Raw genomic sequence first — 56,493 nt, forward strand, 5'->3', positions numbered from 1 at the left:
GGCCACCCCGAGCACGGCTTCTACAACGGCGCGGACGCGCGCCGGTTCGTGCCCGGCGACGAGCTGCTGAGCATCCACCACCTCGCGGATCTCCCCATCGCCGGGCGCGCGGTCCTGCTCGACGTCGATCGCCACCTCCGGGCCCGGGGCAGACCGATCGACGCCCGTTCCAGCCGCGCGATCACCGCCCGGGAACTCGAGGACACCCGCGCGGCGCAGGGCACCCAGGTGCGCCCCGGAGACATCGTGCTCATCCGGTTCGGCTGGCTGCGCTGGTACCTCCACGAGGCGGACCCGCACGTTCGTGAGAGCCTGCGAACCGTGCAGCGCCATCCCGGGCTCGCGCAGTCACACGACGTCCTGGCGTGGCTGTGGGATCACCGCGTGAGTCTTGTCGCCGGAGACAACTTCGCGCTCGAGTGCTGGCCCGCCGCACCAAGCAGCCCGTTCTTCACCCGTGCCGAGCGGGACGAGGGAGCACGCGACCCGCACTCCGGCATCATGCACCGCGCGCTCATCGGCCTGCTCGGCATGCCCCTCGGCGAGCTCTGGCACCTCGACCCCCTTGCCGACGCGTGCGCCGCCGACGAGCGCTGGTCGTTCCTGCTCACCGTCTCCCCGCTGAGCATCGTCGGCGGCGTCGGCTCCCCCGCGAACGCGATGGCCCTCCGCTGAGCGGGAGCGCGGCGCTGGTCAGCTGTCCACGGTGATGACCCGCAACGTGGCCGCCAGCCTCTCGTGCATCTTCTTCAGCGGCCACCTCCGGATGCCGTGCAACCGCTCGACGATCTCCGGCGAGGCCAGCGCCCACACCATGTCGACGGCCTGGTCGACACTCCAGCCCTCCGCCAGCCTTCCCTCGTCCGCCAGCCACCGGACCAGCCGGCGCACGTTCGCCCGCTGGTTGCTGATCGCGAACTTCCGGTGCCGCGCGGCGTCGGGGTCGGCTCCCTCGATCCGCGCCACCTCCCGGTCGACGCGGAGCACCTTCGGCGTGTAGTACGCGATGTGCCGAGCCCACTGGTCCAGGGCGGCGAGCGAGTCCGGGGCGGCCCAGACCCTCGCCAGCGACTCCGCGAGCCCCTCCTGCTCACCGACGTAGTCGTACAACGCCATGACGAGCTCCGTGCGGGTGTCGAAGTGCAGGTACACCGCCCGCCGGGTCACCGCGGCTCGATCCCCGACCGCCGCCATCGTCAGCGCGTCGAACCCCTTCTCCTCGAGCAGCTCTCGTGCCGCCTTCAGCAGTGCTGCCCTGGTGCGCCTGCTGCGCATGTTCGACGGTTCGGCAATCGACTTGACCATGATCGTTCCCTTGAGTGGATATTCACTTCGTGTGTACTATCTTAACTGCACGCGATATGAAGTTATTGTCCGGCGGCATTCGCGTGTCGCGGGCAGTGACCGGCTCTGCGGGCAGAGCCTACAAACCGGTGTACGCAACCCCAGGAGGGAGTCCCACGGATGACCCAGGCAGCCAATGTCGCGGTGATCTACTACAGCGCGACGGGCAACCTGCACCGCATGGCCGAGGCCGTCGCCGAAGGCGCGGAGAAGGCCGGAGCGGAGGTACGGGTACGCAAGGTGGCCGAGCTGGCGCCCCCCGAGGCCATCGCCAGCAACCCGGACTGGCAGGCCCACGTGGACAGCACCAAGGACGTCCAGATCGCCGAGCACGACGACCTGCTCTGGGCGGACGCCGTCATCTTCGGCACGCCGACCCGCTACGGCACGCCGTCGGCCCAGCTCAAGCAGTTCATCGACACCACAGGACCGCTGTGGAAGGAAGGCAAGCTGGCCAACAAGGTCTACAGCGTGTTCGTCTCCACCGGAACCCCGCACGGCGGCGTGGAGAGCACCGTGCTGTCCCTGTCGAACGTCTTCTACCACTGGGGCGGCATCATCGTCCCGCCGGGCTACACCGACCCGGTGCAGTTCGAGGCAGGCAACCCGTACGCGGCCTCGTACGTCGCGGGTGCGGGGCCGATCGGCGACACCCAGCTGAACGCGTCGCGCTACCAGGGCCGCCGCGCCACCGAGATCGCCACCGCGCTCCGGGCGGCAGGCTGAGCGCGCCGAAGGCGGCACGAGCCGGACGATGCTCGGCACCGGTGGACGGTGCCGAGCATCTTCTCGTCGGTCCGGGACCGGCGGCCACCTCGGTCAGCGGCGCGGCAACCGGTAGATCAGGACGTGGCTCACCAGCGCCGCCCCGGTGCAGCACAGCGTCGCCAGCTGGATGGCGGTCGTGTACTCCTCCACCAGACCGGCACCCGACCGCGCGGAGACCAAGCCGAACAGCACCGTGCCCACCAGCGCGACGCCGAGCGCGTGCCCGACCCGCTGCGCGGTGCCGACGATCCCGCCCGCCGAGCCGGCCTCCTCGCTCCGGACGTCGGTCAGGATGATGTTGATGATCGGCGCGCCGAGCAGCATGGCACCCACGCCGGTGACGAAGGTCGACGGTGACAGCCACAATCCGTCCACCGAACCGCCCACCAGCTGGATGGTCAGCGCGGTGGCCGCGGTCCCGGCGGCCATCAGCCCGCTGCCCCAGTGCAGTGCGGCCCGGCCCAGCCGCCGGACCGCGACGTTCGACAGCGTCGAGCCGACGAACGTGCCGACCGCGAAGGGCGCCAGCGCCAGCCCGGTCGCCAGCGCCGACTGTCCGAGCCCCAGCTGCAGGTAGGCGGACAGCGCGAACTGCATGCCGGCGAACGCGACGAACTGGAACACCGCGACCCCCACGCCCGCCGCGAACGACCGGTTGCCGAACAACCGGATGTCGACCACCGGACCGGTTCCCTCCCGGAGCCGGTACCGCTGCCACCACACGAACCCCAGCCCGAGCACCACCGACAACAGCAGCAGCAGGTACAGCTCACCCGGCCAGCCCGTCTCGTAGCCCTGGATGAGCGGGTAGAGCAGCAGCACGAGCGTGGCCGACAGCAGGCCGACACCCACGAGGTCGAGGGAACCGGCCCGGCCGCGGTGCTCGGGCAGCCAGCGCATCCCGCACGCGAGCGTCACGATCCCGATCGGGATGTTCAGCAGGAAGATCGGCCGCCAGCCGAGGCCGTACAGGTCGGTGGAGATGATCAGTCCACCGAGGACTGGACCGACCGAAGCCGCGATGCCCGCGACCGCCCCGTACCAGACGAACGCCCTCCCCCGCTCGTTCTCGGGGAAGACCAGCCGGATCATCGCCAGCACGGCGGGGTTCATCACGCCCGCCGCGACTCCCTGCACGGCACGGTAGAACACGATCTCGGCACCGGTCGTGGCGATCGCGCAGAGCGCCGACGCCACGGTGAACGCGGCCAGCCCGGTGAGGAAAAGACGTTTGTACCCGAACCGGTCGCCCAGACGGCCGGCGGTGATCAGCACGACGCCGAACGCGAGCGCGTATCCGCTCATCATCCACTGCGCGGCGCTGAACGTCGTGGCCAGGTCACGCTGGATCGGCGGGATCGCGGCGTTCATGATGGTGCCGTCCAGCAGGATCAGGAAGAACCCACTGAGCACGACCGCCAGGACCAGCCACTGTCTCGCGGTGACCCGCTCACTCGTCCCCGCCGCGGGGAGCGGCGGATCCCCGGCCTGCCTCCGCACCCGTCAACCCTTTCCCCGGTACCGGCTCATCTTCATAAAGTACACTACCTGTGTAGTATCGACCAGTACGAGTCAGGTCGGGCCGGATCCCGCGGACCGGCGCGGTGCCCGGTGCGCCCGACGTTCGGTGGCCGGAGTGCGGAGGTCGGCCCGATCAGTCGGCGGCGCTCGCCGGCTCGGCGTAGGGTGAGCGGGCTCCGATGCTCGGCCCGGCGTTGCGCAGCGAGGCCACCACGGCCTCGGATCCGCGCTGCCGCATGGCCTGCTCGTAGTCCGCGATCGCGGCGGGCAGGGCCATCTCGCCACGCGCCACCGCGCCCAGGGCCGCGCTCAGGTCCGCCGCGTCGCGCAACGCCGTGTTGGCCCCACGCCCGCCGATGGGCGCCATCGCGTGCGCCGCGTCGCCGAGCAGGGTGACCCGCGAGGGTTTCCAGGCGTCCAGTGGGAGGACCGCGCGGATCGACAGCGGGAAGATCGAGGACGTCTCGGCGGGCCGGACGAGGTCGAGCAACCCGGGGTGCCACCCGCCGAGCATGTCGAGCGCGAGCCCGCGCAGCTCGGCACCGCCGAGTTCGCGGAGCCGTGCGTCACCCACCGGGAAGTCCTCCACCCGTGCCAGCTGCAGCCACATCAGGTAGTCACCGACGCGGACCAGCTCGGCGTCCGGCGCGAGTTCGGCCGCCGCCCGATCCTGCGGTCGCCGCGAGCGGTACACGGCCATCGCCAACGTGCGGAAACCCGGCCCGTGCACCCCGGTGAAGCTGTTGTCCAGCTGCGGCGGCAACCCGGCTCCGAGGTCCGCCAGGGGTGTCTTCCCGGTGATGGCCCGGACGCCGGTGTCGTGCACCACCGCGTGCGGCAGCAGTGCCCGGCGCACGGCCGACTGGACGCCGTCCGCGGCGACCAGCACGTCGCCGCGCAGGGAACGTCCGTCGGAGAGCCGCGCCACGACACCGTCGCCGCCCGTCTCGACCTCGTCCACCGCGCGACCGAACAGCACCGCCCCACCCAGCCGGGTCAGCAGGATCTGGCGCAGGGTCATCCGGTCCACCGCGGTGGGGGCGACCTCCGGTGCGAAACCGGCCACCCGCGCGTCACCGGCCCCGGTCTGCGTGAAGTGGTGGTCGAAGAACATCGCCTGCTGCGCTTCCGGGGTCCGGGTGGAGGTGGCGACGTAGAGCTCGTAGAGGTCCTCGGGCAGGCACTCGGCCAGCGCCGCGTGCCCCACCGCGTCGATGTGGATGCGATAGCCCTGCGGCCGGGAGTCCGGCGCGGGGTCCCGTTCGAGCACCGTGACCTCGATGCCCGCCCGGCGCAGGCCGTGCGCCAGGGCGAGCCCGCCCAGGCCGCCACCGGCGATCAGTACACGCAACGACATGCTGGCTCCGCACCCCTCGACTCGTGACCGTTCTCCGTGGCTCCGGCGACCTCGCTCACGCACGAGCACCACCCCCGCCGGTCACCGCGTCCAGCAGGTCGTCGCAGTCGCGGGGCAGCCGGTCCCCCCGCCAGGCGACGTGCTGGTCGGGCCGGACCAGCACCAGGTCCCGCTCCCAGCACCGCCGGACGTGGTCGTCGTCGATCGCCAGGTGCTTGACCGGGATGCGCCGCCGCTCGGCGCGCTTCACCAGTTCCGCACCGGTTCCGTCGGCGGAGAAGTCCACCAGGGTCAGCCCGGAGTCGAACAGGTCGAACAGCGCCGTCCCGTCCGCCAGCTGGACCGAGGGCGCCCGGCCGCCCGGCCATGTCGACGCCGTGATCGCGTTCCACCGCCACGGCGGAGGCGTGTCCTCGTCGTCCCGCCGGATCAGCGGCGAGGAGTAGCGGTATCCGAAGTGGATACCCAGATTGTCCATCTGGTACGTCTCGTGTTCCAGGAAGCCGGCGATGTGCTCGCGGCTCGCACCGTCGGCGACCAGGCGGGGAAAGCGCAGCCACACCTCGAGCAGGTTGGCGCACATCTCGCGGTTGAACAGGGCCACCGGGCGCCGCTCCCGCTCGTAGGAGGCGGGCAGCCCGGGGCCGCCCCAGCCGTGGACCAGTGCGGCGAGCTTCCAGCCGAGGTCGACGGCATCGCCGATCCCGGTGTTCGCGCCGTGGCCACCGGTGGGATAGAACTGGTGCGCGGCGTCGCCGGCCAGGAAGACCCGGCCGCTGCGGTAGGACTCGGACACCGCCAGCCGCCCCTCCCACTCGACCACGTCGAGCACCTCGTCGACCCGGAAGTCCGCGCCGAGGCACTGGCGCATGTGGTCGACGGGATCGAGCGCCCGCACCCGGTCGTCGGCGAGGTGCACGGTGCCGGTCCAGGTCGCGTCCTCGTCCCGGGACACCAGCGTCAGCCCGCCCGCGGCGATCGTCAGGAATGCCCTGCCGTGGCGCCGCAGCACCGGGTCGGTGCTGCGGAAGTACACGTCGCGGTGCAGCGTGGTCGGTCCGTACTGCGCGACGGAGACGCCGAGGCGCTGCCGCACGGTGCTGTTCGCGCCGTCACACCCGGCGAGGTAGCCGGCGCGCACCGACCGGTGCCCGGCGCCGCCGGTGGCCCGCAGCTCGACGGTGACGTCGTCGTCCCCTTCGCGAAGGTCGACAAGCTCCCACCCTTCGCGGAAGTCCACCAGGTCGACCGAGCGCATCCGCTGGCGCAGGATGTCCTCGAGCAGGGAGCCCTGGACGCGCTGGTGCGCCTCCACCGGCACCGACCCGTCGTTGACGGACTCGATCCGGCGGGTCAGCTCGGCCGCCGACGGATAGTTCCACACCGCGATCGGCGGCTCCTGGAAGTCCCGGCTCCAGACGAAGTTGAACGGGTGCCTCGGGTCGACGCCGCGCTCGCGGATCACCGTGGCCAGTCCGAGCCGCCGCAGGAACTCCATGCTGCGCCCGTTCAGGTAGTCCATCTTCGGGTGGCGGGACGGCCCGGTGGTCTTGTCCACCACCACGCTGCGCACACCGTGCCTGGCCAGTTCCAGTGCCAGCACCGCGCCCACGGGCCCGGCACCGGCGACGACGACCGGAACCCGCTCGGATGTGCCGTGGCGCCGGCTTTCTCCCTCGTCCATGATCCCTCCAGGCGAACGGGTGATGCGGCGGATGATCCCGTCTCGCGCCGAGCATGCCGTTGCCCGGCCACCGAGCGCGTCCCGTTTTCACGTGATTCCGGGGCTTCGCCAGGCCCCGGCGAAGCTCACGTGAACACGGGATGCCGGGTGGCATGGCCTGCCCCCAGTCTGGACCTCGGTACTCGCGGCATCCGGGTGGACGAAGGAAGTCTGGCATGGCACCGATAGTCCGTAAGTACGGTGGCAGCTCGCTCGCCACCGTCGGCCACGTCCGCCGGGTCGCCGACGCGGTGGCCCTGGCACACCGGCAGCGCGGGCCACTGGTCGTCGTGGTGTCCGCGATGGGCGACACCACCGACGAGCTGCTCTCGCTCGTCGACGAGGCAGGCGGCAGCCGCACCGAACGGGAGACCGACCAGCTGCTGGCCACCGGCGAGACGGTGTCCGCGGCCGTGCTGAGCACGGTGCTCGGTTCGCTCGGTGTGCCCGCCGTGTCCCTCACCGGCGCCCAGGCGGGGATCCGGGCCCGGGGCAAGCACGGCGAGGGGCTGATCGAGGCCGTCGACACCCGACGAGTCCTCGCCACCCTCCACAGTGGCCGGACCGCGGTGGTCACCGGCTTCCAGGGGGTGGATCGCGACGGCGACACGGTCACACTCGGGCGCGGGGGATCCGACACCACGGCCGTGGCGCTCGCCGCCACCCTCGGCGCCGACCGGTGCGAGATCCACACCGACGTCGATGGCGTGCTCACCGCCGATCCCCGGCTGGTCGGCGACGCCAGGGTACTGCCCGTCGTCGACTCCGGGGTGCTGACCGAGATGGCGTTCAGCGGCGCCAAGGTGCTGCACTCCCGCGCGGTCGAGCTGGCGGCGCTGCACGGCGTCGAGGTGCACGTGCGGTCGACCGTGCCACGGGGACACGGCACGGTGGTCCCGCCGGGAGCCGCCACGACCCCGAGCGTCGACGGCCTCGTGGCGATCGCCCATGACCGCAACGTCGCCCACGTCCTGCTCGACTTCGAGCGGGACAGCCCGGGCGGGGTGCCGGACGTGTTCGCGGTGCTGGCCGAGAACGCGATCCCGGTCGACATGGTGGCGCGATCGATGCCGGAGGAACCCGCGGTGAAGGTGGGGTTCACCATCCGGTTCACCGACGTGGACGAGGTCGACGGCGTGTTGCGGAGCCGTTTCGCGAAGCTGGGCGCGCGGGTCCGCATCGACACCCGGGTAGGCAGGGTGTCGCTGATCGGCGACCGGCCCGCGGGCAGCGCACGGCACGCCGCGCGCCTGCTGCCCATCCTGTCCGCGGCGGACGTCCCGGTGAGCTGGCTCGCGGTCTCCCCGCTGAACACCGCCGTGCTCCTGCCCGCCGACCGGCTCGGCGACATCGTGCGGCTGCTGCACGACCAGTTCCGCCTCGGGCGCCAGCCCGAGGCGCCCCCGGCCCCGCGGTCGCTGAGCCACGCCTGAACCGGACCGCATCCCCCACGCACGAAAGGACGGCCTCCGGATGAACAACACCTTCGCCAAGCAGCTACGGCTGCGCCGGCTGTACCGGCACGGCGGCGGCAGGCTGCTGGTCGTACCGCTGGACCACTCGGTCAGCAACGGCCCGATCACGGGCCGCCGCAGCCTGAACGAGCTGGTCGGCAGCATCGCGACCAACGAGGTGGATGCGGTGGTGCTGCACAAGGGCAGCCTCCGCTACGTCGATCACCAGTGGTTCTCGCACACCTCGCTGATCGTCCACCTCAGCGCCAGCACCAGGCACGCGCCGGATCCCGACGCCAAGTACCTCGTGTCCTCGGTCGAGGAGGCGCTCCGGCTGGGCGCGGACGCGGTGAGCGTGCACGTGAACCTCGGCTCGCTGGACGAGCGGCGGCAGATCGCCGACATGGCGGCGGTCGCCGACGCCTGCGACCGCTGGAACATGCCGCTGCTGGCGATGATCTACCCGCGCGGACCGAAGATCAGCGACCCGGGCAGCCCCGACCTGGTCTCGCACGCCACGTCACTCGCGGTGGATCTCGGCGCCGATCTCGTCAAGGCCCCGTATCCCGGGTCGGTCGAGGCGCTGACCGCGATCACCTCGTCCTGCCCGCTGCCGATGCTGGCCACCGGCGGTCCTCGCCTCCCGACGACGGAGGCCCTGCTGGACTACGTCGACGACGTGCTCCACGGCGGTGGCGCCGGGGTGGCCATGGGCCGCAACGTGTTCCAGGCCGAGCACCCGGGCACGACGGCCCGGCTCATCGCACAGAGAATCCACAGTGGACCCGTCCCGTTCCTCGACGCGTCGTCGCGGGCGTCCGCCGCGCAACCCGCCTGACCCACGCCACATCCGATCCGACCGGAAGAAGGAACACCATGAACAAACTCGCCTGGCTGGACATCCGTGGCCTCGGCCCGATCAAGGACGCCATCGTGGAGGAGGCGGTGCACCAGCGGATCGACGCGATCGTCACCGACGACCTGGCCGACCTCGACGCGCTGCCGCCCACCGTCAAGCGGGTGTTCTTCCCGAGGGGTCAGTCACTGCCCGCCGACTTCGGTCCGGCCGACCTGGTCATCGTGGACCCGACGGAGCACCCCACCCCGGCCGAGCTGGCCACTCGCCACACCGGCACCGAGTTCGGCCGGTTCGTCGAGGTGGTCGACGCGCCGACGCTCGAGGACGCCTGCACGGCCGCGCGCGGCGAGCGGTGGACGCTGCTCAAGTTCCGCGACCCCACCAAGATCCCGCTCGAGATCGTCCTCGCCGCCGCGCACGCCGCCGAGGGCAGCCTCATCACCGAGGTCGCCGACGTCGAGGAGGCCGGGATCGTGTTCGGCGTGCTCGAGCACGGCTCCGACGGCGTCATGCTGGCCCCCGGCAGCGTGGGCGCGCCGACCGCGCTCAAGCAGGCCGCCGAGACCACCTCACCGGACCTCGACCTCGTGCACCTGGAGGTCACCGCGGTGACCCATGTCGGCATGGGCGAGCGGGCGTGCGTCGACACGTGCACGCACTTCCGTGAGGACGAGGGCATGCTCGTCGGCTCCTACTCCAAGGGGATGGTCCTGTGCGTCAGCGAGACGCACCCACTGCCCTACATGCCGACCCGGCCGTTCCGGGTCAACGCCGGGGCGATCCACTCCTACACGCTCTCCGAGAACGGCCGCACCAACTACCTGAGCGAGCTTCGTTCGGGCAGCCGCGTCCAGGCCGTCGACGTCAAGGGCCAGACCAGGATGGTCGCCGTCGGCCGCGTCAAGATCGAGACCCGCCCGCTGCTGTCCGTCGACGCGGTCGCGCCCACCGGCGAGACGGTGAACCTGATCCTGCAGGACGACTGGCACGTCAGGGTGCTCGGCCCCGGTGGCGCGGTGCTCAACTCCACCGAGCTCAAACCGGGGGACGTCGTACTCGGCTACCTGCCGGACAAGGAACGGCACGTCGGCTACCCGATCCACGAGTACTGCCTTGAGCAGTGACCGGGAGGAACGGATGTCTCCCGGTCGGATCATCGACTTCCACGCCCGGCTGGCGCCGCGGCCGCAGGCGCTGGACACGATGCTGGCCGCGATGGACACCGCGGGCATCGAACGGGCCGCGGTCTGTTCCGGTGGTGTGGTCGACCTCGACACACTCGCGACACACATCCTGACCGGCGGGTTCGTGGAGTCCGATGCGGACAACGACGCCCTGCTGCGGGACTGCTCCCGCAGCGGCGGCCGGCTCATCCCCTTCTACTTCGGCAACCCGCATCGCGGTGCCGACGACTACCGTTCCAGGGCGGCCGACTTCCGCGGCCTGGAGCTGTCGCCGTCGATCCACGGTGTCGCGCTCACCGACGAGCGCAACATCGCCCTCGTCGAGGTCGCGGAGCAGGCGGGACACCCGGTGTACGTGGTGTGCATCGGGCGCTCCGGCTGCGACACGGCCGAGCTGGTGGCCCTCGCGCGCCGGTTTCCCCGCGTGCGGTTCGTGCTCGGCCACTGCGGGTTCATCGGCATCGACTTCCACGCGCTCAACCTGATCCGCGACGTCGAGCACATCTCGGCGGAGCTCTCCGGCTGCTACTGGGGCGTCGCCAGGGCGGCCGTGCGGCGCCTCGGCGCCGACCGGGTGCTGTTCGGCAGCGAGTACCCGTTGCAGCACCTGGAGGTCGAGCTGACCAAGCTGCGGGCGCTGGAGCTGGACGACGACCAGTTCCAGCGCATCACCCGGACCAACGCGGAACGGCTATTCAGCGAGGTGAGATCGTGACCGCCACCGTACTGCCACAGATCGGCGACTGGCACGACTTCGACGAACTGGCGGAGTTGCAGCGCAAGGAGCTTCCCCGGGTGCTCGAACGGGCTTCGGCGTCCCGGTTCTACCGGGACCGGCTCGCCGGCACCCCGGCGTCCGACTTCGGCTCCGTGCGGCCGACCACCAAGCAGGACCTGCGGGACAGCTATCCGTTCGGCCTGCTCGCGGTGCCCAGGAGCGCACTCGCGACCTATCACGAGTCCAGCGGCACGGCCGGTCGGCCCACGCCCTCGTACTACACCGAGGCGGACTGGCTCGATCTCGCCGAGCGGTACGCCCGCAAGTGGATCGGCATCTCGGCCGAGGACACCTTCCTGGTCCGCACCCCCTACGCCCTGATGGTGACCGGGCACCTCGCGCAGGCCGGAGCGCGCCTGCACGGGGCGACGGTCGTCCCGGGCGACAACCGGTCGCTGGCCACGCCGTGCGCTCGCATCGTGCGGCTGCTTCACGACCTGGAGGTGACGCTGAGCTGGTCGATGGCGGCGGAGACGCTGCTGTGGGCGGCGAGCGCCCGCGAACTCGGCTACCGCCCCGGACGTGACTTCCCCGCGCTGCGGGCGCTGTTCGTCGGCGGCGACCCGGTCAGCCCGGCACGCCGCGCCCGGATCAGCCGGCTCTGGGGAGTGCCGGTCATCGAGGAGTACGGCTCGACCGAGGTCGGGAGCATGGCCGGTGAATGCCCCGAGGGCACACTGCACCTGTGGGCCGACCGGTTCCTGTTCGAGGTGTACGACCCCGGCACCGGCCGGATGGACCGGGAGGGCGTCGGCCAGCTCGTCGTGACCCCGTTGTTCCGGCAGGCGATGCCGCTCGTGCGGTACAACCAGGAAGACAACGTCGAGGTGTCCTATCGGGACTGTCGCTGCGGCTGGCGGCTGCCGACGGTGCGCATCCTCGGTCGCACGGCTTTCGGTTACCCCGTCGGGAACACCCGGATCACCCAGGACCGGCTCGAGCAGCTGGTGTTCGCTCTCCCGGAGGACCGCGACGTGTTGTTCTGGCGGGCCAAGGCGCATCCCGACCGGCTCACGGTCGAGATCGAGGTGCCGTCCGAGCACCGCGACGTCACCTGCGCCGACCTCGTCCGCCTCATCGACGCGGAGCTGGGGGTGCCCTGCGACGTGCGGGGGCTGCCGCCCGGCACGCTCGTGCCGCGCGACGTCCTCGTCGGCAACCAGGACGTGGTCAAACCGCGAAGCCTCTTCGGTCCGGACGAGGACTGGAGCAAGGCGATCGTCTACCACTGAGCCCCGCGCCGCCGTCCAGCACCACCGAACGCCACCGAACACCACCGAACGCAGTGAGGCTTGCCGTGCACCAGAAACTCGACGTCGCCGTCCTCGGCGGCGGGATAGCCGGGCTCACCGTGGCAGCGGCACTGTCCCGTGCCGGTGTCCGCTGTGAGGTCTTCGAACAGACCCGGCAGCTCAGCGAGGTCGGGGCGGGCGTCCAGATAGCGCCGAACGCCTCTCGGCTGCTGCACCGGCTCGGCCTGCGGCGCAGGCTCGGGCTCACCGCGCTCACCGTCGAGGCCATCGAGCTGCGCACCGGGCACGACGACCGGCTGGTCCGGCGGACTGTCCTCGGCCAGCGTTGCGAGCAGCTGTTCGACGCGCCGTACTACACGGTGCACCGCGCCGACCTGCACCAGGGCCTGCTGGACCTGCTACCCCCTGGCAACGTGCACCTGAACAGCAGGTGCGTCGGCGTGGCGGACGGGGCCGGTCACGCCACGGCCTGGTTCGAGGACGGCTCCTCCGTCGACGCCCCGGTGATCGTCGGTGCCGACGGTATCCACTCCGTGGTGCGGGAGAGCCTGGTCGCCGACGAGCCGAGGTTCTCCGGTCAGACGATCTACCGCGGCGTCGTCCCCGCCGACCGGCTGGACTTCCCCCCGGCCGAGCCGAAGGTCCGGCTCTGGCTCGGGCCCGACCGGCACTGCGTGTGCTACCCGGTGTCCGGCGGCAGGCAGTACAGCTTCGGCGCCACGATCCCGGCGGCCACGTGGCACGCCGAGTCGTGGTCGGCGACCGGTTCGGTGTCCGACGTGGTCGCGGCCTACCGCGACTGGCATCCGGCCGTTCGGCGCCTCGTCGGGGCCGCCGACTCGGTGGGGGTGTGGGCCCTGCACGACCGCGACACGGTCGGCCACTGGTCCGGTGACCACATCACGCTGGTCGGCGACGCGGCCCACCCGATGTTGCCGTTCATGGCCCAGGGGGCCAACCAGGCGATCGAGGACGCCTTCACGCTGGTGGCCTGCCTTCGCCGGCACGGGCCGGGCAACGTGCGGGCCGCGTTGCGGCACTACGAGAGCCTGCGTCAGCCCCGCACCGACGCGATCCAGCGGATGTCCCGGGGCAACACGAAGAAGCTGCACCTGGACGACGGCGCCACGGCCGGCGGGTCCGCCCGCCCCGCGAACGAGGACGTGCTGGAGAAGGCCTGGCTCTACGACTACGACGCCGAAGCGGTGGTGGCCGCCTGACGTGCCGGGCAGACCGAGCCGGAAAGACCGTGGAGGAGATGACCTTGTCTACCCAAGCAGGACAGTCCCCGATCGACGCGACGAAGGGAACCCCGCCGAGGCAGGTGCCGTTCGCCGAGATCGCCCCGCTGATGCGGCTCGCCGACATGCTCGCGCCGGTCGCGATCAGGGTGGCCGCCACACTCGGCCTCGCCGACCACATCGTGGCCGGCCGCACCGGCGTCGCCGAGCTCGCCGAGGTGACCGGTACGCATGCCCCGTCGCTGCGCCGGCTACTGCGGTTCCTGCACGCACGCGGGGTCTTCGCCGAGACCGCGGACGGCGAGTACCAGCTCACCGACCTCGCCCGGCCGCTGCGCTCCGGGCATCCCGCCGGGCTGCGGGAACGTTTCGACCTGGAGGGCCCGGTGGGCCGCGGTGACCTGTCCTTCATCCACCTGCTGGACAGCATCCGCACCGGGAAACCGTCGTACGCGACGATGTACGGGCGCGGGTTCTGGGAGGACCTCGACGGCAGTCCGGAACGGGCGGCCGCGTTCGCGCGGATGCAGGCCGCGAACGTGAGCCAGGCCGGGATCGAGGACGCCTACGACTGGAGCGGTGTGCGCACCGTTGTCGACGTCGGCGGCGGCAACGGCGCGCTGCTGGCCAGGATCCTGCTTGCCAACGAGCACGTCCACGGCACGGTCGTCGACCTGCCGAGCACCGTGCGCGGCGCGGAGGAGAACCTGGTGGCGCTCGGGCTGGCGGAACGCTGCCCGGTGGTCGCGGGCAGCTTCTTCGACCCCCTCCCCGCTGGTGCCGACGTCTACCTGCTGTCGAAGATCCTCCACGACTGGGACGACGACGCGGCGGTCCGCATTCTCCGCCGGTGCGCCGAAGCCACCGGCCCGCGCGGCAAGGTGCTCATCGCGGAGATCGTGCCCTCCGGCACCGAGGCGGATCCCTCGTTCACCTACCTCGACCTGCACATGCTGGTCTACTTCGGTGGGAAGGAAAGGACGCTCCCGGAGTTCGAGGAACTGGCAGGGCGAGCCGGACTGAGCGTCCAGCGCGTGCTGCCCGCCCACTGGGGCAACGCGGTCCTGGAGTGCGTACCGCGTTGAACCGTTGACCCCCCGGCACCGCTGGTGAGTGCGTTTCCGTTGCGCCGGCGACGCTTCCTGCCCGCCGGCTCCTACTCACCAGCGGTGCCCGCGAGATCCTCGAGCCCCCAGCTCACCACCTTCTCCGGCGTGATCCGGATGATCGCGTCCCGCGCGGAGCCGTCCGGCCAGGCGGCGCTGAGCAACGCCTCGGCCGTGCCGCGAACCTGCACGCACCTGGGCTTCCACGGGGGCAGCACGTCGTCCACGACGAACCCGACCTTCGGGTTGGCCTGGACGTTGCGGAACTTGCGGGTGTTGGCGAAATCCCGGCCGCCGATGTCGATCGTGTCCGTCGTCGGGTTGTAGTTCCACCCCGTGGGCACGACGTGCGGGCGCCCCTGCGCGTCGATCGTCGCCAGCCGGCCGAGGCTCACCCCTTCGTTCAGGTAACGAAGCTCCAGTTCCGAGAAGATGCTCATCTGGCGTCCCTCCGTGTTCGATCAACCGGCGCCAGCCTCGCACATCCGCGCGGACCCGGAAACACCCGCCGGATCACGTGATCACGGGATGTCGGCCATGGCGCGCAGCGAGCACGGTATTGGCTGAGGGCATCGCATATCCCTACTGGCGGGGTGGAGCTGGAACGTGGAAACGACGTTGGCGATCGGGGTCCTGACCGCGCTGGTCGTCATTCTGGTGGCGACCGCCCTGTTCGGGCGCCTGGCGCTGATGATCGGGCAGCCCCGCGTCTTCGGTGAGATGGCCGCCGGTGTCGTGCTGGGCCCCTCGGTGGCCGGGGCCCTGCTGCCCGCCACGCAGCAGCTGTTCCCGGACGACGTGCGGTCCGTGCTCTACGTGCTGAGCGTGATCGGCCTGACGTTCTTCATGTTCCTGGTCGGCTGCGGGATCAACCACGACCACGTCGACCGCGGGACCGTCCGCGGCTCCATCGCGATCGCCTCGGGCGGGTTGCTGCTGCCCATGGCACTGGGCGCGCTGACCGCCGTCGTGTTCTTCGACGAGCTCGCGGTTCCCGGGTCGGACACGGTCGCGTTCACGATGTTCCTGGGTGGCGCCCTTTCGGTGACGGCGTTTCCGATGCTGGCGAGGATCCTGCGGGAGCGCGGGATCCAGGACACCCGGATCGGCACGCTGATCACGATGGCGGCAGCCATCGACGACGCCGTGGCGTGGACCCTGCTCGCGCTGGTCATCGCGCTCGGGGCGGCGGGCGCCACGAGCTCCGCGGTGGTGGCCGTGGCCGGGCTGGCCGGCCTCACCCTGGTCATGCTCACCGCGGTCCGGAGGGCGCTCGGCGTCCTGGCCCGCAACACGGAGCGCCGCGGGCACCTCGAGCCGGGCGGAATGGTCGTGATCCTGCTGGTGGTGCTCGCCAGCGGGTCCGTCAGCGAGCTCGTCGGCGTGCACGCCATCTTCGGCGGCTTCCTCGCCGGGCTCGCGATCCCGAGGTCGACCGTGCTGCGGGCCCAGATCCAGAGCCGGCTGGGTGACATGAGCTCGCTGTTGCTGCTCCCGGTCTTCTTCGCCTTCTCCGGGCTGAACACCCAGCTCGGTACGCTGATCGACGTCAGCCTGCTGCTGCCGACCGCGGTCATCCTCGCCGTCGCGTTCGCCGGGAAGTACCTCGGCTGCGGGCTGGCGGTCCGCGGGCTGGGCATGTCGTGGCGGCACGCGTCGGCCGTCGGCGGGCTGATGAACGCCCGCGGACTCATCATCCTGATCTTCATCAACGTGGGACTCGCGCACGGACTGGTCACCCCGCAGCTGTTCTCGATCCTGGTCGTGGTCGCCGTGGTGACCACCGCCGCCGCGATGCCGATCTACCGCGTGTCCTTCCCCACCTGGCTGGAGAACGTCGAGCTGACCGCCTCGGGGCCCGGAGGGGCCCCCGACCCGGCTACCACACCAACAAGGAGGGCGTGATGACGCAGCGAAACGAATCCCACGAAGCCCCGGACGCGACCTACGACGCCATCGTCATCGGGGCCGGACCGGCGGGCGCGACCGCGGCGATGGTGCTGGCCGATGCGGGCCGTTCGGTGCTGCTACTGGAACGGCGCGGCCTGCCGCGGTTCCACATCGGAGAGTCGCAGCTGACCTACACCGCCGAGATCCTCCGCCAGCTCGGGCTCTACGAGGACGCCCTCCGGCAGGGCTACCCGATCAAGACCGGCGCGGAGTTCATCTTCCCGAACGGTGACTACCGGCGGACCGACTTCGCCGACCAGGGACCGCTCCGGCAGCCGACGACCTTCCAGGTGGAGCGGGCGCACTTCGACGAGTTCCTCGCGCGGCACGCGGCCCGCCGCGGTGCCGAGCTGGTGGAGAACGCGATGGTGCACGAGCTGCTGTTCGACGACGACGGCAGGCTCACCGGGGTGCGGTACGAACACCAGAAGCGGTCCCACGTCGCGCGGGCGCCGTGGGTGATCGATGCCGGCGGCCGGGCCAGCAAGATCGCCCACCACTTCGACACCCGGCGGGAGATCAGCTGGCTGCGCAACATCGCGGTGTTCCGCCACTACACCGGTCTCGACGAGAGCAACAACCCCGGTCACGAGGGCGACATCCAGATCGCCGGGCACCGGGACGGCTGGTTGTGGGCCATCCCCATCTGGCCGGACACGATCAGCATCGGCGCGGTCATGCCCAAGTCCGTGCTCACCGGCGCACCGAGCCGCGACGCGGTGCTGGACGAGCACCTGAGCCGCGCTCCCCGGATCCTCCAGCGGCTCCGCGGTACCACGCCCGCCTCCGAGACCAGGGTGGAGAGCGACTACTGCTACTACTCCGACATGGTGACCGGGGCCGGCTGGCTGATGGCCGGGGACGCGGGCACGTTCATCGACCCCATCTTCTCCGGCGGCACCTTCCTCGCCATCACCACCGGCCGGGAAGCGGCGCGGACGGTGGACCGCATGCTGGCGGAGCCCGAGCGGGCCGGGGAACTGCAACAACGGTACGCCGGCCTGTACAAGACCGGATACGACTCCTACACCCGGCTGATCTCGGCCTACTACGAGTCCGAGTACCGGCTGGGGGCCTACCTCATCGAGCGTGGGTTCTCGGTGGACCGGGACCGTTGGTTCGCGCGCGTCCTCAGCGGGGACTTCTGGAGTGACCTCAACCCGCTCAACACGTGGTTGCGCGGACAGCGCCGCTGGGACACCTTCGCCGAGTTCGAGCCGCTGCACACCTGCCCGATCTATCCGGAGCTGGACGCCGCGGAGCGGGCCGGTTCTCCCGTCCACGACCCGGCGACGGTGTGAGCACCACGCGGAGCGTGCGCGGGTGGATCTCCCGCCGCTTCCGGAGGGCCACCACCGAGTCACCACACCAAGGAGTACAGATGACCGCCACCCCGCCTGCGGCCACCAGGCCATCCGCCCACCGCAGACCAGGGCCGAGCCAGACACCCCGGGTCGGGCGCCGGTCCGCGAGCCCGGCGGGACGGGCGCGCGAGCAGCTGGCCCCGCGCCTGGCCGGGACGCTCTACACCGCGGGAAACGACGGCTACGACGAGCGCCGCTCGGGCTACAACCTGCTGGTGGAGCACCGTCCCGCGGCGCTCGTCGAAGCCGCCGGACCATCCGATGTGGTCGCCACGGTCGAGTTCGCCGCCGAGCAGGGTCTCGCGGTGGGCGTGCTCAACACCGGGCACGGTGCCTCGGTCGCGGCCGACGACACCACCGTACTGGTGAACACCCGGCGGATGCGCAGCCTCTACGTCGACCCGCACACCCGTACCGCGCGGATCGAGGCCGGGGTGCGCTGGGACCGGGTGATCCGCGAATGCGCCCTGTTCGGGCTGGCACCGCCGAGCGGATCGTCGTCCGCGGTGGGCGCGGTCGGCTACACGCTCGGCGGCGGGCTGGCCCTGCTGGGCAGGACGTTCGGCTACGCCGCCGACCACGTTCGCAGCATCGACGTGGTGACCGCGCACGGCAGCCTCCGCCGTGCCGACCCGGGGCAGTATCCGGACCTGTTCTGGGGGCTGCGTGGCGGCAAGGGCAACTTCGGCGTGGTCACGTCCATGGAACTGGACCTGCTGCCGGCCTCGCGGATCTACGGGGGCGCACTGTCCTTCCGGGCCACCGACGCGCCGAAGGTGCTCGACGCCTACCGGCAGTGGGCGTACCAGGTACCGGAGGAGATGTCCTCCTCGGTGGCGTTGATCCGGTTCCCGTGGGACGGCGCGATGCCGCCGGAGCTCCGCGGCCGGTTCGTCGTGCAGGTGCGCATCGCGTACCACGGTGAGACGGTGGACGGGGAACGGATCGTCCGGCCACTGCGGACCGTCGCGATTCCGATCCAGGATTCGCTGCGTGACATGCCGTTCACCGAATCCGGAAGCATCCACAACGACCCGACCCAGCCTGCCGCGTTGCACGAGCGGGCCGCGTTCCTGCGCCGCTGGGACGAGGACGCCCTCGACGAGCTGCTGGACCTGACGGGCCCGGACAGTGCCTGCCCACTGCGGCTGGTGGAGCTCCGTCACCTCGGTGGCGCGCTGAGCCGCGAGCCCGCGGTGCCCAACGCGGTGAGCGGCCGCGACGCCGCGTTCCAGCTCTACACCGCGACCACGGCCGACGACGGTTACGACGGTGTGCTGCTGGACCGCATGGCGCCCTGGAGCACCGGCACCGCCAACCTCAACTTCCTCGGTGTCGCGGACGCCGATCCGGCGCGGGTGCGAGCCGCCTTCGGCGAGGAGACCTACCGGAGACTGGCGATGCTCAAACGGTCCTACGACCCCGCCAACATGTTCCGGGTCAACCACAACATCCCGCCGGGCGTTCCGGCGCGGTGACCGACCACGCGCGGGGGTGGCGCTGGTGAGTGTTTCCGTGGTGGGCACCACGGTTCTCGCTCACCGGCGCCACCCCCGCGGAGACAGCCGTCAGTCCAGGTACAGCGTGTAGTAGTGAGTGTCCGGGCTGGCCGGGTCGATGTGCATCTCCCCGCTGATGCCCCGGTACTCCCCGGTTCCGCCGGTGATGGCCGCGTAGAAGGGCGGCGGCGGGAAGACCTCCTCGACGAAGGTCTGGAAGGCGATCGTGCCCTCCGGCAGCATCATGCTCACGTTGCACAGAATGTAGTACCTGCCGTCGTCCTCGATCCGCACCACGGTGCAGGCACCGCCGTCGAAGCCGACCTCCTCCCCGTCCCGGAAGAGCGCGTGGGTGAACAGGCTCCGGTCCCCGATGTTGGTCTCGGAGCTGCCGTTCTTGAACACCTCCCTGTTGATCGGCTTGGCCACGAATTTCATCACCTTGTCCTCAGCCATCTCGTCCTCTCCTCGCTCCGGCTCCTGTGGATAGTGCTCACCCGAGATCGATTCTGCCGAGCCGGAATCCCGGGCACATCACGCATTCACGCGTCGTTCGCGGCCTCCTCGCCGCCCTATCGTGGTCAATGCCCTTCCGAGGCCCCGTACAGAAAGGCACGCCATGGACGCTCAGTCCTACATCGACAAACTGGCCGCAGGTCGCGGTTTCGTACTGGACTTCCACAAGGTCATGGCCAGGCACGACTTCGATGTGCTCGTGGCCACCGACAACCTCACCCGCACCGCGGTGCTCGACGAGCGCTCGCTCGACCTCCGCACGAAGGAGCTGCTGTTCATCGTGCTCCTGGTGGCCCTCGACGGCGACGAGAGCGACCTCGAGCAGCATCTCCGCGCCGGGCTGTCCATCGGCCTCACCCCTCAGGAGATGCTGGAGGCATTGGAGATCCTCCTCCCGCTCGGCGGAGTCGTCCTGTTCAAGAAGGGCTTCGAGGTGTGGCGCCGGGTCACCGGCGCGGCGGGGATCGAGCCCACCTCCCAGGTCAGCGGCAACGGCCGCGCCGACTGACCTCGCGCGGGAGCGCCGGCATCGAGCCCCTCGATGCCGGCGCCGCGTTCTCCGCTAGCCCGGCGCCGGTCCGTCCCCGAGCGCGCTGACCACCTCGTCGGTGGTCGGCGTCGCCGCGCAGCGCGTGCCCGCGTAGCTCACCGCGAGCTGGTGGTAGTCGGCGCTGAAATCGGCGACGGCGTCCAGCACGAGGAACGTCTCGATGTCCCGAGTGAACGCGTCGCAGGCGGTCATCAGGCAGCCCACGTGCGCGTAGACCCCGCACACGATCAGCTGATCGCGGCCGAGGTACTCGAGCCTCGTGTCGAGGTCCGAGCGCGCGAAGGCGCTGTAGCGCCATTTCGTGAGCACCACGTCGCCGGGCTCCGGGCTGAGCTCGTCGACGATGCTTCTGGCGTGCTCGTCGTCGCCCATCCCGTCACCCCACACGTCCCGCAGCAGCCCTCGCTGCTCGCGAGTCATGTTGCCCGGCTGGGCCGTGTAGAGGACCGGAACTCCGCGCACACGCGCCACTTCCGCGATCCGCGCCGTGTTCTTCACCAGTTCCGTCCGCGGCGACCGTCCCCTGGGGAAGAACTCGAGGAAGTAGTTCTGCATGTCGTGGATCAGCAGGGCCGCCCGGGCGGGGTCCGGGCGCCAGCGCAGGCTCCCGTCCCACCGCCGGGCCGGATCGGGCATCGGGTACGGCGTGATCGTCGGAATGCTCATACCGCCCCCAGCGCCGCGCCGCCGTCCACGCACAGCGACTCCAGCGTGATGTGGCCTGCCTCGTCGGAGAGCAGGAACACCACGGCGTTCGCGATGTCGCGCGGTGTGGCCACCTTGCGCAACGGGATGCCCGCCCGGTAACCGTCCGGCGAGCCGTCGATCGTGGCCGCCCGGTCGCTGTCCGAGGACCACAGAGACCGCAGCATCGGCGTGTCGGTGGATCCCGGGGCGATCACGTTGCAGCGGATGCCGAACCCGGCCAGCTCCAGCCCCAGGCTCCTGGTGAACTGCGTCGCCGCCGCCTTCGACGCGGCGTACCCCGTCATGCCGATCCGGGGCACGCTCGCCGCGTTCGACGTCACGGTGACGATGGTCCCGCCACGCCGGGGAATCATGCGGCGGGCCACGGCCCGGGAGACGTGAAAGACGCCGAAGGCGTTGACCGACAGCATCACGTCCCAGTCCGCGTCGGACAGGTCGACGACGTGCCCGGTGCGCAGCACGCCCGCCGCGTTCACCAGGTGGCCGATCGGGCCGAGATCCCGCTCCACCTGGTCCACGAGCTCGTCCACGGCGGCGCTGTCGGTGACGTCGGCGACGTACCGGCGGACTTTGCCCGCACCGACCGGCCCGGCGCTCTTCGGCCCGGCGCTCACGTCGACCGCCGCGACGTCCCCGCCGCGTTCGGCGATCGCGCGCACCACGGCGGTCCCGATGCCGCCGGAGGCGCCCGTCACCAGCGCGACTGTTCCCTCGATTCCGGAGTTCATGGTCGGCTCCCGATGTCGGTTGTCGGCTGTCGCTCCGGTCAGGCCCGGAGCCACTCGGACACGAGCTCGCTGGCCTGCTCGGGCCCGAGCCTGGGGTCGCACAGCGTCGTGTAGTTCCGCTCGAGTGCCTCCTCGTCGGGCACCGGCCCGCCGACGCACTCCGTCACCGGGGTGGTCGCGACCTCGCAGTGGATTCCGGCGGCGTGCTGCCCGTGCCCGCGCAGCACCCGTTTGGCCGCGCAGGCTTCCTCGAGAATGTCGGCGAGGTAGCGGGTCTTGCGTCCACTGGACGACCGGACGGTGTTGCCGTGCATGGGATCGGTGAGCCAGATCACCGGATGCCCCGCCCTCGCGACCGCCTCCACGATCGGCGGGAGGGCCCGCTCCACCTCGTCCTTGCCCATCCGCGCGATGAGGGTCAGCCTGCCCGGCTCCCGGCCGGGGTCGAGCAGCTCACACAGCTCGGCCACCTCGTCGGGTGTGCTCTTCGGCCCGATCTTGCAGCCGACGGGGTTGCGCACGGAGGCGAGCAGGCGCACGTGCGCCCCCTGCGGCTGCCGGGTACGTTCGCCGATCCACGGCAGGTGCGTGGACGAGAGGTAGGTCGTGCCGGTCTCCCGGTCCCGGTCGACCAGCGCGCCCTCGTAGTCCAGCACCAGGGCCTCGTGGCTCGCCCACGGGCCGTCGACGACGCCTTCGGAGCCGGAGGCGTACCGGTCGCGGATGCGCGTCCGGTGGAGCTGGTCCAGCACCCCCTTGCTCGCGTCGTACGCCCAGAGCATCCGGCACGGGTCGTGCTGGCGTGCCTCCAGCGTCGGCTCCTCCGAGTTGACCAGGTGGCCGCGGAACACCGGCAGATCCCGGCCACCGATCCGTTCGGTCTCCCTCGACCGGGGCTTCGCGAACTGGCCGCCCATCCGGCCCACCCGGAGCACCCTCGTGCCCGCCGACGCCATCTGGTCACCGAGCGCGCGCACGATCTCGATCCTGCGCGCGGTCTGCCGGCTGTCACACTCCCAGATGCTCTCCGCGCAGTCCCCCGCCTGCAGCAGGTGGGCGTCGCCCGCGGCGACCTCCGCCAGCGCGGTCCGCAACGCGGCCACTTCGGGCCAGGAGACCAGCGGGGGTCTGCCGGAGATCTTCCGCCGGACCTCCTCGTACTCCGGGTGCGTGTGCCAGTTCGGTTGCTGTGCCGCGGGGTACTGCCAGAACGCCGGCCCGGCGTACCGAGGATCGTTGCTGCTTACTGCGTCAGGAACTGCCAGTCCGGCTCTCATCAGGGTGATTCCTCTGCGGTTGGGAGTGGGCGGGCGTGACCGCCCTGGTGTGCGAGACCAGTTCGGCCAGGATCGCTGGCCCATCGATGCTGAGCAGTGACTCCGGGTGGAACTGCACCGAGGCGAGACGGGGCCCGCGCAGCCCGTACACCTCGCCGGTGTGCGGATCCCTGCTCACCGCGACCGGATCGGAGCCGTCCGGCGGCCGCAGCTCGTCGGTCGCGGCCACGGCGGTGAACGTGTTGTAGAACCCGACCGTCCGGCGGGTGCCGAAGAGGTCGATCTCGCGCTGGACCCCCTGGTTCGGCACATCCCTGCGCACGACCCGCAGCCCGAGCAGCGTGCAGAGGACCTGGTGTCCGAGGCAGATCGCGATCAGCGGGCTCCGGTTCGCCAGCAGGCGGCTCACCACCGCGCGCAGGTTGCCGATCCTCGGATCTCGCGGGTCACGGGGATCGCCGGGTCCCGGGCCGACCACCACCAGCGACTCCGGGGCGGTCGCGGCCGCGTCCAGCTGCCGCTGGTGGGACCGCACCGTGATGTCGAGCCCGAGCGAGCGCAGCTGGTGCGCGAGCATCTCGGTGAACGCGTCCTCCGCGTCCACGACCACGACCCGCATGCCGAGCAGGTCCGGTTCCGGCCGGTACCGGTTCCGGGGCCGCTCGAACCAGTACCGTGCCAGCGCGTCGTTTCTCCTCCGCAGGGTGGACCGCACCCGCAGGTCGTCGCGCAGCGCGGGCCGCGCGCCGGGCGCGCGAAGCGGACGCTCCCGTCCCGTTTCCCTGCCCAGCGCGCGCAGCAGGCCGGTCGCCTTCGCCCAGGTCTCCGCGACCTCCGAGTCGGCGTCGGAGTGGCGCACGAGAGTCGCCCCGACACCGAGGCGCAGTTTCCCGGTGTTCGCCAGCTCCGCGGTGCGGATGAGGATCGCCGAGTCCAGCAGCTGGCGCCCCGCGCCGTCCGTCCCGATCAATGCCGCGACCCCGCTGTAGTACCCGCGACCGGTCGCCTCGTGCCGGGCCACCACCCGGAAGGCGTTCTCCAGCGGGCTGCCGACCACCGTCGGCGCGAACATCGTGTCGCGCAGCACCCGCGCGACATCGAGCGAGCTGTCGCCCTCGATCAGGTACTCGGTGTGCGCCAGGTTGGCCATCTCCTTCAGGTAGGGGCCGAGCACTCGCGGGCCCGGCGCGCACACCCTGGACATCATCTTCAGTTCCTCGTCCACGACCATCCGAAGCTCGTCGGACTCCTTGGTGTCGGCGAGGAATGCCATCAGGTCGTCCATGGTCGGCCCCTCGGGTCCGTACCGGTAGGTGCCGCTGATCGGGTTCATCGTGGCGGTCCCGAACTGGAGGGTGACGTGCCGCTCGGGGCTCGCTCCGAGGAACGTGCGCTCGCGGGTCCGCACGAGGAACGTCCAGTACGCCCCGGTCTCCCCGGACAGCAGGCGGCGATACAGCGTCAGCGCCTGCTCGAGCCCGAAGTCCTCGACCGTGGCCACGAACCCGCGCTGGATGACGAAGTTGGAGCCCGCTCCCCTGCCGATCTCCTCGGTCAGCACCTGCTCCACGATCTTCGAGTACTCGTCGTCCGTCACGTCGAACCCGGTGTCACGCAACCGGATCTCGGTGTCGGGAAGCTTCCGCACGAGCTCGTCGCGCGGGACGGCGTCCTGCTCCTCGACGCGCAGCGCCACGATCGGCGAACGATCGTCCCTGCATTCGAACCCCCGCTCCCGCACCTGCCGGTACGGGATCATGGCCAGCACGTCGTGGCGCACGCCGCCATCGGTGCCTGCACCCGCGCCGGGACGCGCGTCGAGCAGGTCCCGGATCGCGCCCACCGGCTCCGAGCTCCCGGCCATAACCTCCACAGTGGACTCACCGTGTGCCTCCGGCCGGTACAGCACAGCGAACTCGGGAGCGTCACCACACAGGATCCGGTCCAGTAGGTCATCGTTCGTGGTCCGCGCACCGTCTCGTGACCCCGCCACTCTCACTCCTCCGGCAGCCGAACCGACTCGCCCGTCGTGCTCGCGGCTCGCCGGGTCACCCGGCCGTTACCGTGTCGCTGAGCGGGCTTCCGTCCCGTGCTCGACGGTTTTCCTTCCGCCGAGCCGCTACGCCTCATCGTGCCGGGGCGGTGGAACGCCGGGTATCACGTCTTCTCGTGATACTGCTGCCCTTCGGGCATGGAGAGGAACTTTCTGGTCAGCTCCACCCGGCTGGTCACGCCGAGCTTGGTGAAGCTGTGCCGGAGGTGGCTGTCCACTGTGTGCGGGGACAGGTAGAGCCTTGCCGCGACCTCCCGGTTGGTCAGTCCCCGGGCCACCAGCCGCACCACACGCAGCTCCGAGCTCGTCAGGCAGCCGAGCCCCGTCGAGGCGTACCCGCCCGTACCGGACGACCGGCTGTCGGCCTCGCGCAGCGCGCGCCGGGTACGTGCCGCGTCTCGCGTGGCACCGCACGAGGCGTACAGCCTGCCCGCGTCGTGCAGCAACGCCTTCGCCCGCCCCCGGCTGCCGTGTGCGCGCTCGGCCAGCGCCACCTCCTCCATCAGGATCGCCTGGCTCAGCCTCCGCGGCGTGCGCTGGAACGCCTCCAGCGCTTCCTGGAGCAGCGCCCGGTCGTCGTGGAGCACTCCCGCGGCGTAGGCGGCCGCCCCGCACACGGAGTCCACGGCGGGGTTGCGCTCCGCCAGCTTCCGGCACGCGGCGAGGACCTTCCTGGCGAGCTCGGGCCGCCCCGTTTCGCACGCGATACGCACGAGCGTCGCCCCGGCCAGTGGCTCGGTGATGAGGATCGCGACCCGGTCCGGCAGTCCACGGTAGATCCCGTGCAGGCGGTTCAGTGCTTCGGTCCGCTCCCCCCGCGCCAGGTGCAGGACCGCCCATTCCCAGCTCAGGCCCTCCGGGCCGACGATCACCCCCTCGGCCATCAGCTGGCTGGCCCGGTGCAGGTGCCGGGACGCGTCGTCCAACTGGCCGCGATGCACGGAAATCCGGCCCAGCAAGGCGAGACAGGGGACGGTGAGCGCCATCGCACTGAGCCGTTCCGCGACCGCGACACCCGCCGTGGCCTCGGCCGCCGCGTCCTCCAGACGCCCGGCGGCCATCCTCAGCTCGGCCCGGTAGTAGTGCCACAGCGGCTGGGACCACGCGGTGCCGAGCTGGGCGGCCTCCTTCTGCCCCACCTCGCACACCGCGTCCGCCTCGGCGAACCGGTCGACGGCCCGGAGCGCCGAGGCCAGCCACAACCGCGGATGCCGCTGCGCGGGCTCCCCACCGATCCGGTCGCTGAGCTTCACCGCCTCCCGCGCGCGGTCGACCGCGGAGCCGAGTTCTCCCCGGGACTGCTCGACCGCGCTGCGCACCACGGTGCCGAACACCCAGGAGGCGTGGTCGCCCGCGCTCTCGGCCAACCGCACCGCCTCGGCCGCGGCGTTCTCGGCCTGCTCGGTCTCGGTGGAGTACAGCAACCCGTGCGCCTGCACCGACAGCAGCCGCGCCCGGGTCGACTCCCGCAACCCCGGAAGGCTCAGCGCGCGCCGGGTGTACTCGACCGCGGTGGAGTTGCGTCCCTCGTGCTTGCGCGCTTCGGCCAGGCCCAGCAGCAGGCCCGCCTCGTCCTCGGGGTCCATCCCCTTGCGGAGCGCGTCCTCGCCCAGCCGGCGCGCCCAGGACAGCCTGCCGGCCGAGGCCAGCAGCCGGACCACCTCGGCGGCCATCCCCTCGTCGCTCAGCGCGTGCGGCTCCACCTGCTCGACCACCCGGACCAGCAGGTCCGCGGCCGCGTCGAGGGAATGCGAAGCCGCCTCCCGGATGGCGCGGCGGATCGGCCCGTGCGCGGCGTCCCCCGCGGGGCCGCCGCTGCGCAGCAGGTGCTCGGCGGCTTCCACGATCGGCCGCCCCGAACGGCGCAGCACGGCCGCCGCCCCCTGGTGCAACGCCGACCGCACCGGCGCCGAAAGGCGGGCGTAGACGGCTTCGCGGAGCAGATCGTGCCGGAAGTCCAGGCTGGTGCCGAGGTCGACGAGCACGCCGGCGTGCACGGCCTCGTTCACCGCGGGCACCAGCTCCGGCCCCGTGCCGCCGACCAGCTCGGCCGCCTCGCTCAGGGTGAAGGGCCTGCCGAGCACGGACACGGCGTCGAGGACCTGTCGCGCGCGCGTGGACAGCTCGTCCAGCCACTCGTGGACGACGGCCACGAAGTCGTCGGGAAGCTTCTCGTCGCGCATGGTGGCGACACCGTTGTCGACGCCGATGTAACCACCACGGAGCAGCGACGCCAGCAGTTGCTCCACCAGCTGCGGGTGCCCGGCGCAGCCGGCCAGCCTGCCCAGCACGGAGGCGTCGGGCGTGGCGCGGAGCCGGGTGACACAGATCCGCCGCACCGCGTCGTCGCGGAGCGGGGCGAGGCGCACCCGCCGCAGGTGTTCCCCGGCGAGCCAGTCGAGTGCCCGCTGCGCGGGGGTGTGCCGCTGCGTGACGCGCCTGCTCAGCAACCACGAGACCGGCGACCGCGCCAACGCGGGCACGAGCACCCGCAGTGCCAGCGCGGTCATCTCGTCGGCCCAGTGGGCGTCGTCGAGGACGACGACCACCGGTCGTTGTCCGGCCGCCAGCCTGATCCTTCGCTCGATCTCGTCGATCAGCGTGTACCTGTCCGCCTGATCCGGCGGGACCAGCAACGGGTTGCCGGGGACCATCGCGGGATTGCTCCGGAGCACTCCCCTCAACGTGGTCCACGGAATGACCCGGTCGACCTCGCTGGCGCGCCCGTGCAGCACCGCGAACCCCAGTTCGTCGGCGTACTCGCACATCGCCCGCAGCACCGAGCTCTTGCCCATGCCGCCCGGCGCCTCCAGCAGGACCCCGGCCGGCTTGCCCTCCCCCGTGGCTTCGAGGTCGTTCCGCAGGCCGGAAATGATCTCCTCCCGGCCGTCGAGGTTGCTGACGTGTCTCGGAAACTCCACGACTGAGTTCTGGCGTTCCATTTACTCACCTTGGCGTCTCGTCTAGTCACCCAAGAACCGAGGGGGCGCCTTGGGTGCCAATTTCACCGCGCCTGCGACACGCCAAAAAGAAGATTCGCGACAGCTGCGCTCTATGTCAATAATCGACCCAGTACTGTGATACACATCACATCACAGTGAGTGAGCGTGAACACGAATAGTCAACTCAATTTCGGACGCGAAGATCGCCGGGCGCGACATCACGAGAACACGTGATGCGCTCCATGTTACCCGCTCCCTATTGTCGGCGATCGTACCACTGAGCGAACAAATCGATTCAATTCGGCAAAGGTTTGAGGACGTGCTGGAACGTACACCGCTTTCCGTCACCGCCGATCCCGACCAGGCACGCGTCTTCGTGCGCCCCTCACCCCTCGGGACCACGTTGACCTCCGACATCGTACGGCTGCTCGACGAGCACGGCACGACGGTCGACCTGGTCGCCAGGCTCGGACCGCGCGCGGAGGAGAGCCGGATCGGGTACACGATCCCGCGCCGGGACCTGGACCTGATCCGCGCCGCACTCAATGAACTCGTCGGGAAATCGGGCGAAACCCTGGAGATCGACGAAACCGTCGGTAAAGTAACTGTTCACGGAATTGGCATGCTCAACCGTCCGCAATACACGGCCAGGCTTCTCGAGGCTCTTCGAAAATCAGGAACAGAAACCAGCTGGCTCTCGATGTCGCAGCAGCGGACTTCCGCGATCATTCCGCGCGAGAAGTTCACGGAAGCCGTCGCGGAAGTGTGCAGGGAATTCGGTCTGGAGCCTGTTCCCGGCGCCGGTGAGAATCTTCAGGTCTCCGCGGACCCGGCATGACCGGCCGCGCGTCGCCGACCCGCTCGCCGCCGCAACCATCCGCCACCCAGGGCCACGAGCGAAACGACGTGCGCCGCCTCCTGGAGTACCGTGAGCGCCACCGAACGGTCTCTCCGATAGGACCCGAGCAGCGCACGGGCCACGCAACCCGCACGCCGCGCGCGCCCTCGCCCGCACCGTGACAGTCGCCGGCCCGGCGGGGAGCTGCCACCACCGCAGCCGTGATCGCGGCCGCGGTCGCCAGATGCTGCACCACGTTCTCGTCGACCCGACCGACGGGCCGCCGTAGTGGCCCCCCACCGCGACCGTGGCGAGACGATCCGGTGTCAACGACCCGCTCGTCGCGCATCTGTTCCATGGCTCTCCTCTGCCACGTTACTTTACATCATGTGTACTTCGAGTACTATACGTGCCGTGCAGTATCGAGCCACGAAGAGCCGCACTGCAAAGGGAAGGAGGAGAGGTGTCCATCGATGCTGAACCGGCCAGGACTTCTCGGCCTCCTGGCCCGGCCCGGCCGGTGTGAGAGCCGCGGGACCGGATACCGGGCGACGGGAGTTCGGACTCGCCATCTCAAGGAGGACCATGACACGAGTTCTCCTCGTGGACGCGGACAGGGCCCGCAAAGTGGTGGTCCGTCGAGCGCTGGAGCGGTGCGGACACTCGGTATGCGGTGCGCCGACGGGATTCGACGCCCTCGTCGCGCACCCGGCGGCCGACGTGGTGGTGCTGAGCCTGGAACTGCCCGATCTCGACGGTATCGAGGTCTGCCGCCGGATCCGTGACCACAGTAGCGTTCCCCTCATCGGACTGCTCCGGGACTCGACAGAGCTCGATCGGGTACTGGCCCTCCGAGGTGGTCTGGACATGATCCTCGAGTGTCCGTTCGGCATCGCGGAACTTCTCGCCAGGGTCACTGCCGTCACCAGGCGCCTGGGCGCACGACCACGCACGAGACGGAATCTGTCGTTCGGTAGCCTCGAGATCGACGAACAAGCTCGTGAGGTCAGGGTGGGCGACCGGTTCGTCCGGCTGACGCACAAGGAGTTCGATCTGCTGCACCTGCTGGCATCCAACCCCGGCAGAACGGTGGACCGCAGGAAGATCCTCGCCGAGGTCTGGAAGGACCACACGGCGTGGATGACGGGAAGCCGGACCATCGACACCCATGTGCACAGCATCCGGCGCAAACTCGGTAGCTGCTCGGCCATCCGCACGCACCGCGGCGTTGGTTTCCGGTTCACCTTGTCCTGAGCATCCGGCCGCGCATCCGTTTCCAGCCGGAACCGGCCTCGCCGGACCACGGGCAGTACGCCGTGAGCCGGAGCGCGCTCCGCCCGCAGGCGGTCGGTTCGCTCCGGCTAACCGGGCGGATCCGGCTCGCCCATGCGCAGGCCCTGGCCTTTGATCGTGACGCACACCCACCGCCCGAGCTTGCGGCGGAGGCTGCTGACGTGAGTGTCCAGACTGCGCCCCGCGAAGCCGGACGACTCGCCCCAGACCGTCGCCAGAATCTCCGCTCGCGGCACCACCGATCCGGACCGCCCCGCCAGCACGCGCAGCAGGTCGAACTCCTTGGCGGTCAGGTGGACATCCCGTTCCGCCAGCCAAACCTGACGCGTGGCCACGTCGATCCGGAGGGGTCCGTGCTCCAGGATCTCCGGTGTGTGCGCTCGCGGCCGGGCCCACCGCAGGACCGCGTCGATCCTGGCCATGATCTCGACCGGACCACACCACCAGTACAGGTGTTCGTCACAACCCGCCTCGAACGCGCGAAGCCGCTCCCGCTCGGTGTTCTCCCCGGACACCGCGATCAGCGCCGCGTCGACGTGCGAGCGGATCAGCCGGCAGAGATCCGGCCCTTCGGCGGTGCCGTCCATCCGCACCAGGACGAGATCGACGTGCGGCCGGTGGTCCCGGATCTCCCGCCATCCCGTGGCCTGACATACACCGTGGCCGTGCCTGCTCAGCAGGCGTTCCAACCACGACCCGCGGTGCCGCCCGAAGCCGACCAGCAACGTCTGGGCGAACGGTGCGGGGTGCGCAGCTCGGTCGGTGGGGCGGTCCAGGTCCATGTCCGTCTCCCGTCGCCGCGTCGATCATGCTCGTCTGGCCGGGGCGAACCGGCAGTCCCATTCTGCGGGCCGGACAGGCTGTCCACCGTGGGACTGGACGGACGTCCCCGGATTCCGTGCCCGCGCGCGGACCTCGCGACTCCCTCGGGGGGCCACTTCACTCCGGCTCGCCGATCGTTTGTCGTTCCCCTGACAAAAGCTTGTACTCCCCGTGACACGACCTGTCACCAGAATTGAGCACTATGGACGCGCGGGCACACCGTCAGACGCACGTTGCCGGAACAGCGCCGACCGACATGCCGGATCAGGCGGTAACCGTGGGGCCGTCATCGCGTCACCGTGCCCGATAGCCGCAGATCGCGTCGCCGTGCCGCACACGGTCACACAGGAGTGAGCCGGCGTACCGGGGACTCCCGAGGCGCCGAACGGAGAGGATGGGAACCACCGTGGACAACGTCGAGCGAATGACGGGGCCGGACGACCCGTGGCTGACGATCGGGAACCGGGAGTTCCGGTCCCGGGTCCTCGTCGGCATCGAGCAGTACGAGTCCGTGCCCTTGGTCCGGGACGTGCTGGCCGCCGCCGGAGCCGATGTCTTCATCACCACCGTCGACCCCGACAATCGCCGGTCGAGCCTGCTGCTGATGGACCTGGAGAACGAGCTGCCGCTGGATCGGTTCATCTGGATCGGCACGACGTCCTTCGCCCGTTCCCGGGAGAGCGCGATCCGGAGCGCGCACATCCTCCGGGACTCGTTGGGAATTGACATCCTGAAGCTCGACGTCCGCGGCGAGGACAACATGCCCGACAACGACCTGACCGTCGAGGCCGCGCGCGAGTTGCGGGCCGAGGGGATGGAGCTGATCCCGTTCATCCTGCCCGATCTGGATACGGCGCGGGAGCTGGAGACCGCCGGGTGCGCCGCGTTGCGCGTGATGGCGTCGCCGGTCGCCTCCGGTCGGGGGATCCTCCACCCGGAAGCGATCCGGGCGGTGATCGAGCAGACCCGGATCCCCGTGGTCGTGGAGGGCGGGCTCGGGACCGCGGGCCACGTGGCGCAGGCGATGGAGCTCGGTGCGTCGGCCACGCTGGTCAACACCGCGCTGGTGCGCGCGCAGGCACCGCTGAAGATGGCCGACGCGATGCGACAGGCCGCGATCGCCGGCCGGCTGGCTTTCGAGTCGGGGCAGCGGGGGGAGACCGTCGCCGCCGTATAGCGAAGCTGTGGGGGCCAACAGGACGACCGGGGAACGATGATGGCGTCTGAGGTGCGGGGGATGCGGCGGGGTCCGGACGAGTTCCGGTCCCGGTGGCGGCTCCGGGTGCCCTCGCTGGTGGCGGTGACGACGGCGGTCGGCAGCCTGGGCCTGGCGGCAGGCGGAACGGCCGGGCCCCTGCTGGCCGTGAGCATGGTGGGGTCCAGCGGAGTGGCGGGTGTGCCGGTGGCGCTGAACCTGGCGGGCTCGGCGGTGGGGGCGCTGCTGGTGTCTCACCAGGCGGCGCGCGGCCGTCGCGGGCAGGGCCTGGCGCTGGGGTTCGCGATCGGCGCGGTGGGCGCCGTGGTTGTCGTCGCGGCCGCGGCGGCCGACAGCCTCGTCCTGGTTCTCGCGGGCAGTGCGCTGCTGGGAACCGCCAACTCCGCCCTCTTCCTGTCGCGTTACGCGGCGGCCGCGGTGGTGTCGGAAGACCGCCGCGGCCGCGCGCTCGGCCAGGTGTTGTTCGCGACCACCGTCGGGGCGGTGCTCAGCCCGGTGCTGCTGGGACCGAGCGGTGAGGTCGCCGACCGGATCGGCCTGGTCCGGCCGTCCGGCGCGTACCTGGTCGCCGTGCTCGCCTTCGGTGGCGCGGCACTGTCGTTCCGCTTGATGGCCGGCAGGTTCTCGCCGGGAGGTGGCGAGCCCGCCGCGGCGCACGGCCTGGCCAGGGCCGTCCGGAACCCGAGGACGCTGCCCGCGGTCCTCACGCTGGCCGTCACGAACTTCGCCATGGTCGCGGTGATGACCGTGGCCCCGGTGCGGCTCGACATGCACGGAAACGGCCTGGACGTGGTCGGCGCGGTGGTGGCGCTCCATGTCGTCTGCATGTTCGGGCCGTCCCTGGTCACCGGCTACCTCGCCGACCGGCACCATCCGGCGGCCCTCGTCGCCGCGGGCGCTGTGCTGCTGCTCGGCGGCGGCGTGGTGGGCGCCGTCGGCAGCGACCACCACGTTCCCCTGATGGCCGTCCACCTTTCGTTGATCGGGCTGGGCTGGAACTGCGGTGTGGTCGGGGGCAGCGCGCTGCTGGGTGCCACCGCGCCCGGGCACCTGCGCACGCATCTGGAGGGAATCGGCGAGGCGGCGATGGGTGTGGCCGCGATCGCCGCCGCACCACTGGCCGGGCTGGCCTCGGTGCTCACCGGCTATGCCGGCCTGTCGATCTGGTTCAGTATCTGCGCGGCCGCGGGCCTGGTGTACTGCTGCTGGCGCGTCCGAGTTGGGAGTCACCGAACATGAGGATTCTGACCTGTAGCAACAGTTGCCCGCGCTGGGACAGCGACGGTATCGCGCCACGGTCGCCCGGTGGTCTGGTACCGATGCTGGTGTCGCTGCTGAACGAGCATGGCGGCCACTGGGTGTTCACCGCGCCGCCGGACCTGCCCGACGTTCCCGACGAGATCAGGCTGGACGAGGACATCCGGCTGCATCCGGTGGAACCGGGTGAGGAGATGAGAAGGCAGCACTACGACGTCGTGTCGATCCAGCTCCTGCTGGGTCTGCTGCACTACATGCACGACACCTCCGTCCAGCCCGTGTTCGACTCGGCGATGCGGGACGCCTGGGCCGGTTACGAGGCGGTGAACCAGTCGTACGCGAAACGGCTGAGCGAGCTGTCCGACGGTTCGCCGGACGAGCTGATCCTGATCAACGACCCGCACCTGATGCTGGTACCCGAGTTCTTCGTGGAGTCGCGGGCGAGCGTCCGCGGTCGGCTGAGCTACTTCCTGGGCACACCGTGGCCCGAACCCGACTACTTCTCGATCCTCCCCGCCCACCTCCGGGTCAGGATCCTCACCAGCCTGCTGCACTGCGACGTCGTCGGCTTCCACGCCGCGCGGTGGGCGGACGCGTTCCTGGCCTGTTGCGCGCGTTACCTCCCGGACGCGCGCGTCGACGGACGGTCGGTGACCCATGCCGGCCACCGCACCGACCTGGTGGCCACACCGTTCCCGCTGGACGTCACCGTCCTCGACCGGATGGTCGGCGAGGAGGCGACCCAGCGGTGGCGGACTCATCTGGCCGAGCGGGCGGGCGGTCGCAAGCTGATGCTGCGCGCGGACCGGCTCGATCTGTGGAAGAACATCCCCCGCGGATTCCTCGCCTACGAGATACTGCTGGAGCGCAGGCCGGAACTCGCGCGCCAGTGCTGGTTCGCCGCGGTCGTCACGACGCCCAGCCGGGCCACCGGCCGTCACCAGGAGTACGCCGACCTCACCGAGGAGATCGTGCGCCGCGTCAACGCGCGCTTCGCCCCCGACGGCCTCGACGCGATCTCGCTGATCCGCCCCGGTCGTGGTGGCGACTCCCGCAACTGCGTGGTGGCGGGACTGTCGATGAGCGGCGCCGCCCTCGTCAACTCCACGTTCGACGGCCTAAACCTGTTCGCGAAGGAGGCGGCCTACCTCATCGGCGACGAGTCCTCGTTGTTGCTGTCCGGCAACGCCGGAGCCCACGAGCGGCTCGGCAGGTTCTCGGTCACGGTCGATCCGTTCGACCTCGAACAGACCAGCGAGGCCATGGAGGCGGCGCTCGACGGTCGCCTCGGCTCCTCGGACCGGGCCGCCCGGCGAGCGCTGCTGCGCGCGGAGAGCGTCTCGCGGTGGTTGAACACGGTCTTCCGGCTCTGACCGGGCATCGGCGTACCGCGCCGGACCGTGCGCGAGCGGCTCGGCGACAGCTGGGGAAACACCCCGGCGGGTACGTACCCAGCTTCGTCGATGTCGCGGCTTCCGCGGTGCGCCATCAACGTGGTGGGGTTCATCGTGGCCTGCGCGGCGGGCGCGGCGGCCACAGTGCCGCGCAGGTGATGACCAACGCCAGGAGCACGAGTGCCGTGACGGCGACTTCGATGAGGAAGCTGGCGAGCATGGCTATTCCTTCTCGAGCGCGGGTTGTTCAGCGCGGCGGCGGGTGCGCAGGCTGGCCGCGATGACGACGGCGAGGACGCCGACGATGACGATGAGGGAGACCGGCGTGGGGACCTGCGGGACGGCCGGCCAGATTCCGTGGGACCAGTGCAGCACCAGCTTCAGGCCGATGAAGGCGAGAATGATCGCCAAGCCCTGGTTGAGGTAGACGAGTTTGGCCAGGGTGGCGTGAACGACGAAGTAGAGCGCGCGCAGGCCGAGCAGCGCGAAGGCGTTGGTGGCGAATACCAGATAGGGGTCCGCGGTGATGCCGTAGACGGCGGGCACCGAGTCCACGGCGAACACCACGTCGGTCATGAACACCGCGGCGACCACCACCGCGAGCGGCGTGAGCGCGCGTCGCCCGTGCTGCCGCACGGTGAGCCGGGTACCCCGGTAGTCGTCGGTGACGGGCGTGATTCTGCGGAGCAGCCGCACCACGCGCATCTCCGATACGTCGCGGCCCTCGAAGGACGCCCCGGTGCGCATCTGGTGCAGCATCTTGCCCGCCGACACGAGCAGGATCAGGCCGAAGAGCAGGAACGCCCAGGTGCCCGCCTGCAGCAGTGCCGCGCCCGCCGCGATGAAGATGCCCCGCAGGACCAGAGCACCGACGATGCCGTACAGCAGCACCCGTTGCTGGATCGTGGACGGGACCGCGAACCCGGTGAGGATCAGCATGAACACGAACAGGTTGTCCACCGACAGTGACTTCTCCACCACGAAGCCGGTGATGAACTCCAGTGCCGGGCCGCGGTCGAACGCCGCCCAGAGCCAGACCCCGAACACGACCGGCAGGGTGAGGTAGAAGGCCGACCAGCCAACCGCCTCCCGCATCGACACCTCATGAGGGCGGCGGGTGACGGCGAAATCGGTCACGAGCAGGCCGAGTATGACGCCGATGCTGACAGCCCACAACCACGGCGACCCGATCGACGACGACGCGGCCGAGTCCGCGGGCGCGGCCACGGAAAGGGCGGAAACGACGGGATGGAGGGACACGAGCAACTCCACGGACGATAGCCGTTGGAGGTCTCCTTCACCCTTGATCCAGGGTGGCCGACCGGGGACACCATGGGGTGGCCGTACTGACCGGGCAACCGTTGGGAAGTACTCCCCTCTGTGGGGAGTGTCACCGGCCGCGGATGCGGCTGTCAAGCTGAGCGGCGGTGAAGGACCTGGTCAGGGTCTGGTGACACGGTCAGGCAGCAGCGAGCCGGTGGTGTGCCAGACTGCTGTGATGAGCGGCGAACAGGTGATGTCGGGCCCGCCAGGCATCGCGCCGGACCGGGTGGAGCACGCGGCGCGCATCCTGCGCGCGGGTGGGCTCGTCGCGTTCCCGACCGAGACCGTGTACGGACTCGGCGCGGATGCGGAGAACGTCGGCGCGGTGGAGCGGATCTTCGCCGTGAAGGGACGGCCGCCGACGCATCCGCTGATCGTGCACCTCGGTGGCGGACATCAGCTCTCCGAATGGGTCGCGGAGGTGCCCGACGCGGCGCGGCGCGTCGCCGACCGATTCTGGCCGGGTCCGGTGACACTGGTTCTTCGGCGAGGGCGCCGGGTTCCGCACGCGGTCACCGGTGGCGTGGAGACCGTCGCGCTGCGCGTGCCGGACCATCCGGTCGCCCTCGCGGTGCTCGCGGCTTTCGGTGGTGGTGTGGCGGCACCGTCGGCCAACCGGTTCGGCTCGGTCAGCCCCACGACGGCTGCCCATGTCCGCGACGGGCTGGGTGCCGACGTCGACTACGTGCTGGACGGCGGTTCCTGTGCGGTCGGGGTCGAGTCCACGATCGTGGATCTCACCGGTGCGCCGACGATCCTGCGTCCGGGTGGCGTGCCAAGAGAGGATCTTGAACACGCGCTGGGCTGCTCTGTATCGGTGCGGGCGACGAGCGCCGTCCGTGTTCCCGGCCAGCATCCGTCGCACTACGCGCCGAGGGCCCGGGTTGTTCTGGTCGAGCCGGACCAGGTCCTCGGCCATGCCGAGCACCTCGCGGCGCGGGGCCGCCGGGTCGGCGTCCTCGTGCCACCCGAGTTCGCTGCTGATGCCGGTTCGCGCGCGGCACACCGCATCATCGTGGTGCCGCACTCGACCGCACAGTACGCGCGGCGGCTCTTCGGCTTCCTCCGGGACTTCGATCGGCACGAGTGCGAGGTCATCGTGACGTCGGTTCCCGCGCCGGACGGCCTCGGGCTGGCGATCGCGGACCGGCTCCGCCGGGCGTCCGGGCCGCGTACCTAGGCCACGCGAGCTGTCCCAGACGGGCCGCCGCCTCGCGCGGCAACTCGCTCTCCTGCTCCAGCCGGATACCTCCCGGCGTCGGCGGCACCCAGCCACCCGGCCAGGCAGGACCCGGAAACCCGAAGCCTTCGGCAACTGCTTCCCGGGGATTCGCCACCGCGACGACAGCGTCACCGAACTCGGGGGCAGGACTGGGGCACGGGCCAGCCCTCGACGGACGCGGATGTTGACTGACTGGTCAACTAGCCGCTACGGTTTCCGGCCATGGGCCGGACCAGCGACTCCCGCGAGCGGATCGTGCGCGCGTCGGCCAGGCTGTTCCTGTCCCGCAGCTACGGCGCGGTGAGCGTCGACGAGCTGTGCGCGGCGGCGGACGTCCGCAAGGGCAGCTTCTACTACTACTTCCCCGCCAAGACCGAGCTGGCCAAGGCCGTCATCGACCTGCACACGCAGGGGCTCCTCGCCCAGCTGTCCGCGACCCCGGGGGCGTCGGCGGCCGAGCGGCTGCGGAACGTGGCCGACGCCGTGGGCGCCATCCAGACGCGGTTCGAGTCGAAGTACGGCCGGATCGTCGGCTGCCCGTTCGGCAACCTCGCCGCCGAGCTGTCCACTGTGGATGATTCGCTGCGCGGGCACCTGGCCGCGGCCTTCGCTCGGTGGGAGCGTGAGTTCGCCGTGCTCTGCCGGCGTGCGCAGGGCGACGGTGCGCTGCGCGACGGCGTGGACCCCGACCGGCTGGCGCACTCCCTGCTCGCACTCGCCCAGGGACAGATCCTGCTGGCCAAGGTCGAAGGGCTGTCCGCGGCCGACATCTCGGCGGCGCTGCGCGAGTTCATCGACGCGCACCTGCGGGAAGGGGCCGCATGACCACGAAGCCCAGCGAGGTCGACTTCCACTTCGACCCCATGTGCCCGTTCGCCTATCACACCTCGCGCTGGATCCGGGAGGTCCGCGCGCACACGGGGCTGACGGTCAACTGGCGGTTCTTCAGCCTTGAGGAGGTCAACCGGTTCGAGGGCAAGAAGCACCCGTGGGAGCGGTCGTGGTCCTACGGCTGGTCGCAGATGCGCGTCGCCGCCCTGCTGCGCCGCCGTGACCCGGCGCTGCTCGACGCCTGGTACGCGAGGGTCGGCCGGGAGCTGCACCTCGACGGCGGCAGGCCGCACGATCCCGCGACGGCGCGACGGCTGCTCGCCGAGATCGGTGCCGACCCGGCGACGCTGGACGAGGCGCTGGCCGATCCGTCCACCCACGACGACGTCCGGATCGACCATCAGCGCGTGATCGACGCGGGCGGGTTCGGGGTGCCCACCCTGTTCTTCCCCGACGGGCAGTGCCTGTTCGGCCCCGTGCTGGTCGACCCGCCCGTGGGCGAGGCGGCCGTACGACTGTGGGACGTGGTCACCGGCATGCTCGCGTTTCCGCACGTCTACGAGTTGCAGCGGCCCAAGGCCGAGCGTGACGAGCGCGCCATCGCGGACGCGCTCGCCCCGTACCTGCGCGGCAGGGACTGGGTGAGCGTCAACAGAGGACAGGTCATCGACTTCCGGACAGGACAGGAAACCACCTCGTGACCACGACAACCGGTTTCGACAAGGACGTCATCACCGCCGCGCTCACCACGCAGTGGGAGTCGCTGGACGCGCTGCTCGCGTCACTGCCGGACGCGACGTGGGACGAACCGAGCAGGCTGCCCGGCTGGCGCGTGCGCGACATCGTGGCGCACGTGATCGGCACCGAGGCCTCGCTGCTGGGCGAGCAGGCACCGGAGCCGGGCGTTGACGTCACCGGGCTGGCCCATGTGCGCAACGAGATCGCGGCCTTCAACGAGTGCTGGGTGCTGTCCCTGCGGGACTGGAGCCCGCACCGGGTGCTCGACCGCTTCCGCGACGTGGTCGCCCGGCGCCGGGCCGCGCTGGAGGCGATGACACAGGAGGACTTCGACGCGCCGTCGTGGACCCCGGTGGGACAGCGCACCTACGGCCGGTTCATGCGCATCCGCCTGTTCGACACCTGGCTGCACGAGCAGGACATCCGTGACGCGGCCGGTCTGCCCGGCCACGAGGCGGGGCCGTGTGCGGAGCAGGCGTTCGACGAGTTCGCCGAGTCACTCGGCTTCGTCATCGGCAAGCGAGCGGGCGCGCCGGACGGCTCCGGCGTCACCCTGGAGCTCACCGGACCGCTGCGGCGCAGCGTGCATGTCGCCGTCGACGGCCGGGCTGCGGTGGTGCCGGAACTGCCCGGCCCGGCCACGGTCACGCTGCGGCTGAGCTCCGGGCTCTTCGCGCGCCTGGCCGGGGGCCGCGTCGCCGCCGAGGAGGGGTTGCCCGACGTGGAGATCGACGGTGACACCGCGCTCGGCGAGCGCGTCGTGCGCCATCTGGCCTTCACGATCTAGCGACGGGACCGCGCCGCGGACGTCTCGACCAGCCTGCGCAGCGGCGTTCGAGCGTGCGGTGCGGGCACGCGGGAGCCGGGCCGCCCGGAAACCGGTGTGACCGGTTACTCCGCGTCAACCAGGGTCTATGTCCGATGTAGACTGTCCATGGCAGGCGGTGCCGCATCGGGTCGATCTCGGGCACACCTCCCGGTGTGGCACGCGAACCCGGGCTGCCCACGTCGCCACCGTGGGCGAGGTCGGCCGCGGCCGGACACCGCCGCGGCATCGCCGCACCGGTTCGGCGAACCCCGGTGACCCGTATTCCGGCCGTCCGCCGAGCCTGCTCCGGTCTGACGATGGCGGGCCGGTGTCAGGGGGCAGCGGGTGGTGCGGTGGCCACGGCGACGCGGTGGCGATTCGACCGCTCCCCCGCGATGTCGAGAACGATCAGGAGCAGGTTCGCGCCGGCGAGGGCACCGGCCGCTGCCGTCGCGAGCCCGATCGTCTCGATGTGTGCGGACCAGTCCCGGTGCACCCAGGCGAGGTGGATGCCCAAGCCGATCGGCACCCCCACCGAGACAACCGTGAGCAGTTCGCCGTCGAGCGGAACCCGGGGCAGCGCGGTCAGGCTGATCAGCGCACCGAGGAACCAACCGCCCAAGCGAGGACGAGCGGATACACCGGTTTTCGCGCGTGATCGTCCTGGGCCCCAGGCTGGCGATTCTCGCTACCAGGACTGGTCAATGGCGCCCGGCCGGGAGCCGGGTGCCGGATCGGCGAGCCGTGTGACGAGGGCAAGAACGTCGGTGCGCTGTTCGGGCAGCACCGGACGATGGAGACATTCCCCGTGTGATCTGACACAGTGGTCAGAGCTGGTTGGTGGCTGGGAGGGAAGTCACAGGCATGGGGCGCGAGGCGCGCGGTGGCGCTGGATGTCTGGTCGTGGTCGAGCGGGCCGGGGAGTGCGGGCTGGACGACATCCAGGCGCTGCTGCGCGACGCCGGCGCCGTGGCTGCCGCGCCGATCGACGAGGATATCTGCGCCGGTGTGTTCGACGATCCGCGGCGCGCCGCCGCCGCCCTGGCACGGTTCAGGCGGCCTCCGGCCGTGGGTGCGGCGCCTGCGGTGTGGCGTCGAATCGCCGCCCATCCGACACCGCGTCCCCACCAGCGTGTCCGCCAACCGTCCACCGCCGACCACGCCACCGCTGACGCCATGAACCGGTGCCGCCACATCCTCGACGTGGCGCACGACGGACAGATCATCGCGTCCGCGGCTGTGGCGTCCTGGACTGCCGCCGAGCCCGGTCTCGCGGAGCCGCGTGACCTTGGTGTTCACCGGCTTCGTGACCTGGGCCCGCCAGAGCGGCTGGTGCAGCTCGCCGGCCGCGATCCGGTACCCGCGGACGCTCCCGCCATCCGCTCGCTGAGCACGCTGCCCAACAACCTGCCTGTCCAGCTCACCGGCTTCGTGGGCCGGAGGTCCGGACAGGCGCGAGTCATCGACCTCATGGCCCGCTACCGGATGGTGACCCTGTCCGGTCAGGGGGGCGTGGGCAAGACCCGTCTCGCGCTGCAGGTGGCCGCCGCCGTGATCGACCGCTGGCGCGACGGCGTGTGGGTGGCGGACCTGGGCGAGGCCAGGAGCCTCACCGAGGTCGCCAAGGTGCTTGCCGAGGTGCTGGCCATCCCGGTCAACGAGGCGAAGGATCCCCTGGAGACCGTGGTGAGCAGGTTGGAATCAGCGGAGATGCTCGTCGTCCTGGACACGTGTGAACCCGCGCTGCGTGGAGCGTGTGTGGTCGCCGAGCGGCTGCTGGCGTCGTGCCCGGGGGTGGGGTTGCTGTGTACCAGCCGCGAGCCGGTGCGGGCTCGCGGTGAGGTGGTGTGGACCGTGCGGCAGCTGGACGCCGTGGACGCCGCCGCGCTGTTCACGCGGCGAGCCGACCTTGCCCGTCCCGGCATCGCGAACCAGCTCGAGCCCGTCCGGGTCGAGGAACTCTGCGACCGGCTCGACAGCCTGCCGCTGGCGATCGAGCTGGCAGCCGCCTGGGTACGGACCCTCTCGCTACCGGGGATCCTGCGTGGGCTGGACGAGCGGTTCCGGCTGCTCACCGGTGGGCCGTGGCAGTCCGAGGCCCGGCACCAGGCGATGCGGGCGTCGATCGACTGGAGCTATGAGCTGCTGGCACCGGACGCCCAGGTGCTGTTCCGGCGGCTCAGCGTCTTCCGCTCCTCGTTCGCGGTCGAGGCCGCGGCGGCGGTGTGCCCGGACGAACCGGCGGACACCGCGGCGACGTTCCAGGCGGTTCGCCAGCTGGTCGACAAGTCCCTCGTGCTCCCCACCGACGAGCAGTGGGGGACCCGCTACCGGCTGCTCGACACCCTGCGTGACTATGGTGACGAGCGGCTGGACCGGGCTGAGCGCGAGCGGCTTCGTGCCCGCCACCTGTCCTGGTGCGCTCGGCACGCCGAGGCGTGTGACGCGGGTCTGGACCGCAACCAGTTGCAGTGGGTCCGCGTCCTCAACCAGGACCGCGACAATCTCCATGCGGCCCTGGAGTGGGGCCTTGCCGCGGACCGGGTCGGGCCCACGTGCCGGCTCACCGCGGCGCTTTCTCGCTACTGGTTCGTCACCGGCCAGAGCGGCCATGCCCTGCCGGTGCTCACCAAAGCCCTCGAACTCGCCGGTGATGAGCCCGGGGACGACGACCTCGGCGGGATCCAGTGCCGCCTGTGGGCGGGCATCGCGATGCTCGCGATGATCAGCGGCCGGCGGGCCACCGCCGTGGACGCGGCCAAGCGTGGCGAACAGGTCGCGGCGGCGAGCGGTGACGCGATCGCCAGGGCACGATGCCTGGCCATCCAGGCCTACGACGCGTTCTACTTCGACTTCGCCGAGTGTGAACGGCTGAGCCAAGCCGCCCTCGACGCCGGTCGTGCGGCCGAGGACGGGTTCGCCAGCCGTCTCGGCTGGTTGCTGCTTGCCTGCTCGCACACCAATCGAGACCGGCACGACCGCGCCGCGGCCATCGCCGCGGAGCTTGCCGAGCACGCGGACGAGCACAACGACCGGTTCATCGGGTCGTTCGCGCAGGCGGTCCAGATGTGGGCCGCGATCTTCCAGGGAGACGTCGCCCGGGCGGTCGAGCTGGGCCGGGAGTCGCTGCGCCGGTGCGAGCCACTGCGGGACTACTTCAGCACCGGCACCAACACCGCCTACCTGGCCTGGGCCCTTGGACTGCACGGCAGGGCGGACGACGGGTTGGCGCTGATGTCCTCGGTGGTCCGTTCGCTGGAGGAGGGCGGCGCCGAGGCCGACGCGGTCAGCATCGAGGTCGTCATGGGGAAACTCCACTGGTGGGCGGGGAACTACCGGCGTGCCAAGGACTGGCTCGAACGGAGCCTGGAGTTCAACCCGGCGAACCGCACCAACTGGATCGCGGCGCAGACGCTTCCGCCGCTGAGCGCCGTTCTGCGCGAGTTGGGCGAGGCCGACGAGTCCCGCACCGCGGCGCTGGCCGGCGTCGACAGCGGCCGCGCGATGGGCATGCCCCACGCGACCGCGGACGCGCTCGACCAGCTCGCGACCCTGGCTCTGGACGCGGATCCGGCCCGTGCGCTGGAACATACGATCGAAGCGCTCCAGCTGCGCCTCCAGTGGCGGCTGCGGACCTTCTACGTCGACAGTCTCCGGCTGCTCGCGGCCAACCCCGCGTACGGTGACCCGCTCGCGCGGGCACGGCTGGCGGCGGCCGCGCAGGGCGGCGCCACCGTCGGGTACCTGGCCCGCTCGCCGGCCGATCAGGCACGCGACCGCGTCCTGCACCAGCGGTTACGGTCCGCACTGGGCGAGGAGGAGTTCGAGCGGGCGTGGCGCGAAGGCTCGGCGCTGGGACTCGACGACGCCGCGGCGTACGTCCTCCGGGCGCACGCGCCCCGCGGCAGGAAGGTCAGCACCGGTTGGGAGAGCCTGACGCCCATGGAGCGCCAGGTGGCTGTCCTGGTCGCGCAGGGACTGACCAACCCGCAGGTGGCCGAGAAGTTGTTCGTGTCGCGAACGACCGTCAAGACCCACCTGGCCCGCAGCTTCAGCAAACTCGGCATCAGCAGCCGCACCCAGCTCGCGCGGATCGTGGCCCGCGGCGGTCACGGCTGACCGACCGTGCGGAGTGATCTCGGCCATCTGGCCGACGGTCCGCCTCGTCCGCGTCACGTCGTCGGGTGGTGACGCGACCGGGTCCTCCAGGCGCACGCTGATCCCGGCCACCTGGCCGACGACTCGCCCGGCTGCGGGTCCGCATGCTCATGGTCAGACGACGACAGCCCTGATCACCAGGGCGACCAGCCGATTCTTCCCGGACGGGAGCAGCACATGAAGCTCACGATCTTCGCAGCGACCGGCGGCGTCGGCCGGCACCTGCTCCAGCAGACCCGCGACGCGGGTCACGACGTCACCGCGGTCGTCCGCAACCCCGCCACGCTGCCCGCCGGGGTGCGCACCGTCATCGCCGACCTGGCCGCGGCGGACCCCGCGGCACTCCAGGCGGCGGTCGCCGGGACCGACGGTGTGCTCTCCTGCCTCGGCCCGCGGCCCAGCCAGCGCAACGACGGGATCACCTCCCGCGGCACGCGCGCCATCATCGAGGCGATGCACGTCACCGGCGCCCGCCGCATCGTGGTGATCAGCGCCTCACCGATCGGGACCGTGCCCTCGCCAAGCCGCCCGAACCCGCCCAAGCGCGACCCCGGCGATGGGTTCTTCATGCGGTACCTGGGCAACCGGATCGCCAAGCGCCGCTTCCCCGAGGTCTACGCCGACCTGGCGCTGATGGAGGACGAGCTTCGCGACAGCGGTCTGGACTGGACCGTCATCCGGCCGCCGGCGCTGACCAACAAGCCACTGACCGGCACCTACCGCACGGCCCTCGGGCGGAACGCCGGCGGGACCTTCATTTCCCGCGCCGACGTCGCCCACTGCATGCTCCACGTGCTGGAGCGGCCCGAGACGATCCAACAGACCATCGGCATCGCCAACCGATAGCCGTCCCGCGGTCGGGCGCCGCACGTGCTGGGGCCGGGTTCGGCCGGCCCCCGGGGCGTGCGGCGCGGCCGGTACCCCCACCGATCACCACGAGCAGGAAGTGACATGGCCACCACCGACACGATCACCACCCGCGCGGAGCGAGGCCAGCCGCCGTTCGTGGTCGCGGCCACGCTGCTGGGGGCGCTGCTGATGCTCCCCACCGGTGTCTGGCTCCTGGTCGACCAGGCCTCCTTCGCGACGTTCGTCAACTTCCTCCCGCACGTTCACTTCGAGCGCGACGCCGGCGCGTTCCAGGTCGGTATCGGCGTCCTGCTCCTGCTCTCGCTCGTCTGGCGCGATGGGCCCGTGCTGGCGCTGACCGGGTTCCTGGTCGCCAACACCGTCCACGCGGTCAACCACGTCATGGACCTCGACCTCGGCGGCCACGCCTCCGACCCCTGGGTGCTGCTCACCGTGAGCGTGCTCGCGGGTGTGGCGCTGTGGCAGCGACTGCGCCAGCTCGATGACGTCGTCGGTGAAGTCGCCGCCACCACCACGACGGCGCTGGCACCGCTCGTCCGGCACAAGACCGCGCTGCTCACCACCTACCGCCGCGACGGCAGGCCGGGCAGCTCCCCCGTGAGCGCGGCCGTGGACGGTGACCGCGCCTACCTGCGGAGCTTCGAGAAGTCGCTGAAGGCCAGGCGGATGCGCCACACCCCGCAGGTCGAGCTGCGCCCGTCCACCCAACAGGGTCGGCCAACCGGCCCGGCGATCTGCGGGCAGGTCCGCGAGCTGCACGGCAAGGAGTACCGGCACGCCGCGCGGACTCTGCGCCGCAAGCACCCGTTCCTGCACGGGCTGGCGGTCCCGCTGATGCACCGGCTGTTCCGCCGCAAGTTCGGCCGGACCGTCCACTTCGAGTTCACGCCCACCACCGACTACCTGGACGCCGCCGCGGACTGAACCTCCCCGTACCGCGACCCGCCCGGCCGGTGACGCAGCCGGCCCGGCGGGTTCGTGGCTCGCGAGCCGGAGGACACAGCCGCCGTGCCCGCGGCGGCGCGGACGTCACGGAGGAAGCCAGCATGACCAAGGACACCACGCGGCTGCCACAGCTCGCCGACATCCTGTTCAGCCCAGACCGGGACGCGGCCTTTGCCCGGCTCCGCGAGGGGCCGGCGGTCGTGGCGGCCCGGTACTTCGACGGCACCGGCGTGTGGCTGGTCACAAGGTATGACGACATCGTGACGGTGCTGACCGACCGCCGGTTCAGCAGCGACGTCACCCGGCAAACCACACTCGACCTGGCGTCCGCGACCGGCCTGCCCGACGACGTGGCGCCGTACTTCACGCACACGTTCGGCACCTACGACCCGCCCGATCACACACGGCTGCGCACGCTGGTGTCCAGGGAGTTCACGGCCCGGCGGGTGCAACGCCTGCGCCCGCGCATCCAGCAGATCGTCGACGAGCTCCTGGACGCGGTCGCCGGCGCGGAGGAGTTCGACCTGATCGATCGCTTCGCCATGCCGCTCCCGCTGCGCGTGATCTGCGAGCTGCTCGGCGTTCCTGCCGCCGACCAGGAGCGCTGGCACGACTGGTCGCGGGACCTGACCGCCCCGGACCCGGAACGGATCGCCGCGGGCGCCCGCGCGCTGGTCGGCGACATCACGGCCCTCATCGAGGAGAAGCGGAAGGCACCGGCCGAGGATCTGCTCTCCGCCCTGCTGCAGGTGCGGGAGAACGACGGCGACCGGCTCAGCGCCCACGAGCTGACCTCGATCTCGCTCAGCATCCTGCTCGGCGGACACCAGACCACGGTCGACCTGATCGGCAGCGGGACCTTCCTGCTGCTCACCCATCCCGAACAGCGGGAGCGGCTGCGCGCCCAACCCGACCAGATCCCCACCGCCGTGGAGGAGCTGCTGCGCTACGCCGGACCGGCCGACATCGGCGTCATGCGCTACACCCTGGAGCCGGTCCAGATCGGCGGCGTCACCATCCCGGCTGGCGAGGCCGTCCAGGTGCTGTACGCCACCGGCAACCGGGACCCACGCCGCTTCAGCGACCCCGATCGGCTCGCACTCGACCGCGCCGACAACCCGCATCTCGCCTTCGCCCGCGGGCCGCACTACTGTCTGGGTGCGGCACTCGCCCGCGCCGAGGGCGACATCGCCTTCCGCGGTCTCGTCTCCCGGTTCCCCCGGCTTACACTGGCCGTGCACCCCGACCAGCTCACCTGGAAGCCAGGTCCCGTTCGGACTCTGGGAACGCTGCCCGTCCGGCCCGGCCCTTCCCGGCCTGGTAGCACCGGTCCAGCGGAGGAGCCGACGTCGTGGAGCTGAGGCATCGTGATGGTTGGGCCGCGTGGTCGGCGGCAGTAATGCCGGCGGTGGAGCTTGAGCACCCGGCACGCCACCGCCCCACAATCCCGTCGGCGGCCAGCTCGTCCACGACGGGTACATCATGCTCCCGGCAGATCGCCCTGCGACAGACACACCACCACCCGCCGCAACACCTCGTCCTCCCGCGCCAGCAATCCGGTTGCGGCGCGGGAGCTCCCGCAGCTCACACGCCTGCTCCGAGGTCGCACCGGACTCGTGACCGCGGGCGGCGCGCACGACGACTGCGCTGAACTCACGGAGACACGGCTTGGGCACAGCGACATCCGTTCAGTCCTCCCTCGGACCAGCCCCTCGGCTGTCACACACTCCTGCACCAGTCCCGAGCGCATCCGGAGTGATGGGCAGCGGATCAGCGCGGGCCGCTCTGCTTCGGCCGGATGCCGTGCAGGGCCGCCTGCCGCACGGTTTCGGCGAGCCGGACGGCGTCGTCAGTGAAGCCGGTGATCGTCACGTTTCGCCGCCCGTTGACGGGCGAGTGCAGCGTGACGCTGTACGCGATGTCGCCGCCCAGCGCTCGGTGAACCGCGGTGTCCCTGCCGGCGTCCTTGACGTCGGCGATGTCACTCCAGCTCAGCGCGCACGACCTCCCGGCGTAGGAATGCACCAGGCCGCCCTCGTACAGGATGAAGGCCTCATCGGTGCGAGTGACGGACAGCACGGCCTGCCACAGGCCGACCACGAACGCGCCGAGGCCGAGCCCGCCGACGAGAGCGGGGAACACCATCGCCCCGACGGCATCGGTGTCGCCGACTACGAGAACCATCACCACGCCGGCACAGGCGACGACAGCGCCCAAGGGCACGGCCACGAAGGCGATCCTCCTCCGCCGCAGGTTGTCGGTCTCGTACCGCCCGAGCTCCGCGCCCAGGCCACCCTCCGTTGCCATCGTTCTCCCTTCCATGCGTCGGCCACTGTACGAATACGAAGCGCAGGCCCGGTCTCCGGCGGGCTTACTGACCGTGTCGCGCGGGATCCGCCGGGTCCGCGCCTGTCAGGCCGCGGACGGTGCTCGTGCCGTGCGTGTTGGCCGTCAGGTAATCGTCGACGCAACACTGTGCGTCGTCACACGTGTTGCGGTACGAGCCGGGAATGGCGTCCGCGCGCGCCATCAGGCGTTCGGCGATCGGCAGGTACCTCGCCCGGAACGCCTGTGAGATGGCGTCATTGCCCACTCCGGACAGGCCGGCGATGAGTGCCTCCCGGCGGCGACGCCACGCCGCGTCAAACGCCTCCCCCGCCGCCCGAAGCCGGCTGATTCCGTGGGTCACCCCGTCCGGATCCATGTCGTATCGCGTCATCGGTCGCTCCCGCAGGTCTCACGCGGTCGTGTGCCGCGGTCGCGTGTTCCCGGCGAAGCCGCGGTGTCCGTCCGGGATGACCACGTCGAGCAGCACCAGGTCGAAGGGCACCGCCTGCATCAACGGCGCGAGCATGGTGGTCGGGCAGACCACCCAGGGCTGGTCGTCTCCGCAGCAGGACTGAAGCCGGTCGAGCGCCGAGTAGACCAGTAGCGCTACGCGGTGGTCGTTCGTGCGCCGGTACTCGACGACAGCGTCCTGAGGGTTCCTGACGTGCTCGACGCACGGGAGATAGACGACCGGCGGGAGTGCCCGGGCAGGTCCGCTTTTCGCTGTGTCCAACATGGCTTTCTCCTAATTCTGTTGTGGACAGTGCTGTTCGCGATGAGCGTTCAGAAGAGCGCGTTCCAGGCCTCGCGGATCTTGCTGTTGATAGCGGCATCGGCGGACTCGGCGGCGTCCACCAGCGAGGAGGCCGTGTCGCCCAGCGAGTTGACTCCGTCGAGGAGCGCTCCTCCTGGGTCGGAGAAGCCGTTCTCGAACAGCGAGTCGACCGCGCCGGAGGCGATGACTCCGGCGCCGATCCCGATCAGGGCGCCGGGGATCGCGCCGATGCCCGCGCCGCCCACAGCACCGGCCACCGCTCCCGCCGCGGCGGGGGCCGCGATACTCGCCAGCAATCCGGCGCCGTTCGATGCCGCGGCCTGCACGAGCGACTCCCTTTCGTCGGGCGGTCCCGCGTGGGCGTCGTGAGCCGCACTGGCGATCGCCAGGGGCAGACCGAGCGCGCCGCCCGCCACCTTTCCGGCCTTCAGCACCTTCGGAGCCACATCGTCGAGTCCCTGGGCCGCAACGGTGGACGCGTGCCGCTCGGCGAGGAGGTTGGCTCCGGCGTCGAGCGCGCCGCTGCCCGCGGCGTACAGCGCCGGAGTGGGGTCGCCGGCCCCAGGCGTTGGCGGGGCTTCGACGCGGTCCCAGCCGGGATCGTTCATGATGTTGGCCGCCGCCTGGTTGGCGATGTCGCGATTGCCGTCGACAGTGATGTCGACGATGCGCCGCGCCGCGACGTCGCGTTCGCCGGGTGGGAGTGTCGAAGTGGCGAGATAGTAGCCCGGCGCCTGCCGAGCGGTGTTCTGCTCGATCGCGTCCGTGGCCGCCCGGACCTGCTCTCCCGCACGCCGTACCTGTTCGTCCATCGCCCTGGCGCTGTCGCCGACCCCGCGCGTTTCCTCGAGCGAGGAATCCGTCCGCCGCCGCAGTTCCTCCTGAGCCGGGTCCTGCCACGACTCCCTGACGGCCGCCACGCCACCCGAGCCGTCCGCGTGCGCGGCATCGGCATCGCCACCGGTGCCGTTCCACTGCTGGCCGAGATCGTCGAGTATTCCCGCCGGTGTTTCGAGGTTCGGACCTTCGTTTCGGACGGTCGTCGCGAACTCGTCGTCCAGCGGCAGTATCCCTTCGGCTTCCTGTTCCTCGCCGGCACCCTCGCCCGGCGCGTCGGTCTCCCGCATCTGGCCGCCGGGGATGGTTCCCGGCACGTCCTCCTCACCGCCCGCGGCCGGTGCCTCCTGTCCGGGCTGCTCCGCGCCCCCGGACTCGGGCGACTGGTTTCCGTCGTCGGCCGGTGCGGCGTCGGCGGGCTCGCCATCGGCCGGTGCGGCGTCGGCGGGCTCGCTTTCGGCGGGCTCGCTCGTCGTCGTGGCGTCCGCGGGTGCGTCCTGCTCCGGGGCGGGTTCCTCGTCCGCGGGCGCCGGGGCATCCGGAGAGGCTTCCGGCGGCGCCTCAGCCTCCGCAGCGGGTGGCGGGGCGCCGGCGCTGTCGGTGCCGCCCCCGCCGGCGCCGGAACCGTCGTCGGAAGGTGCCGTCATCTCGTACCTCTCGGAACTGGAGAAGGGGCTTGTCGTCTCGCGTCAGTGTCGTCCGGACCGGGTGCGGGCGGCGTGGTCTGTCCGCTTGCTGCCAGTGGCGCCGCCCGCCGGCCAGGCGCGGCCATGCTGGGCATATGCCGGCTTCCGAGAACAACACCGAGCGACAGCACCGTGAACGCGGCCGCGGGTGGCTGCTGTCACTGGCCTCGATCCTGCTGTGGGAGGCCGTGCTCACACTCGTCGTCCTTGTCGCCGCCGGGCCCCCCGATCCGGACGGCCTCTACTATTCGTACGTCCCCGCGCTCGTCGCCGTGGCCGTGTTCGGCACGCCGCTGACCTACCTCGCCGGCTGGCGCCGTCCCCGGCCGTTCCACCAGCTGGTGCTGTTCGCTCTGCCGGTCTTCCTGATCTGCCTGGGGCTCACCCAGTCCGTGTGACGGGTCCCGCCGATGCGGGGCGCAGCCAGTCGCTGACGTCGGCGCGGAACAGATGCACGATCACGAGGACAGCCAGCACGATCCCGACAGCGCCCTGGACGGCGCCCTGGACGACGGCGAGGAGGCCGCTGATCACCGTGAGCACCTCGAGCACCGTCACCACGATCCTCGCCCCCGAAACGCGGCGGCCCAGCAGCACGGCACAGCCGATCAGCACGATCGCGACGGCCACCGATCCGTATCCGAGCACGTACTGCAGCCCCGGTACCGAGCGGCCGTGCTCGGCATCCGCCGCGGCGAAGTACAGCAGCAGGACCCCCATGGCCCCGTTGGACAGCACCTGAAACGCCAGTATCCCCAGCGAGGCCTTCAGGGCGAACGGCATCCGCGGGCGCCGCGTGGTCTGTTCCATGTCACTGCCTTTCGTCGTCGTGTGTCCGGCTGCATGTCACGGTGCGGCACGGGGGATGAGGATTTGATGACAGGCACCGGCCGCACCGTGCGCTAACCTCGCGCACGTGCGTGTGCTGGTGGCCGAGGACGACGAGAACCTGCGGGTGGCGGTGGAGGCGGCGCTGCGCGGTTCAGGGCTCGCCGTCGACACGGCGGCCGACCTCCCGGATGCCGACGAGGCGCTCGCCGTCAACGCCTACGACTGCGTGGTCTTCGACCGGATGCTGCCCGCGGGCGACGCGCTGCCCTACGTCGAGCGCCGCCGGCAGGCGGGATGGACGGTGCCGGTGCTGTTCCTCACCGCGCGCGACACGGTGCGCGACCGCATCGCGGGGCTCGCGTGGGCCGACGACTACCTCGTCAAGCCGTTCGCGGTGCCGGAGCTCGTGGTCAGGGTGCGCAGCCTGTGCCGCCGCAGCGGCCTGCCCACGCCGTCGGTGCTGCGGTGGCGGGACCTCGAACTGGATGTCGGCGCGCACGAAGCCAGACGCGGCGGCACCGGACTGCGCCTCACGCGCAAGGAGTTCGCCGTCCTCGAACGGCTCGTCGCCGCGGCGGGCGACACGGTGGGCAGGGCGGAGCTGATCGCCGCCGCGTGGGACGAGCTCGTGCCCCCCGCCTCGAACGTTCTGGACGTGCTGGTGACGCAGCTGCGGCGCAAGCTCGGGCCACCGCCCGTGCTGCACACCGTGCGCGGCGCCGGGTACCTGCTCGGCGACCCGGCCCCGCCCGCTTAGAACGGCTGACCGCCCTCCATGGCGCCGAGCACGTCACCAACGGTGAGGCCGCGTAGCTCGGCGGCGTCCGGTATCCGGCCGAGCCGGCTCAGCCTGCCGGACTGGACCTTCCTGATCGCCTCGAACAACCGCCGCGCGTCGCGGGCGTTGCCGAAGCCCGGCTCGGTGGAGATCCGGCCGAAGTACGCGGCGAGCGCGGGCTCGGACCGGGGGTCCAGCTCGTAGTCCCCCGCGGTCACCATCCGGCCGATGATGCCGATCAGCTCGTCCGGGGTGTAGTCCTCGAACTCGACGGTCCTGGCGAACCGCGAGGCGAGGCCGGGGTTGGCGGCGAGGAACTGGTGCATCTCGGCCGTGTAGCCCGCGACGATCACCGCGATCCGCTCGCGATGGTCCTCCATGAGCTTCACCAGCGTGTCGATGGCCTCCTGCCCGAAGTCGCCGCCGGAGGCGGGCTGCCGGGCCAGCGTGTACGCCTCGTCGATGAACAGCACGCCGCCGAGCGCCTCCTCGAAGACCCCCGCGGTCTTCTCGGCCGTGTGCCCGATGTACTGGCCGACCAGGTCCCGGCGCGACACCTCCCGGAACTTCCCGTCGGGCAGCACGCCGAGCTCGCGCAGGAGTTCGCCGTAGGTGCGCGCGACGGTCGTCTTACCCGTGCCGGGCGCCCCGGCGAAGACCAGGTGGTGACTGAGCGCGCCGGTGGCCAGCCCCGCGCGCGAACGCCAGGCGTTCACCTGAATCTCGTCGACGAGCGAACGCACCTCGGCCTTCACACCGGGCAACCCCACCATGGCGTCCAGGTCCGCGAGCAGCCCGTCGAGTGGTCCGGAACCGCCCGCGGTGGCAGCGGGTTCGGCGACGATCGTCGCCGTCGCCGTGCCGGCGAGCCGGATGGCCGGCTCGGCGGTACCGGTCACGTCACACCCCTCGATCGTGCCTGCGCAGTGCGGTCCCACGTCGATGCCGACGCCGAGGGTGTCACTGACGGACAGCTGACGGAGCACCGGCTCGCCACGGTGCGCCACCGCGATCCCGGCCTGGCTCGTCCTGCAGATCCGGCAGTTCTCCACGACCGGACGTGCGTGCTGGTAGATGTAGAGCCCGCGCTGGCCGCAGCCGCCGATCGTGCACGACCGGATCACGGGGTCGGCCCCGAGCCCGACGATGACACCGTCCGCGGCGACATCGCTGATCGTGACGTTCTCGACGACCCCGGAGGTGCCCTCCAGCACCAGCCCGTGCTCCGCTCCCGTGATGGTGACGTCCGTGATGGACAGCGGGCCCGGCCCACGGACCGCCACACCCGGCCCTCGCTCGGCGCTCACCGTGCAGCCGTCGAGGGTCAGCTCCGCGTTCTCCACCTGGACGCCCGCGGCGGCGCCCGCGCGCACCGTGAGCCCGCGCACGACCAGCACGCCGCCGCGAGCCCGCAGCACGGGGACGTCGGCGCCCGTGCCGTCGAGCACCACCTCCGCGCCCTCGGCCGCACACAGGGTGAGACCGCGATCGAGCAGCTCGAGTGTCTCGGCATAGGTCCCCGCCGAGATGGACACGCACGCGCCGTCGGGCGCACCCAGCACCGCCTCGCCGAGGGTGGGGTAGGCACCGTGCCTGCCGGGGTCGACCAGGACGGTGCGCGGCGTGACCGGGGCCTTCACCGGCGCGTCGTCAATCATCGGCAGCCCCCTCCAGCCAGCCGCGGTCGGCGGCCTTGGCTCCTGCCTGGAACCGGCTGCGCGCGCCGAGCCGGTCCATCAGACTCGACACCATGCGCCGCACGGTGCGCACCGAGACGCCGAGCGCGGCCGCCGCCGACTCGTCCGTACAGCCCGCCGACAGCAGCGACAACAGATCCCGGTCCCGCCTGTCCAGCCCGGCAGGCCTGGGCCGCGGGCTCGCGGTCAGCGGCACCGCCGACGGCCAGAGGCATTCGACCAGCTCGGTGATCGTGGCGACGACGCTCGGCAGCCGGAACACGGCCACGTCGGCGACATCGGCGCGTCCATCGTGCCCGCCCTGCCGCTCGGCGGGCACGATGGCGAACGCCCTGTCGACGACGAGCGCCTCGACGGGCACGGCGGGCATCGTGCGGATCTCCGCTCCGTCCTGGGCGAGCTGCGCGAGACGCTGCGACGCTCCGGCCGCGATCCGCGCGTGGTCGGGGAACAGCATCCGGTACCGGACGCCGCGCCGCAGGTTGGCGTGGTCGATCCGGCGGAAGGCCGTCACCGGGTCGCCGGGCGCGCCGCGCAGCGAGCTGACGACGAGCACCTCCCGTTGTGCGGCGGCCAGCTTCGCCGTCACGCGCGCGTGCCGCGACACCGGCTGGCACGAGGCGTGTCCCTGGAGGACCGCGAGCCGCGGCGGCGCCTCGCGCAGGTCGGGCAGCGACTGGGTCATCACGGGGTTCCTCCGATCGGCAGCGACGCGGCGACCGCCGCGGCGTGTTGGTTGTCCATGCGCTCGAGGCGGATCCCGGGTGGCGGCGTCCTCAGCAGCGACTGGGCCGCCGCGTCGACGGCGGCGTCGGTGGTCGCAGCCACCCGGACCACCGCGGCGTGGCCCGGCACGGTGACGGAAACGGTGCAGGCGGTGCCGGGAACGGCGGCGAGCACGTGGTGCAGCGCGCGCACGCGGGCCACCGGTGACCGCGTGCCCAGGCCCGAAAGGCGCAGGCCGGCCTGCGCGATCGGCCCGGCACGCCAGTACCGGCGGTGCTCCCGGATCGCTGCTCTGCCCGGACCGGTGTGGGTCAGCGCGGCGAGCGTCGCGAGGATCTCGTCCTCCGTCAGCGCGGTCAGGAGCCCGCCCGCCAGACCCGTCCTCCTCAGCCTGCGGTGCAGCTTGCGCACGGTGTTGCTCACGGCCGCGAGCAGCGGGGCGTCGTCCGCGAAAGCCGGGTCGCGCACGGCCCTGACGACCAGCCACACGCGGGTCTGGTCCGCCTGCCGGGGGCCTCGGTGCACGACGAGCTGGAACCGGACCGCCGGCTGTCCCGGCTCGGCTGCCTCACCGAGCGACGCGCCCGAGAGCGCGAACTCGACGAGCGCGGCGGCGCCGGCGGCGGCGGGCCGCAGCACGGCGACGAGCCCCTCGGCGCGGCTGACGACACCCGAGGGCGTCCCGGCCAGCGTCGCGGTGCGCACGCTCGCTCCGGGAGCCAGGGTCCCGAGCAGCAGCCGGGCCCCGTCGGCGCCGGGCAGATCCCGCTCGCGACGGCGCAGCAGCAGCAGGACCCGCTGCGCCAGCTCGTCGGACAGCCACCTGCCACGCACCCGCACCGCGGTGCAGCCCAGCAGTGCCACCGCCGTCGGCACCAGGACGATGACCACCGGCCACGGCCCGGCCGCCGCGAGGAACACGAGCACGAGAGCGAGCTGCCAGCAGACGATACGCAGCACCGGCAGGCCGAGCGGTTCCCGGTGAGCGGGCCGCTCGCGCGGCGGCGAGGGTACTGTCTGGCCGGCCAGCTGGGCGTGCTGCACCGGGATCGGCGCCGTGGTGGTCTCGGGACGGTCCCGGACCACTGTCTCGGCGGCGGCAGGCCGTGCGACCGGTTGTCGCGCCGCGGCGGCTCGCGCCGCGGCGGCGACGGTGGTGACCGGCAGGGTGGAACCTCGCGATGTGGCCTTCCCAGCCTGCTCCGGTCTCGCCACGCTCGCGGCGGCAAGCTTCTGCTGTTTCCCCACAGTCAACACCGGTTCCCGCACGCCACCCGCACCGCCGGTCCGGGCGAACCCACCGACGCACACGTGCGGCACGCCGCGACGTGGATCACGAGCCGGTGGCGGCGGTACCGCCCGGTCCCGCGCGGGTCGAGCAGGCTCACGTCCACGAGTGCCTCGAGCGCGGGCAGCGTGGCCTCGGGCGCGCGGCCAAGGATCCGCGCGGCCGCGGCGAGATCGAACTCGGCAGGCAGGGCGGCGAGCCCGGACAGCACCGACCGCAGCTCGCCGCGCAGCCGCTGCACCGGCGCCGCCAGGGCTCGCCGGTGGCCGCTCGCGCACGCGAGCACGCGGCACGGGTCACCGCCGAGCTGCTCGGCCAGCGACCGCACCGACCACAACGGACGCGTGGCGAGCCGGTCGGCCACCTCCCGGATCACCGCGGGAATCCCGCCGAAGCACTCCACGAGCGAGTCGGCCGAGCCGCCTGTCGGCTCTCCCCCGGCCGGGGCGAACATCGCCATCGCATCGGCCCGCGGCAGCGGGCCGAGCGCGATCCGTGCGGCGCCGTCGACGTGCCAGTCCCGCCGCCGCGTGGTGATCAGCGTCAAGGTGCCGGAGCCCGGAGGCAACAGCGGCGCGACCTGGCCGAGCCCGTCGGCGTCATCGAGCACCACCAGCACCCGCCGGTGCGCGAGCTCCGATAGCCACAGCGCGGACC

At 71.3% G+C, this 56,493-nt stretch carries 51 protein-coding genes (2 of these 51 cut by a window edge); 28 read left to right on the top strand and 23 right to left on the bottom strand.

The features are described 5' to 3' along the window. Positions 1 to 675 carry the 3' portion of a cyclase family protein gene (locus B0I33_RS15585; RefSeq protein ID WP_106179512.1) on the top strand. 333 nt of this gene lie to the left of the window's left edge, so only the last 675 of its 1,008 coding nucleotides appear in the window; its start codon lies off the left edge, out of view; it ends in the stop codon at positions 673 to 675. Positions 676 to 693: 18 nt separating this feature from the next. Here B0I33_RS15585 and B0I33_RS15590 read toward each other — a convergent pair whose 3' ends face one another. After that, positions 694 to 1,305: a TetR/AcrR family transcriptional regulator gene (locus B0I33_RS15590; RefSeq protein WP_106179513.1), complete on the bottom strand. Its 612-nt coding sequence runs from the start codon at positions 1,303 to 1,305 to the stop codon at positions 694 to 696. Between the two features lie 159 nt (positions 1,306 to 1,464). On the opposite strand from B0I33_RS15590, the gene wrbA reads away from it, so the two are divergent. After that, on the top strand, positions 1,465 to 2,070 hold the full coding sequence (gene wrbA, locus B0I33_RS15595; protein WP_106179514.1) for an NAD(P)H:quinone oxidoreductase: 606 nt from the start codon (positions 1,465 to 1,467) through the stop codon (positions 2,068 to 2,070). Positions 2,071 to 2,163: 93 nt separating this feature from the next. On the opposite strand, the gene B0I33_RS15600 is transcribed toward wrbA, so the two are convergent. From B0I33_RS15600 to B0I33_RS15610, 3 genes are all read right to left on the bottom strand, one after another. Beyond that, positions 2,164 to 3,612, bottom strand: a complete 1,449-nt coding sequence (locus B0I33_RS15600; protein WP_106179515.1) for an MFS transporter — start codon at positions 3,610 to 3,612, stop codon at positions 2,164 to 2,166. A gap of 154 nt (positions 3,613 to 3,766) precedes the next feature. Continuing rightward, positions 3,767 to 4,990 carry an FAD-dependent oxidoreductase gene (locus tag B0I33_RS15605; protein ID WP_106179516.1) on the bottom strand — a complete coding sequence of 408 codons (1,224 nt, stop codon included), beginning with the start codon at positions 4,988 to 4,990 and terminating at the stop codon, positions 3,767 to 3,769. Between the two features lie 55 nt (positions 4,991 to 5,045). Next, complete coding sequence (locus B0I33_RS15610; RefSeq protein ID WP_106179517.1) at positions 5,046 to 6,674, bottom strand: FAD-dependent monooxygenase; 1,629 nt, start codon at positions 6,672 to 6,674, stop codon at positions 5,046 to 5,048. A gap of 215 nt (positions 6,675 to 6,889) precedes the next feature. Between B0I33_RS15610 and B0I33_RS15615 the strand changes: the two genes are divergently transcribed. The 7 genes from B0I33_RS15615 to B0I33_RS15645 all read left to right on the top strand — a co-directional run bounded on the left by B0I33_RS15615 (position 6,890) and on the right by B0I33_RS15645 (position 14,567). Then, complete coding sequence (locus B0I33_RS15615) at positions 6,890 to 8,146, top strand: aspartate kinase (RefSeq protein ID WP_106179518.1); 1,257 nt, start codon at positions 6,890 to 6,892, stop codon at positions 8,144 to 8,146. Positions 8,147 to 8,186: 40 nt separating this feature from the next. Continuing rightward, positions 8,187 to 9,005 (top strand): 2-amino-3,7-dideoxy-D-threo-hept-6-ulosonate synthase, encoded by an 819-nt coding sequence (locus B0I33_RS15620; protein ID WP_106179519.1) that lies wholly within the window; start codon positions 8,187 to 8,189, stop codon positions 9,003 to 9,005. A gap of 38 nt (positions 9,006 to 9,043) precedes the next feature. Then, a complete protein-coding gene (locus B0I33_RS15625; RefSeq protein ID WP_106179520.1) occupies positions 9,044 to 10,150 on the top strand; it encodes a 3-dehydroquinate synthase II in 1,107 nt (368 codons plus the stop codon). Between the two features lie 13 nt (positions 10,151 to 10,163). Then, a complete protein-coding gene (locus B0I33_RS15630) occupies positions 10,164 to 10,925 on the top strand; it encodes an amidohydrolase family protein (RefSeq protein ID WP_106179521.1) in 762 nt (253 codons plus the stop codon). Then, entirely contained in the window at positions 10,922 to 12,220 is a 1,299-nt protein-coding gene (locus B0I33_RS15635) for a phenylacetate--CoA ligase family protein (protein ID WP_245900723.1), read from the top strand. Before B0I33_RS15630 ends, B0I33_RS15635 begins: the two co-directional genes overlap by 4 nt. Positions 12,221 to 12,285: 65 nt before the next feature. Further along, on the top strand, positions 12,286 to 13,461 hold the full coding sequence (locus B0I33_RS15640) for an FAD-dependent monooxygenase (protein ID WP_106179522.1): 1,176 nt from the start codon (positions 12,286 to 12,288) through the stop codon (positions 13,459 to 13,461). 38 nt (positions 13,462 to 13,499) lie between these two features. Beyond that, complete coding sequence (locus B0I33_RS15645; protein WP_219927196.1) at positions 13,500 to 14,567, top strand: methyltransferase; 1,068 nt, start codon at positions 13,500 to 13,502, stop codon at positions 14,565 to 14,567. A 71-nt stretch (positions 14,568 to 14,638) separates the two neighbouring features. Here B0I33_RS15645 and B0I33_RS15650 read toward each other — a convergent pair whose 3' ends face one another. Further along, positions 14,639 to 15,028 (bottom strand): PPOX class F420-dependent oxidoreductase, encoded by a 390-nt coding sequence (locus B0I33_RS15650; RefSeq protein WP_106179523.1) that lies wholly within the window; start codon positions 15,026 to 15,028, stop codon positions 14,639 to 14,641. Positions 15,029 to 15,194: 166 nt separating this feature from the next. Here B0I33_RS15650 and B0I33_RS15655 point away from each other — a divergent pair, with 166 nt between their 5' ends. The 3 genes from B0I33_RS15655 to B0I33_RS15665 all read left to right on the top strand — a co-directional run bounded on the left by B0I33_RS15655 (position 15,195) and on the right by B0I33_RS15665 (position 19,380). Next, positions 15,195 to 16,493, top strand: a complete 1,299-nt coding sequence (locus tag B0I33_RS15655) for a cation:proton antiporter domain-containing protein (RefSeq protein ID WP_146147505.1) — start codon at positions 15,195 to 15,197, stop codon at positions 16,491 to 16,493. Then, the gene (locus tag B0I33_RS15660; RefSeq protein WP_106179525.1) at positions 16,493 to 17,839 is read left to right on the top strand and encodes an NAD(P)/FAD-dependent oxidoreductase; all 1,347 of its coding nucleotides are present in this window, start codon (positions 16,493 to 16,495) and stop codon (positions 17,837 to 17,839) included. The genes B0I33_RS15655 and B0I33_RS15660 overlap by 1 nt, the downstream gene beginning before the upstream one ends. 80 nt (positions 17,840 to 17,919) lie before the next feature. Next, positions 17,920 to 19,380 (top strand): FAD-binding oxidoreductase, encoded by a 1,461-nt coding sequence (locus B0I33_RS15665; protein WP_106179526.1) that lies wholly within the window; start codon positions 17,920 to 17,922, stop codon positions 19,378 to 19,380. Positions 19,381 to 19,470: 90 nt separating this feature from the next. Here B0I33_RS15665 and B0I33_RS15670 read toward each other — a convergent pair whose 3' ends face one another. After that, entirely contained in the window at positions 19,471 to 19,857 is a 387-nt protein-coding gene (locus B0I33_RS15670) for an allene oxide cyclase barrel-like domain-containing protein (RefSeq protein ID WP_106179527.1), read from the bottom strand. 163 nt (positions 19,858 to 20,020) lie between these two features. Here B0I33_RS15670 and B0I33_RS15675 point away from each other — a divergent pair, with 163 nt between their 5' ends. Then, positions 20,021 to 20,425 (top strand): carboxymuconolactone decarboxylase family protein, encoded by a 405-nt coding sequence (locus tag B0I33_RS15675; protein WP_106179528.1) that lies wholly within the window; start codon positions 20,021 to 20,023, stop codon positions 20,423 to 20,425. Positions 20,426 to 20,479: 54 nt separating this feature from the next. Here the strand turns inward: B0I33_RS15675 and B0I33_RS15680 are convergent, their stop codons facing one another. From B0I33_RS15680 to B0I33_RS15700, 5 genes are all read right to left on the bottom strand, one after another. Then, on the bottom strand, positions 20,480 to 21,133 hold the full coding sequence (locus B0I33_RS15680; protein WP_106179529.1) for an isochorismatase family protein: 654 nt from the start codon (positions 21,131 to 21,133) through the stop codon (positions 20,480 to 20,482). After that, positions 21,130 to 21,903, bottom strand: coding sequence for a 2,3-dihydro-2,3-dihydroxybenzoate dehydrogenase (locus B0I33_RS15685; protein ID WP_106179530.1), 774 nt, complete (start codon positions 21,901 to 21,903; stop codon positions 21,130 to 21,132). The genes B0I33_RS15680 and B0I33_RS15685 overlap by 4 nt, the downstream gene beginning before the upstream one ends. A gap of 38 nt (positions 21,904 to 21,941) precedes the next feature. Further along, positions 21,942 to 23,180: a 3-deoxy-7-phosphoheptulonate synthase gene (locus B0I33_RS15690; protein WP_106179531.1), complete on the bottom strand. Its 1,239-nt coding sequence runs from the start codon at positions 23,178 to 23,180 to the stop codon at positions 21,942 to 21,944. Next, a complete protein-coding gene (locus B0I33_RS15695; RefSeq protein WP_106179532.1) occupies positions 23,155 to 25,044 on the bottom strand; it encodes an anthranilate synthase family protein in 1,890 nt (629 codons plus the stop codon). Before B0I33_RS15695 ends, B0I33_RS15690 begins: the two co-directional genes overlap by 26 nt. 293 nt (positions 25,045 to 25,337) lie before the next feature. Further along, the gene (locus tag B0I33_RS15700; RefSeq protein ID WP_181193313.1) at positions 25,338 to 28,154 is read right to left on the bottom strand and encodes a helix-turn-helix transcriptional regulator; all 2,817 of its coding nucleotides are present in this window, start codon (positions 28,152 to 28,154) and stop codon (positions 25,338 to 25,340) included. Positions 28,155 to 28,494: 340 nt separating this feature from the next. Here B0I33_RS15700 and B0I33_RS15705 point away from each other — a divergent pair, with 340 nt between their 5' ends. Together B0I33_RS15705 and B0I33_RS15710 are read left to right on the top strand one after the other, a co-directional pair. Beyond that, a complete protein-coding gene (locus B0I33_RS15705) occupies positions 28,495 to 29,013 on the top strand; it encodes an ACT domain-containing protein (RefSeq protein WP_106179534.1) in 519 nt (172 codons plus the stop codon). A 603-nt stretch (positions 29,014 to 29,616) separates the two neighbouring features. Then, complete coding sequence (locus B0I33_RS15710) at positions 29,617 to 30,267, top strand: response regulator transcription factor (RefSeq protein WP_219927197.1); 651 nt, start codon at positions 29,617 to 29,619, stop codon at positions 30,265 to 30,267. 107 nt (positions 30,268 to 30,374) lie between these two features. Here B0I33_RS15710 and B0I33_RS15715 read toward each other — a convergent pair whose 3' ends face one another. Then, on the bottom strand, positions 30,375 to 31,088 hold the full coding sequence (locus tag B0I33_RS15715) for a response regulator transcription factor (RefSeq protein ID WP_106179536.1): 714 nt from the start codon (positions 31,086 to 31,088) through the stop codon (positions 30,375 to 30,377). 434 nt (positions 31,089 to 31,522) lie between these two features. Here B0I33_RS15715 and B0I33_RS15720 point away from each other — a divergent pair, with 434 nt between their 5' ends. The 3 genes from B0I33_RS15720 to B0I33_RS15730 are packed head-to-tail and all read left to right on the top strand — an operon-like array spanning position 31,523 to position 34,974. Further along, a complete protein-coding gene (locus B0I33_RS15720) occupies positions 31,523 to 32,305 on the top strand; it encodes a HisA/HisF-related TIM barrel protein (protein ID WP_106179537.1) in 783 nt (260 codons plus the stop codon). A 60-nt stretch (positions 32,306 to 32,365) separates the two neighbouring features. Continuing rightward, positions 32,366 to 33,583: an MFS transporter gene (locus B0I33_RS15725; RefSeq protein ID WP_181193314.1), complete on the top strand. Its 1,218-nt coding sequence runs from the start codon at positions 32,366 to 32,368 to the stop codon at positions 33,581 to 33,583. Beyond that, positions 33,580 to 34,974: a trehalose-6-phosphate synthase gene (locus B0I33_RS15730; protein WP_106179539.1), complete on the top strand. Its 1,395-nt coding sequence runs from the start codon at positions 33,580 to 33,582 to the stop codon at positions 34,972 to 34,974. Before B0I33_RS15725 ends, B0I33_RS15730 begins: the two co-directional genes overlap by 4 nt. Positions 34,975 to 35,217: 243 nt before the next feature. On the opposite strand, the gene B0I33_RS15735 is transcribed toward B0I33_RS15730, so the two are convergent. Further along, entirely contained in the window at positions 35,218 to 36,255 is a 1,038-nt protein-coding gene (locus B0I33_RS15735) for a TerC/Alx family metal homeostasis membrane protein (protein WP_106179815.1), read from the bottom strand. Between the two features lie 238 nt (positions 36,256 to 36,493). On the opposite strand from B0I33_RS15735, the gene B0I33_RS15740 reads away from it, so the two are divergent. From B0I33_RS15740 to B0I33_RS15755, 4 genes are all read left to right on the top strand, one after another. Beyond that, the gene (locus B0I33_RS15740; RefSeq protein ID WP_245900725.1) at positions 36,494 to 37,498 is read left to right on the top strand and encodes an L-threonylcarbamoyladenylate synthase; all 1,005 of its coding nucleotides are present in this window, start codon (positions 36,494 to 36,496) and stop codon (positions 37,496 to 37,498) included. A 264-nt stretch (positions 37,499 to 37,762) separates the two neighbouring features. Then, entirely contained in the window at positions 37,763 to 38,365 is a 603-nt protein-coding gene (locus B0I33_RS15745) for a TetR/AcrR family transcriptional regulator (protein WP_106179540.1), read from the top strand. After that, positions 38,362 to 39,072 carry a mycothiol-dependent nitroreductase Rv2466c family protein gene (locus B0I33_RS15750; RefSeq protein WP_106179541.1) on the top strand — a complete coding sequence of 237 codons (711 nt, stop codon included), beginning with the start codon at positions 38,362 to 38,364 and terminating at the stop codon, positions 39,070 to 39,072. Before B0I33_RS15745 ends, B0I33_RS15750 begins: the two co-directional genes overlap by 4 nt. Next, a complete protein-coding gene (locus tag B0I33_RS15755) occupies positions 39,069 to 39,896 on the top strand; it encodes a maleylpyruvate isomerase family mycothiol-dependent enzyme (protein WP_106179542.1) in 828 nt (275 codons plus the stop codon). The genes B0I33_RS15750 and B0I33_RS15755 overlap by 4 nt, the downstream gene beginning before the upstream one ends. A gap of 352 nt (positions 39,897 to 40,248) precedes the next feature. On the opposite strand, the gene B0I33_RS15760 is transcribed toward B0I33_RS15755, so the two are convergent. Then, positions 40,249 to 40,539, bottom strand: a complete 291-nt coding sequence (locus B0I33_RS15760) for a hypothetical protein (RefSeq protein WP_106179543.1) — start codon at positions 40,537 to 40,539, stop codon at positions 40,249 to 40,251. A 242-nt stretch (positions 40,540 to 40,781) separates the two neighbouring features. Between B0I33_RS15760 and B0I33_RS15765 the strand changes: the two genes are divergently transcribed. The 4 genes from B0I33_RS15765 (at position 40,782) to B0I33_RS15780 (ending at position 47,251) form a co-directional block, all read left to right on the top strand. Beyond that, positions 40,782 to 44,036: a LuxR C-terminal-related transcriptional regulator gene (locus B0I33_RS15765; RefSeq protein WP_146147506.1), complete on the top strand. Its 3,255-nt coding sequence runs from the start codon at positions 40,782 to 40,784 to the stop codon at positions 44,034 to 44,036. A 216-nt stretch (positions 44,037 to 44,252) separates the two neighbouring features. Further along, entirely contained in the window at positions 44,253 to 44,921 is a 669-nt protein-coding gene (locus B0I33_RS15770; RefSeq protein ID WP_106179545.1) for an NAD(P)-dependent oxidoreductase, read from the top strand. A gap of 105 nt (positions 44,922 to 45,026) precedes the next feature. After that, entirely contained in the window at positions 45,027 to 45,869 is an 843-nt protein-coding gene (locus tag B0I33_RS15775; RefSeq protein WP_245900727.1) for a PPOX class F420-dependent oxidoreductase, read from the top strand. A gap of 122 nt (positions 45,870 to 45,991) precedes the next feature. Next, positions 45,992 to 47,251: a cytochrome P450 family protein gene (locus tag B0I33_RS15780; RefSeq protein WP_106179546.1), complete on the top strand. Its 1,260-nt coding sequence runs from the start codon at positions 45,992 to 45,994 to the stop codon at positions 47,249 to 47,251. 409 nt (positions 47,252 to 47,660) lie between these two features. Here the strand turns inward: B0I33_RS15780 and B0I33_RS15785 are convergent, their stop codons facing one another. From B0I33_RS15785 to B0I33_RS15800, 4 genes are all read right to left on the bottom strand, one after another. Next, the gene (locus B0I33_RS15785; RefSeq protein WP_106179547.1) at positions 47,661 to 48,197 is read right to left on the bottom strand and encodes a hypothetical protein; all 537 of its coding nucleotides are present in this window, start codon (positions 48,195 to 48,197) and stop codon (positions 47,661 to 47,663) included. A gap of 64 nt (positions 48,198 to 48,261) precedes the next feature. Beyond that, positions 48,262 to 48,609, bottom strand: a complete 348-nt coding sequence (locus tag B0I33_RS15790; protein ID WP_106179548.1) for a hypothetical protein — start codon at positions 48,607 to 48,609, stop codon at positions 48,262 to 48,264. An 18-nt stretch (positions 48,610 to 48,627) separates the two neighbouring features. Next, on the bottom strand, positions 48,628 to 48,954 hold the full coding sequence (locus B0I33_RS29975) for an SAV_915 family protein (protein ID WP_181193316.1): 327 nt from the start codon (positions 48,952 to 48,954) through the stop codon (positions 48,628 to 48,630). Between the two features lie 47 nt (positions 48,955 to 49,001). Further along, entirely contained in the window at positions 49,002 to 50,147 is a 1,146-nt protein-coding gene (locus tag B0I33_RS15800) for a WXG100-like domain-containing protein (protein WP_146147507.1), read from the bottom strand. A 464-nt stretch (positions 50,148 to 50,611) separates the two neighbouring features. Here B0I33_RS15800 and B0I33_RS15805 point away from each other — a divergent pair, with 464 nt between their 5' ends. Further along, positions 50,612 to 50,914, top strand: coding sequence for a hypothetical protein (locus B0I33_RS15805; RefSeq protein WP_106179550.1), 303 nt, complete (start codon positions 50,612 to 50,614; stop codon positions 50,912 to 50,914). Here the strand turns inward: B0I33_RS15805 and B0I33_RS15810 are convergent. Then, on the bottom strand, positions 50,898 to 51,326 hold the full coding sequence (locus tag B0I33_RS15810; RefSeq protein ID WP_106179551.1) for a hypothetical protein: 429 nt from the start codon (positions 51,324 to 51,326) through the stop codon (positions 50,898 to 50,900). The two genes, B0I33_RS15805 and B0I33_RS15810, sit on opposite strands and share 17 nt — an antisense overlap. Before the next feature lie 106 nt (positions 51,327 to 51,432). Between B0I33_RS15810 and B0I33_RS15815 the strand changes: the two genes are divergently transcribed. Next, positions 51,433 to 52,104: a winged helix-turn-helix domain-containing protein gene (locus B0I33_RS15815; protein ID WP_106179552.1), complete on the top strand. Its 672-nt coding sequence runs from the start codon at positions 51,433 to 51,435 to the stop codon at positions 52,102 to 52,104. Here the strand turns inward: B0I33_RS15815 and B0I33_RS15820 are convergent. The 4 genes in view from B0I33_RS15820 to B0I33_RS15835 are tightly spaced (at most 2 nt apart) and all read right to left on the bottom strand, a layout consistent with a single transcriptional unit that may run on beyond the window. After that, the gene (locus tag B0I33_RS15820; protein WP_106179553.1) at positions 52,101 to 53,783 is read right to left on the bottom strand and encodes a right-handed parallel beta-helix repeat-containing protein; all 1,683 of its coding nucleotides are present in this window, start codon (positions 53,781 to 53,783) and stop codon (positions 52,101 to 52,103) included. The genes B0I33_RS15815 and B0I33_RS15820 overlap by 4 nt on opposite strands. Beyond that, positions 53,776 to 54,507: a helix-turn-helix transcriptional regulator gene (locus B0I33_RS15825; RefSeq protein ID WP_245900729.1), complete on the bottom strand. Its 732-nt coding sequence runs from the start codon at positions 54,505 to 54,507 to the stop codon at positions 53,776 to 53,778. The genes B0I33_RS15820 and B0I33_RS15825 overlap by 8 nt, the downstream gene beginning before the upstream one ends. Continuing rightward, a complete protein-coding gene (locus tag B0I33_RS15830; RefSeq protein WP_245900730.1) occupies positions 54,507 to 55,796 on the bottom strand; it encodes a hypothetical protein in 1,290 nt (429 codons plus the stop codon). The genes B0I33_RS15825 and B0I33_RS15830 overlap by 1 nt, the downstream gene beginning before the upstream one ends. A 2-nt stretch (positions 55,797 to 55,798) precedes the next feature. Further along, positions 55,799 to 56,493, bottom strand: the final stretch of a protein-coding gene (locus B0I33_RS15835) for an AfsR/SARP family transcriptional regulator (protein WP_106179555.1). It continues 1,000 nt past the right edge of the window; the window shows 695 of its 1,695 coding nt (coding positions 1,001-1,695); its start codon lies beyond the right edge, outside the window; it ends in the stop codon at positions 55,799 to 55,801.

It is taken from the genome of Prauserella shujinwangii (genome assembly GCF_003001955.1).
In the GTDB taxonomy this organism is placed as follows: Bacteria; Actinomycetota; Actinomycetes; order Mycobacteriales; family Pseudonocardiaceae; genus Qaidamihabitans; species Qaidamihabitans shujinwangii.

What these genes read in the sequence shown, in the direction of transcription:
- B0I33_RS15590 (WP_106179513.1), bottom strand. Translation starts at nt 1,305, where the DNA reads ATGGTCAAGTCGATTGCCGAACCGTCGAACATGCGCAGCAGGCGCACC.
- wrbA (WP_106179514.1), top strand. Translation starts at nt 1,465, where the DNA reads ATGACCCAGGCAGCCAATGTCGCGGTGATCTACTACAGCGCGACGGGC.
- B0I33_RS15605 (WP_106179516.1), bottom strand. Translation starts at nt 4,990, where the DNA reads ATGTCGTTGCGTGTACTGATCGCCGGTGGCGGCCTGGGCGGGCTCGCC.
- B0I33_RS15610 (WP_106179517.1), bottom strand. Translation starts at nt 6,674, where the DNA reads ATGGACGAGGGAGAAAGCCGGCGCCACGGCACATCCGAGCGGGTTCCG.
- B0I33_RS15615 (WP_106179518.1), top strand. Translation starts at nt 6,890, where the DNA reads ATGGCACCGATAGTCCGTAAGTACGGTGGCAGCTCGCTCGCCACCGTC.
- B0I33_RS15620 (WP_106179519.1), top strand. Translation starts at nt 8,187, where the DNA reads ATGAACAACACCTTCGCCAAGCAGCTACGGCTGCGCCGGCTGTACCGG.
- B0I33_RS15625 (WP_106179520.1), top strand. Translation starts at nt 9,044, where the DNA reads ATGAACAAACTCGCCTGGCTGGACATCCGTGGCCTCGGCCCGATCAAG.
- B0I33_RS15630 (WP_106179521.1), top strand. Translation starts at nt 10,164, where the DNA reads ATGTCTCCCGGTCGGATCATCGACTTCCACGCCCGGCTGGCGCCGCGG.
- B0I33_RS15645 (WP_219927196.1), top strand. Translation starts at nt 13,500, where the DNA reads ATGACCTTGTCTACCCAAGCAGGACAGTCCCCGATCGACGCGACGAAG.
- B0I33_RS15650 (WP_106179523.1), bottom strand. Translation starts at nt 15,028, where the DNA reads ATGAGCATCTTCTCGGAACTGGAGCTTCGTTACCTGAACGAAGGGGTG.
- B0I33_RS15660 (WP_106179525.1), top strand. Translation starts at nt 16,493, where the DNA reads ATGACGCAGCGAAACGAATCCCACGAAGCCCCGGACGCGACCTACGAC.
- B0I33_RS15665 (WP_106179526.1), top strand. Translation starts at nt 17,920, where the DNA reads ATGACCGCCACCCCGCCTGCGGCCACCAGGCCATCCGCCCACCGCAGA.
- B0I33_RS15670 (WP_106179527.1), bottom strand. Translation starts at nt 19,857, where the DNA reads ATGGCTGAGGACAAGGTGATGAAATTCGTGGCCAAGCCGATCAACAGG.
- B0I33_RS15675 (WP_106179528.1), top strand. Translation starts at nt 20,021, where the DNA reads ATGGACGCTCAGTCCTACATCGACAAACTGGCCGCAGGTCGCGGTTTC.
- B0I33_RS15680 (WP_106179529.1), bottom strand. Translation starts at nt 21,133, where the DNA reads ATGAGCATTCCGACGATCACGCCGTACCCGATGCCCGATCCGGCCCGG.
- B0I33_RS15685 (WP_106179530.1), bottom strand. Translation starts at nt 21,903, where the DNA reads ATGAACTCCGGAATCGAGGGAACAGTCGCGCTGGTGACGGGCGCCTCC.
- B0I33_RS15690 (WP_106179531.1), bottom strand. Translation starts at nt 23,180, where the DNA reads ATGAGAGCCGGACTGGCAGTTCCTGACGCAGTAAGCAGCAACGATCCT.
- B0I33_RS15695 (WP_106179532.1), bottom strand. Translation starts at nt 25,044, where the DNA reads ATGGCCGGGAGCTCGGAGCCGGTGGGCGCGATCCGGGACCTGCTCGAC.
- B0I33_RS15715 (WP_106179536.1), bottom strand. Translation starts at nt 31,088, where the DNA reads ATGGACCTGGACCGCCCCACCGACCGAGCTGCGCACCCCGCACCGTTC.
- B0I33_RS15720 (WP_106179537.1), top strand. Translation starts at nt 31,523, where the DNA reads ATGGGAACCACCGTGGACAACGTCGAGCGAATGACGGGGCCGGACGAC.
- B0I33_RS15725 (WP_181193314.1), top strand. Translation starts at nt 32,366, where the DNA reads ATGCGGCGGGGTCCGGACGAGTTCCGGTCCCGGTGGCGGCTCCGGGTG.
- B0I33_RS15730 (WP_106179539.1), top strand. Translation starts at nt 33,580, where the DNA reads ATGAGGATTCTGACCTGTAGCAACAGTTGCCCGCGCTGGGACAGCGAC.
- B0I33_RS15740 (WP_245900725.1), top strand. Translation starts at nt 36,494, where the DNA reads ATGAGCGGCGAACAGGTGATGTCGGGCCCGCCAGGCATCGCGCCGGAC.
- B0I33_RS15745 (WP_106179540.1), top strand. Translation starts at nt 37,763, where the DNA reads ATGGGCCGGACCAGCGACTCCCGCGAGCGGATCGTGCGCGCGTCGGCC.
- B0I33_RS15750 (WP_106179541.1), top strand. Translation starts at nt 38,362, where the DNA reads ATGACCACGAAGCCCAGCGAGGTCGACTTCCACTTCGACCCCATGTGC.
- B0I33_RS15765 (WP_146147506.1), top strand. Translation starts at nt 40,782, where the DNA reads ATGGGGCGCGAGGCGCGCGGTGGCGCTGGATGTCTGGTCGTGGTCGAG.
- B0I33_RS15770 (WP_106179545.1), top strand. Translation starts at nt 44,253, where the DNA reads ATGAAGCTCACGATCTTCGCAGCGACCGGCGGCGTCGGCCGGCACCTG.
- B0I33_RS15775 (WP_245900727.1), top strand. Translation starts at nt 45,027, where the DNA reads ATGGCCACCACCGACACGATCACCACCCGCGCGGAGCGAGGCCAGCCG.
- B0I33_RS15780 (WP_106179546.1), top strand. Translation starts at nt 45,992, where the DNA reads ATGACCAAGGACACCACGCGGCTGCCACAGCTCGCCGACATCCTGTTC.
- B0I33_RS15785 (WP_106179547.1), bottom strand. Translation starts at nt 48,197, where the DNA reads ATGGCAACGGAGGGTGGCCTGGGCGCGGAGCTCGGGCGGTACGAGACC.
- B0I33_RS15790 (WP_106179548.1), bottom strand. Translation starts at nt 48,609, where the DNA reads ATGACGCGATACGACATGGATCCGGACGGGGTGACCCACGGAATCAGC.
- B0I33_RS29975 (WP_181193316.1), bottom strand. Translation starts at nt 48,954, where the DNA reads ATGTTGGACACAGCGAAAAGCGGACCTGCCCGGGCACTCCCGCCGGTC.
- B0I33_RS15805 (WP_106179550.1), top strand. Translation starts at nt 50,612, where the DNA reads ATGCCGGCTTCCGAGAACAACACCGAGCGACAGCACCGTGAACGCGGC.
- B0I33_RS15810 (WP_106179551.1), bottom strand. Translation starts at nt 51,326, where the DNA reads ATGGAACAGACCACGCGGCGCCCGCGGATGCCGTTCGCCCTGAAGGCC.
- B0I33_RS15820 (WP_106179553.1), bottom strand. Translation starts at nt 53,783, where the DNA reads ATGATTGACGACGCGCCGGTGAAGGCCCCGGTCACGCCGCGCACCGTC.
- B0I33_RS15825 (WP_245900729.1), bottom strand. Translation starts at nt 54,507, where the DNA reads ATGACCCAGTCGCTGCCCGACCTGCGCGAGGCGCCGCCGCGGCTCGCG.